Genomic DNA, 56,284 nt, shown 5'->3' on the forward strand with positions numbered 1-56,284 from the left:
GCGCTGCTCGTCGAGGCCCAGCTCGCGGATCACCCGCTTGACCAGGCGCTGCTGGTCGTCGGAGTCGAGGATCTGGAAGTTCTCGGCCAGGCCGGCTTCCTGCCAGTGCGCGCGCAACAGGCGATGGGCCAGGCCGTGGAAGGTGCCGACCCACATGCCCGCCGGGCTCTGTCCCAGAACCTCTTCGATGCGGTGGCGCATCTCGGCGGCGGCCTTGTTGGTGAAGGTCACCGACAGGATGCTGTGCGGCGAGATATCCAGCCGCTGGATCAGGAAGGCGATACGGTGCACCAGTACGCGGGTCTTGCCGGAGCCGGCACCGGCCAGCACCAACTGGTGTCCAGGCGGTGTGGTGACCGCATGGTGCTGGGCTGGGTTCAGGGCTGTGAGTCGCTGGTCGAGGTCGTTTTGCATCGCGGCATTCTAGGGGGCTGGCGCTGGGAGGGCAAACGGCGATGAACGGTGCCGCGACGAGCCGTCGGGCGCGCCTGTCGACGGGGGCTCAGTGTTCCGGCAGGTTGGCGAAAATGCTCGCCAGCACCTGGTTGAGTTTGCGCAGCTGGGCTTCGCTCAGGCCCTGGAAACTCTTGTGGAACAATTCGTCGGTGAGTTCGTGCATAGCGAAGAACGCCTGGCGTCCGGCCGCGGTCAGGCTGACCTGGGTGACGCGGCCGTCCTGGGCGCTCTGGCTGGTTTCCACCAGGCCGTCGTCCTTCATGCGGTAGACGATCTTGGTGATGGTGGACAGCTTGGCCACGGCGTGTTCGGAGATTTCCGAGATGCTCGAGTTGTCGTTCTCGAAGAGGATGTTCAGCACCCGCCAGCGCGGGATGTCCAGGTCGATCCGCTTGAGCAGCTTCTCCATGGCCATGGAGTAGCGCCCGTGAACGCGCGCCAGCCAGTAGAAGGGAAACTCTTCCTTGTGAAAATCTTCGCTGGCAGGGTTGTAACGACCGCGGCGTTTCTTGGGGATGGACATGAAGGGGGCTGCTTTGTGAACGTGGACGGGCAATCATAGACATTTCTACTAATTCCGGCACCCGCCGCGCCGCCGGCCGGCAGCGGCACACTGACGCGCGGCAGGCGCGCGCACCTGCCCGCCCCGTTCAGCCTGATGCCGATCAGATAAGGTTTCTGTAGGAGCAGGGGCCCCTACAGAAGAGCGATCCCCGCGCGTAGGAGCGTCGACCCCGGCGCGATGCGATGGCGGCCATGCTGCAGAAATCGCGGTATGGCCACGATTCGCCGCGGGGTCGCGGCGCCTACAGGGCCAGGGCCAAACGCTTGACTGACTGTTCAGCCCTGGTTTTCCAGCGCCTGGTCGAAGCGCGCGGTGAGCCCCGTGGCATCCAGCAGGCGGAAGAAGTCCTGCATGCGCTGCGCCTTGTAGGCGTCGGTATCGCGGCCGGCATAGTCGTAGAAGCCCTGGCCGTCACGCAGGCCGTTGCGACCCCTGGCCATGTTTTCACGGACGATATCGGCGCAGTCGAAGCGTTCGCCGAGCTGGCCGGACAGGTACTTCGAGGCGTAGAACAGGATGTCGCCGCCGCCCCAGTCGATGAATTCCAGCAGGCCGAGCACGGCGAAGCGCAGGCCGAAGCCGACGCGGATGGCCTGGTCGATGTCCGCGGTGCTGGCCACGCCTTCCTCGACCATGCGCGCCGCCTCGTTCATCGCCTGGGCCTGGATGCGCGGCACGATGTAGCCGGGCGAGGCGGAGCAGACCACCGGCACCTTGCCGATGCTGCGCAGCAGCTCGAGCATGTCGCTGACCACCGCGGGATCGGTGCTGTCGCTACGGCTGACTTCCACCAGCGGCATCAGGTCCGCCGGGTTCAGCCAGTGGGCGTTGATGAAGCGTTGCGGCCCGCTGATGCAGGTCGCCAGCTCACTGACCAGGAAGGTCGAGGTGGTGGAGGCGACCCGTGCATCGGCGGGAATGCAGGCGCCGAGCCAGGCGAACAGCTCGCGTTTCATCTCCAGCACTTCCGGCACGCCTTCGAACAGGTAGCGCGCCTCGGCCAGCGCCGTTTCGCAGCCCTGGCGTGGCAACACGCTGAGCCGCGCCAGGGCGATGTCCACCTGCGCCTGGGTCAGGCGCCCGAGCGCGACCTTGGCCCGCAGTTCGCGGGCGATGGCCTCGCGCACCTGGTCGGCGTAGGCGGCGCTGGCCTGCGGGCCGCGCTGTTTGACGTCGATCAGCACCACCGGCAGGCCGCCCTGGATGAAGGCCAGGGCCATGCCCTGGCCCATGCGCCCGGCGCCGAGGATATGCACCGTTTTCATGGCAGCACCCCTTCGCGCAGCAGGTGCTGCATGCGTTCGCGGGACAGTTGCGCCAGGCCGAGGTTTTCCAGGGTCCGGCCTTCGGCGTAGAGGTCGCGTTCGGCGACGGCCGAGGCGATGGCCAGCAGCCCGGCGGCGATCGGCGTCGGCACGCCGGCCCAGCGGCCGACCGAGACCAGCAGCGACAGGCCCAGGCGGGTGTCCTCGAGCATGTAGCGGTGGCGCTGCAGGTCGATGTCCTCGCGCCAGTCGCCGCTGTCGGTGAGCTTGCCGTGGGCGCCACGCCCGTACATCCACTCGTCGCCGTCGCTGGCGTAGTGGTCGGCCAGGGGGAAGTGCGGCGCGCCGTAGCCCAGGGCTTCGCGTACGGCCATGCGCTCGGCATCCAGGCCGTTGGTGACCCGGCGAATCGACGGTTGCGTGCCTTCGTTGTGGATGTCCCAGCGCTCGAAGTGTTCCAGGGGGCCGGCGTTCATCATGATCAGCGGCGGGTGGATGATCGGCCCGGCATTCATCAGTGCGCCGGACAGGCCGTCTTCGATCGGCTCGACGCTCGGGTAGGCGGCGCACAGTACGGTGAAGGCCTGTTCGCTCAGGCGCGCCGGGAATACGCCGGTGGGCAGGCGCGTGGCATAGCAGCTGATCACCAGCTCAGCGGGGCCGTGCTTGCGGGCCAGGTAGGGCAGGGTGCCGGTTTCGGCGAAGGCCACCTCGGCGGAATTGCCGGCGTCGGCCATGGCCTTGGCGAACAGGTAGCTGCCGAAGGTGCCCGGGGGCAGGAACACCACCTGGCCGCTCTGCAGCAGCGGCGCCAGTTCCTGGGCCAGATCCTGGTGGGTGGTCGAGGGCAGTGGGATGACGATCAATTCTGCGCCATCCACGGCAGCGTCCAATTGATCGATCAGCTGCAGGCCACTATTGCTGTCGCCCAGTGGCAGCAGTCGGGTGCCGCGATAATCCCGTACCTGAATGCCGCTCTGGTCGCGGATTGCCGCGAATGCCGCGCTGTCACGCCGCCAGAAATTCACCTGATGCCCCGCTTCGCTCAGCTCCACGGCGGCTGCGTAGCAGCCATGCCCTCCACCCAGAACACAGATTTTCATGTTGCGACTCCTGTTTTTTTGGCAGCCGGCTCCCGTCCACCGCATGTGCGGCAGAGAAAGGAGATCGGCCAGATGCCGTTGGCGGTTAACGATCAGGCTTCAGGATTGGCCCCGAAGCAGGTACTTGCGTGTGTATTGCAGCGTGACGTTGAGCAGCAGTCCGATCAGCGAGATGACGATCAATGGCACGAACATGTCGACCATCTGGAACGAGCGGGCGGCCAGGCTGAGCAGATGGCCGAGGCCGTCGGTGGAGGAGATCATCTCGGCCAGGAACACCGTCACACAGGCGATCAGCAGGCTGATCCGGCAGCCGGTGAGAATCGCTGGCAAGGTGGCTGGCAGCACCACCCGGTATAGACTGGCGGTGCGGCCCGTTCCGGCGGCGCGGGCCGACCACAACAGCTTGGGTTCCACCGAGCGGGCGCCATGGAAGGTTGCCAGCAGAATGGGGAAGATCGCGTCGGCCACCACCAGCGCGATCTTGGATGCATGGTCGTAACCAAAGATCAGTACGAAAGCCGGGTAGAAGGCGATCTTCGGAATCGGCGCGAGCACGCGGATTACGGTTTCCAGCAGGCCGCCGGCCACCCGGCTGGCCAGCAGGCCGATGCCCACGCCGAACACCAGGGCGATGGCGAAGCCGCCGAGCAGGCGGATCAGGGTCTGCTGCAGGTGGAAGAGGAATTCCGCCTGCGGCAGCAACTGCGCCAGGCGCAGCAGCACGGCGCTGGGCGCGGGCAGCAGGTTGGCCGCCACCCAGCCGAGGCGGGTGCTCGCTTCCCAGACCAGCGCCAACAGCAGCAGGGGGATCAGGGGCAGTAACGAATTGGCGAGGCGTCTCATGAGGTCGCTCCGGTGTGGCTGTCCTGGCGGCTTTCGGCCCAGTGGGTCAGGCGTCGGCGCAGGCGCTCGAACAGCCAGTCGAGGAGGAAACCCAGGGTGGCGAGGATCAGGATCATGGCGTACACGTCGGGGTACAGCGCCATGTCCATGGCGTTGAACAGCAGGTCGCCGGCGCCGGACTGGCGGGCGATCATCTCCGAGCTGATCATCACGATCAGCGCCATCGACAGGCCGACGCGGCAGCCCAGCAGGACGTCGGGCAGGGCGGCCGGCAGCACCACCTTGAACAGCCGCGCCGGCGCGCCCATGCCCATGGCCGCGGCCGACCAGAGCAGTTTCTCGTCCATGCCGCGGGCGCCGTGGTAGCTGTGGAACAGCAGCGGCAGGCTGACGCCGAGGAAGATCACCAGGATCTTCGACAGGTCGCCGATGCCGAACCAGAGCATCACCATCGGCATCAGCGCCGCCTTGGGAATCGGATAGATCACGCTGAGCAGCGGGTTGAGCAGGCGCGCCAGGGTTTCGCTGCGGCCCATGCACAGGCCCACGGGCACGGCGAACGCCAGGGCCAGGGCGATGCCGCAGGCCATGCGCCGCAACGAGTCGCCGATACCGCTCAGGGCCTGGCCGTCAGTGAGGATCACCGGTAACTGGCGCAAGGCTTCTCCTGCGGTGGGAAAACCGTCGAGCTGCATCCAGCGCGCCGCCATTTCCCACATCAGCAGCAGCGCCAGCACCACCAGCAGCGGGCCGAGCCTGCCGAACAGCTGGTAATGACCGGCCCTCATACGCTGCAGGCCTCGAGGTGGACGTCTTCGATCAACTGCTCGAGGTGGACGATGTAGTCCTGGTAGCGGCGGTTGACCAGCAGTTCGCTGCGCACCCGTGGCCGCGGCAGGTCGATGTCGATGATTTCCTTGATCCGCCCGGGGGAACGGGTCATCACCACCACGCGATCGGAGAGGAACACCGCTTCGTCGACGCCATGGGTGACGAACATCACCGTCTTGCGGTCGCGCTCCCAGATCTCCAGCAGCTCGTTCTGCAGCACCGTGCGGGTGTGCGCGTCGAGGGCGCCGAAGGGTTCGTCCATCAGCAGGATCGCCGGGTCGTAGGCCAGGGTGCGGGCGATGGCCACGCGCTGGCGCATGCCGCCGGACAGTTCCTTGGGATAGAAGTCGGCGTAGTCCGCCAGGTTGACCTTGTTCAGCAGCGCCATCGCCCGCTCGCGGGCTTCGCGGCGACCGACGCCCTGTTCGCGCAGGCCGTACATGACGTTGCCGATCACGGTCTTCCAGGGGAACAGGGCGAACTCCTGGAACACCGGGCCACGATCCGGCCCCGGCCCGCTGATGGTCTTGCCCTGGGCGACCAGGGTGCCGGCGCTCGGCGCGACGAAGCCGCCGAGCATGTACAGCAGGGTCGACTTGCCGCAGCCGGAGGGGCCGAGGATGGAGACGAACTCGCCCTCGCCGATCTCCAGGTTGATGTCGTCGAGCGCCATGTGCGTGTGGCGGTCGGCGGTGTAGAAGGATTTGCACAGCTGGGTGATGCTGATCATGCTCGGGCGGGTCATGCCTTCACTCTCCCTTCAGGGCTGCAACAGCATGCCGGGGCGGAATTGCTCGACCTGCAGCGGGGCATTCAGCAGGCCGACTTCCAGGTACTGGTCGAACATCTTCTGCATGCCGGCGAAGTCGGGCCGGGCCTGCGGGTCGCGGGCGAAGTCGTTGTCCTTGAGCAGGTACTGGTCGAGCAGCTCGGTGGGCGCGCGGGTCACTTCCGACACCACCGCCATGGTCTGCTGGCGGTCGGCCTGCAGCAGGCTCATGGCTTTCTGCAGGTCCGCCCGGTAGTGCCTGGCCAGTTCGGGGTTGGCATCGACGAAGTCCTTGCGGCACACCTCGAGCAGGTGCACGGTGTTGGGCATCAGGTCGGAGAGGGCGAACAGCTTGCGGATGCCGCCCTTGGTTTCGGCCCTCACCGCGAAAGGCTGGTTCATCACCGCGGCATCGATGCGTCCGGCGCGCAGCGCGGCTTCGGAGCCGGGGAAGCCGGTCTCCACCAGGCGGATGTCCTTGCTCGGGTCCAGCCCATGGTGCCTGAGGAGCATGGCCATCTGGCCGTAGGAACCCGAGCCGTAGACGTTGACGCCGACGGTCTTGCCCTTGAGGTCGGCGATGCTCTTGATCGGCGAGTCTTCCCGCACGGCCCAGTACAGCGAGAACGAACCCGGCGCCTCGGCCACGTGCTGGGCGATCACATAGGCCTGCAGGCCACTGGACAAGGCGCCCTGGGCGAGCGACAGCGGCGCCTGGGAAGAGCAGTCGAGCGCGCCGGCGAGCATCGCCTGGACCATCGGCGCGGTGCCCTGGAACTGCGTCCACTCGATACGGTAGGCGGTGCCCAGTTCGGGAAAGGCGTCGGCGCGGCGCATCATCCAGTACTTCATTTCCTCGGCGGGAATCGACCAGCCGACGCGAATGGTTGGCAACTCCTTGGCGCTTGCCGGGTTGCCGAACCCCAGCAGGGCCGCGCAAGCGAGTAACGGTAGAGCGCGAGTGAAGCTCTTCATGCTGTCATCTCCGTGTGCCATCGATCAGGGACGCCGGGCGCCAGGCCGCCACGCACGCTGGGCGCAGCCGGCATGGGGGCTTGGCCCGATTCTAGGCAGGGGCTGCCGGCTGGCGCTGATCGAAACACGCAACGGCGATTCGCCAGGCGCAACTCAATGGCGCGGGCCGCCGCTGTCACCCCTGGTGACGCATTGCGGTACCGCCAGGGCGAGGGGCTACCCGTTTTGGTGCGCTCCGGCGAGCAGGGCGGTTGGCCTCACAGGCCCGGCAAGCCCTGGCGCCACGGCCCGTGACAGCCAGCGCGGCGACTGTCGACAGGCGGCTGGCGGTATGGATATTGCTTTCTGATTCACGTGAATTGTTGACCGTGAGCCGATGCCCTGGTCGCGGTCGGTCATCGAATTTGCTTACGTGGTACGAAACATGTTCGATCACTTGCGGCAGCACAAACTCATGAGTTCCGGCGGTTTCAAGGAGGTCAAGGACGCGGTCAGCCGCTGCCTGTGGCCGCACCACATGAACATGCCGACGGGGGAATCGCTGAATTCCGAGCTGTATGGGGTGTTCTTCGGCGACGCGGCCTTGTTCGACCTGCACTACGGCGCCAGCGTCGAGATCGATGCCGGCGATATCGAACGCTTCTACCTGGTGCGTATCACCCTGGAGGGCGGCGGGCTGATCCGCCTCGGCCAGCACAGCGCGGTGCTGCGGCGCGGCAGCCTGACCGTCTCCTCGCCCTCGCAGCACAGCTACATCCGCACCGACCGCGACTGCCGCAGCCTGATCCTGCGGGTGGCCCGCGAGGCCATGGAGCGGCAGTTGCAGCACCTGCTGGATCGACCGTTGAACCGGCCGCTGGTGTTCGATATCAGTGTCGAGGCCGACCATCCGGGGCTGCGGGTGATCAGCCAGACCCTCGATTACATCTGCGGCCTGTGCCAGCACGGCGAACCGGACAGGCAGCCGGCGGTATTCGGCACGGCGCTGTCGGACTACCTGGTCTCGGTGCTGCTCACCCAGTTGCCGCACAACTACCACGCCGAGTTGCACGACGAGCGGCGCAGGCCCTTGCCGGGCCATGTGCGGCGGGTGCGCGACTACATCGAAGCGCACCTGGAACAGCCCCTGCCGCTGGCGCAGCTGGCCGAGGTCGGCGGCGTCTCGGTGCGCACCCTGCAGAACGGCTTCGCCCGGTTCCTCGGCCAGAGCCCCAGCGACTACCTGAGGAACCGGCGCCTGGCGCGGGTGCATGCGGCGCTGCAGCAGGCCCGGGCCTGCGACAGCGTCACCGATATCCTGCTGCGCCACGGCATCGGCAGTTTCGGTCACTTCGCCGTGTTGTACCGCAAGCGTTACGGCTGCCTGCCCTCGCAGACCCTGCGCCGGGGCGCGGCCTGAGGGGTTTCATTCGCCCAGGCGCACCAGCCGATAGAGGGTTTCCAGGACGGGCGCGGCCAGGTGGTGCCGGCGGGCATGCCGCAGCAAGGCGCCATTGATGGATTCGATTTCGCTGGGCCTGCCGGCCTGGCGATCCTGCAGCATCGACGGCCGGTGGCCGGCCTGTTCGCCATACACCCGCTGCATGCGCGCCAGCACCCGGGCGCTGTCGAAGGTGATGCCCTCGGCTGCGGCGATGCGCTGGCTTTCCTCGACCACCCGCTCGGCCAGCCAGCGGCCGTCGGCGCTGGCCCCGATGACCCCGACCGGTTGCCCGAGCAGTGTGCACAGGGCGTTGAGGGCGGCGTTGAAGGCCACCTTCTCCCAGATCGCCGACTGCACCGCCGGATCCGCGGCGCTGTCGAAGCCGGCCCGGCGCAGCAACTGGCTGACGGCCCGCGGCGCGGCGTCCGAATCGCCCCGATAGCGCCACAGACGCACCTTGCCGCTGTCGATCACGTGCACCACGCCAGGCGCCGAGAGATCCGCCGGCACGTCGGTCATGCCGATCAGCACGCGCTCGGCCGCCACCGTTTCGGCGATGCACTCGGCATTGCCCAGGCCGTTCTGCAGGGTCAGTACCCAGGTATCCGGGCCGAGCAGATGGCGCACCGAGGCGATCGCCGAGCGGGTGTGCAGACCCTTGGTGAACACCATCAGCAGGTCGAACGGGCCCAGGGTGTTCTCGGCGCGGGCGATGGGCAGCCTGATGACCGGGTGCTGCCGCTCGCCGACATGCAGGCGCAGGCCGTGGCGGGCGATGGCCGCGATGCTGGCCTCGTCGACTTCCACCAGGCTGACCTGGGCGCCGCCGAGCGCCAGGCGGGCGGCGAACAGGCAGCCCATGGCCCCGGCGCCGATGATGGCGATGTTCATGGGGATTCCCTGGGTTATCGGCTGCAGCCGGCCATTTTCCGGCTTTGCGCGCGGTAGTCCTTGGGCGGCATGCCGTAGTGGCGCTTGAAGACCCGGGAAAAGTGCGCCGAGTCGGTAAAGCCCCACTTGTAGGCGATGCTGGTGATCGACAGGGCATTGCCGTCGCTCTGAGCCAGGTCGCGCGCGCTGCAGTGCAGGCGCTGGCGCTGGATGTAGCGGCCGATGCTGTCGCCCTCGAGTTCGAACTGGCGGTAGAGCTGGCGCACCGACACGTTCAGCCGGGCCGCCAGTTCGGCCGGCGTGGGCGGGGCCTGGAGCGTTTCGTTGATCAGGCGCTCGGCGAGCCGCCGCAGTGGGCGGCCGGCTTCCGGGAGTTCGTCGCCGCCCAGGGAGGGTTGCAGCAGGCTGATCAGGGCATCCTGCAGCGCCACGCCATGGCCGTGGCCAGCCTCCAGGTTCATGTCCCCCGCGCCGATCTGCTGCAGCATGCCGTGCAGCAGGCGGCCGCTGAGCCCGGTCCGCTCGAGTTTGCCGAAGCGACAGGCGTCGGCGGGCAGGAGCCGGTCCACGGCGTCGCGGCAGAGATGGATCGACAACTGATTGATCAGCCCCTGCGGCCGCATCTCGAAGGCCTGGGCGGAATCGAACAGGGCCATGTCGCCGGGGTGCAAGGTGAAGGTCCGGGCAGGGCGATCGATCGCCATGCTGCCCTGGCGCTGCAGGACGAGAAAGTAGAAGCGGTCATCGCCACGGGTGGCGCTGCCGCGTTCGCGCCGGATCGAGCGAGCGTTCACCCGGATATCCGCCAGGTTCAGGCCGCCCAGTCGGTGATGCTGGATATCGCCCATGAAGGTGTCTTCAGGGCTGCGCTGCGTGATGAAGCGCCCGCACACGGCATGGACGGCATGATTCCAGTGGTCGAAATCGTGGAGGTTTTGCACGCTCACGGGGCACCTCTCGGGTTCTTGCCAATCGTTTTGGTGCGCAATCGGGTGGATTCTGCACACAGGATTAATCACGGGAAATTTCAAGCATTTCCCGCGCCAGAAACCGAGCCGGATAGCGTGTCTGTGCGGGTGGCGAGGACAGGCAGGGCCGGCGAGCGCCGGCCCGAAAGAAGGGTCAGTAGCGGATCATCACCGATTTGAGTTCGGTGTAGTCGTCGATGAAGGCGCTGCCGAACTCGCGCCCGCTGCCGGAGGCCTTGATACCGCCGAAGGGCACCGACGGGTCGAGGAAGGTGTGCATGTTGACGTATACCGTGCCGGCTTCGATCTGCGGAATCAGGCGCAGCGCCCTGGACAGGTCGTTGGTCCAGATGCTGGCGCTGAGGCCGAAGGGCGAGTCGTTGATCAGGCCCGGCAATTGCTCGACCTCGTCGTAGGGCAGCACGCACAGCAGCGGACCGAAGGTCTCCTCATGGAGCAGGCGATCCTGGGCGCTGTTGGCGAGCACCAGGGTCGGTTCGACGAAGTAGCCGGGGCGGGCCAGGGCGTTGCCGCCGCAGACGATGCGGCTTTCACGGCGGGCCAGCTCGAAGAACCGCACGACCTTGTCGAACTGCGGCCGGTTGGCCAGCGGGCCGAACTGCACGCTTTCGTCGAGTGGCGAACCGATGCTCATGCCTTGCAGCGCGGCGCTGAATGTCTCCAGGGTTTCGTCGAGGCGCGAACGCGGCACGTAGAGCCGCTCCGGCGCGGCGCAGACCTGGCCCTGGTGCACGTAGCCGGTCTGGATCAGGCCGCCGATGGCGGCGTCGAGATCGACATCCGGGAGCAGTGCGGCGGCGTTCTTGCCGCCCAGCTCGAGGGTCACGCGGGTGAGGTTGGCGGCCATCGCCGCCTGGCCGACTTTCAGGCCGGTCGGCACCGAGCCGGTGAACGACACCTTGGCCACCTGGGGGTGGTCGATCAGTTGCGCGCCGACCTCGCCGCTGCCGTTGAGCACATTGAGCACGCCCGCCGGTACCCCGGCCTCGACTGCCAGTTCGGCCAGGCGCAGCAGGGTCAGCGGGGTGAACTCGCTGGGTTTGAGCACCAGGGTGCAGCCGGTGACCAGCGCCGCGGCGATCTTCCACACGCCGATCATCACCGAGAAATTCCACGGCACGATGCCGGCCACCACGCCGACCGGCTCGCGGCGGGTGAAGGCGGTGTACTGTTCGCCGGCCTGCGAGGGGAAGGACGGGCTCATGGTTTCGCCGTTGATCTTGGTCGCCCAGCCGGCGTAGTAGCGCAGGAACACCGCGCTCTGGCCGACTTCGAACAGCCGCGACAGGTGGATCGATTTGCCCGAGCACAGGGTTTCCAGCTGGGCCAGTTCCTCGCCGTTGGCTTCGATGAGGTCGGCCAGGCGGTTGAGGATCACCCCGCGCTGGTAGGGCGAGGTCGCCGCCCAGCTTCCCGTGAAGGCCTGGCGCGCCGCGCTGACGGCAGCCTCGACGTCGGCGGCATCCGCCGCCGCGACCTGGGCGATGGCCTCACCAGTGGCCGGATTGACGACCGGGAGGCGCCCGGCGCAGGCGCTGGCGCGGTAAGCGCCGTCGATGAAGTGGCCGTGCTCGCGCTGCAGGAACGCCTGCACTTGGGGCAGCAGTTGAATGTCGCTCATTGGGAAGACTCCTTGGCAGTTGAAAAGCGAATCAGAGAGGGATGGCGACGTTGAGCCAGAACTTGCCGCCTTCCGGGCGGTTGCGCACGTCGAACTCGTGCTGGTAGCGGCCCTGGACGTTCAGGCCGCTGGCCGTGGTGTAGGTGAACTGCGGGCCCAGCGCCGTGGCGCGGCCCTTGAAGTCGCCGAGCACCGCGCCGGCGCCGCTGTCGCCGCTGACCTGCCTGTAGCTGTAGCCGCCGATGCCCACGCCCCAGTTGCCGAAGTGCTTGGCGGCGACGAAGTCGGCGTGCAGTTCGTTGCCGGAGCGGTAGCGGGTGTCGGTGTTCTCGTAGTTGTGGTCGAACATGGTCTTCATCGAGAACTCGTAGCCTTGCGGGTTGCGGTAGGTGAAGGCGAACAGCGGTTCGAGGGTGACGTAGTTGCGGCCGATGTTGGCCAGTGCGTCCTTGTCGTAGCGGCCGGTGGGCAGGTACACGTCGACGGCTGCGAGCCAGTGCCAGTTGCCGGCGTGCCAGCCGATGGCCAGCGGACTGAAGATGAAGTCGCCGATGCCGGCGCGGTGCTGACGCCCACCGGCGCCCAGGTCGACGTCCACGTCGGCGGCGACCAGGAAGGCGTGCATCGCCCAGTTGCCGCCGAGAATCCGTTTATCGGTGACATGGATGGCGCGCAGGATGGTGGCGGCGGTGCTGACCTTGAAGTCGTCGAACGCCGGGTTCGAGCTGGCGAACCGGTCGGCGCTGTAATAGGTGTTGTAGCTGACCAGGTAGCTGCCCGGTGGCGGCAGGGCGCCGGTCATGAAGCCTTCGCTGCCGTTGGCGTAGGCGCCACCGCCGCCTTCGGTGGCCAGGGCGCTTCGGGTACAGGCGAGCAGGGCAAGGACGGTGACGCTGAGCAGGTGGCGCGACGGGAAAATGCACATGGCGTGATTCCTCGGGACATGGGGTGGCCCTGGCGCGGCGTGCGCGCCAGGGCGGGCAGGTTGAGCTCAGGAGCGGCTGGGTTCGGCGAGCACCGACGGCCGTCTCTCCAGCAGTCCATCCAGGCCGAATGGCTGCTCGGCCGGTGCGTCCAGCAGCAGTGGCGCCTTGCCGAGGATGAAGTCGGCGCCGCGTTCGCCGAGCATGATCGCCGGGGCGTTGGTGTTGCCGCTGGCGATCTGCGGGCACACGGAGAGGTCGATCACGCGCAGGTTGGCGACGCCGTGCACGCGCAACTGCAGGTCGGTCACCGAGGTCGCCGGGTCGGTGCCGAGGCGGCAGGTGCCCCCGGGGTGGTACACGGTCTTGATCGCCTTGCGCACGAAGGTCTCGATGGCGGCGGTATCGCGCCAGTCGATGTCCCGCGGTGCGGTGATCTTCTTGATCAGGCTTTTCAGCGCCGGCGCCTGCATGATCTTCAGGCCGATCTGCACGGCGCGGATCTGCCCGGCGAGGTCGTCCGGATCGCCCAGGTAGTTGGGGTCGATCAGCGGCATGTCGGCCGGGTCGCTGCTGCGCAGGCGCACCTCGCCACGCGCCTTGGGACGCAGGTGGCCAACCTTGACCGTCAGGCCGTGCTCGACGGCCGGCGGTGCTTCGCCGGGGGTGTTGTCGAAGTTGTCCATCACCGGCAGGAACATCAGCTGGATGTCCGGCCGGCCGACGCCGAGGCTGTCGATGAAGGCGCCGCCTTCGAGGATGTTGCTGGTCAGCAGGCCACTGCGGAACGCCAGCCACTGGACCATGTGGCGGATGCCGCGCAGGCCCTTGTCCTCGCCGAGGATGCTGTTCTGCGCGTGGCTGGTGGCGTTGAGCGACAGGTGCAGGTGGTCGTGGAAGTTCTTGCCCACCGGCAGATCGACCCGCGTCTCGATGCCGAGGCTGGACAGGTGTTCCCGCGGCCCGATGCCGGAGAGCATGAGGAGCTTCGGGCTGCCGAAGGCGCCGGCGCTGAGGATCACTTCCTGGCGCGCGCGGACGCTGATCGGCGCGCCGCCCTTGACGCTGAAGACGACCCCGGTGGCCCGGCCGTTGTCGATGATCACCCTGTGCGCCAGGGCGTCGGTGACCACCTTCAGGCGGCTGCTATCGCGTACCGCTTTCAGGTAGGTGCGCGCGGTGCTGGCGCGGGCGCCGTGGCGGGTGGTGGTCTGGTAGAAGCCGATGCCCGCCTGGGACGCGCCGTTGAAATCGTTGACGTAGGGCAGGCCCAGCTCCTGGCCGGCGCGGACGAAGGCCATGGTCATCGGGTGACGGTAGCGGTTCTCGCTGACCGGCAGCGGGCCGTCCTGGCCATGGTATTCGCCACTCAGGCTCTCGTTGGCCTCGGCCTTGCGGAAGTAGGGCAGCACGTCGCGGTAGCCCCAGCCCGGGCAGCCCCAGTCGCTCACCCAGTCGTCGTAGTCCTGGTGCTGGCCGCGGATGTAGATCATTCCGTTCACCGAGCTGCCGCCGCCGAGCACCTTGCCCTGGGCGATGATCATCTCGCGGTCGTTGCAGTGTCGCTGCGGCACGGTCATGTAGGGCCAGGACTTCTGCTGGAAGACCTGCACCACGGTGGCGGGCATGCTGTGGAAGGGGCTGCTGTCCTTGCCGCCGGCTTCGAGCAGCAGGACGCTGCCGGCATTTTCCTGGATCAGCCGGGCGGCGACCACGCAACCCGCCGAGCCGGCACCGATCACGATGTAGTCATATTCCTGGGTGGACATGGGGTGACCTCGCTGTGTCCCCGTATGGGGCCCTTGTGAGGCTCCATTCAAGCCTCTATCGGCGGCAGGAAATTGATCGTCACGGCCAGATTGTTGTACGTGGTTGCCAGGCTGGCGAAGGCAGCGGCCCGACCTCGGCCCGCTCGCCCAGCGTCGAGCGGAACGCGTTCGAGCTGTTCGTTCTCCCGGTTCGCCGCCGGGCGCGGCGCTGTCGATCCTGCTCCTGTGCTGCTCTACATCAGGCATTAGACGCGTGCCGGGGTCTATGCTTTCATGGTCCTCCTGATCGCACGGTACACCAGGCAGAACACGTGAAGCACTCGACACTCACCGCAGCGCTGCTCTGTCTGCTGCTCGGCACCGTTGCCAGGGCCGAGCAGTATCAGGTCGTCACCGAGGAGTGGGCGCCGTACAACTACCAGGAGAGCGAGCGGCTCACCGGCATGGCGACGGATATCGTTCGCGCCATCATGGCGCTGACCGGGGATGACTTCGAGATCGTGCTGCTGCCCAGCATGCGGGCCGCCCACGCCTTGCAGACCCGGCCCAGGACCATCATGTATTCCCTGTTCCGCACGGCGGAGCGAGAGCCGTTGTACAAGTGGGTCGGGCCGATCGTGGAAGAGTCCATCCACCCCTATCAGCTGGCCGATGCGGCGCAGCCGGTGAACTCGTTGGAGCAACTGCTGCGCGCCCCGCAGATCACCACGCGGCATGCCGGCCTGGTGCCCGCCATGCTGCAGTCGCTGGGCTTCGGCAACCTCGACACAAGCGCGGCCGAAAGCCAGCAGCTCTACCTCATGCTGCTGGCCGGGCGCACCGACATCATCATCGGCGACACCGATGCCGGGGTGGCCTACTACAGCCGCCAGTTGAACATCGCCCCCGGCACGCTGCGGCGGATTCCCATCGAGCTCTATCGCTCATCGCTGTATATCGCCTTCAGCCGCGACAGCGATGACGAACGGGTCGCCGCCTGGAGCCGCGCCCTGGAGCAACTGCGCCATTCGGGCGAACTGGAACGCATCCGGCGTCGCTACGGGCAGCCTGTCGGCCAGTAAAAAGCGCGGCGCACACCCTCAGCCCTTCAGGAAGCGCATCGCCAAGCCCAGCTGCGAAGCGGCCAGCTGGTGCAGCGCCTGACTGATTTCGCGGGTGCGCGAGGCCTGCTGGCTGCTGCGTTCGGTGAAGCCGGCGATGCCGGTGATCTGCTGGTTGATCTGTTCGGCGACCTGGCCCTGTTGTTCGATGGCGGCGGCCATCTGCAGGCTCATGCCGCTGATCTGGCCGACCTCCTCGCAGATGTGCGTCAGCGCCTGGCGCGCCCGCTGCACATCGGCGCTGGCGCGCAGCGCGGCCTGTTCGCCCCGTTGCGCGGTGGCCAGGGCGTGGCTGCTGCCGTCGCGCAGGCTTTCGATGGAACGCTGGATTTCATGGGTCGATTCGCGGGTGCGCGAAGCCAGGCTGCGCACTTCGTCGGCGACCACGGCGAAGCCGCGTCCGGACTCGCCGGCGCGGGCCGCTTCGATGGCGGCATTGAGGGCCAGCAGGTTGGTCTGCTCGGCGATGCTCTGGATCACGCTGGCGATGCCGCCGATGGAGTCGATGGCTGCGGCCAGGCGGCCGACCGCGCTGCCGATTTCCGCCACCGAGGTGCGCATGGTCTGGGTGGAACCCTGACTGTCGTCGGCCAGGCGTTCGCCGTCGCGGGCCAGTTGGTCGGCGTTCTGCGCGGCCTGGGCGGTGCTCTGCAGGTTGCGTGAAAGCGCCTGGATGGTGGCGCTCATCTGGTTGATCGCGGCGGCGGCCTGTTCGGTCTCGCGTACCTGCCGGTCCAGTTGCTCGGCGGCGTGCTCCACCACCTCGGCCGAGGTATGCGCCTGCTGGCGCAGTATTTCGCTGTTGATGCAGATGCGTGACATCACCGTGCTCATGCGCGCGCGCTGGCTGTTCAGGGCCATCACCAGCAGCGCGCTGCTGTCGGCGTGGCGGCTGTGCAGCGGAGCCAGCAGGGGATCGCTGTAGATTTCCCGGTACTGGCCGAGGATGTCGCGGGTCAGCCGGCGCTGGCGCCAGGCCGGTTGCAGCCCGGCCAGCAGCAGCGCGAGCAGGGCCGCCAGGCCCAGGCCCGGCGGCAGGTGGGCGCTGGCGATGCCGGCCAGCAGGAGCAGCCCCAGGCCCAGCTGCAGGCCATGGCCGGCCAGCAGCGAGGCGATGCGCTGGCCCGCTGTCCAGGGCGATTGGCCGCGGCCCAGGCGGGCGTAGAGGGCTTCGGCCGCGCGTATTTCCTGCGCGTCGATCGGCTGGTAGACGGTGCCGAGGGCGGACAGTTCGCCGCCGTCGAACAGCGGCACCACGTAGAGGTTGTGCCAGTGCCTGCCGCCCTCCTTGTGCCGGCCCATGACCGGGCCTGTCCAGGGCACGCCGGCGCGCAGCGCTCGCCACATGCCGTCGAGGACGATGGCGGGCATGCGCGGATCGTTGATCTGCTCATGCGGTTTGCCGACCAGTTCGTCCTCGCGCAAACCGCACATGCGCTGGTAGGCCGCGTTGCAGGTGAGCAGCACGCCTTGCGGATCGAGCCGCGAGATCGGTGGCTCGTCGAAGAGCGGACGGGTGGCGGCGTTCATGCACGACTCCTCAGGGTTGCCAGGGCAGCACGCGTTCGGCGCGCATCTTGCGCACCATGGCCTCGAAGAACTTGGTGGCGAAGCCGCTCTCGCGGATCAGCATGGCGGTGAGGTTGGCGCACTTCTCGGCGATACCGTCCTCGAGCGGATTGTCTTCGCCGCCCAGGGCGCCGGCGGCACACTGGTTCTCGGCGGCGCGCTGTACCGTCCAGAGCAGGAAGAAGGCCTTCTCGATGCTGCTCTCGCCGACCGCGATGCCGTGGTTGCGCAGCACCAGGATGTGTTTGTCGCCGAGGCTTTCGATCATCCGCGCCTTCTCGTCATCGAACAGGGTGATGCCTTCGAAGGTGTGGTAACCGATGCGTCCGTACAGCTGGGCGCCGTAGAAATCGTCGTGGGTGAAGCCGCGCTTTTTCTGCACCACCGCCGAGACCGGCACCGTGTGCGTATGCAGGACGCACTGGATGTCTTCGCGCGCGCCGTGGACCGCGCTGTGCAGGGCGAAGCCGGCGGGGTTGCCGTCGTAGGGCGAGGCCTCGAGCTTGTTGCCGTGCAGGTCGACCTTGAGCAGGTTGGCCGGGGTGACCTCGGTGTAGTTGAGGCCGAACGGGTTGACCAGGTAGTGGTGCGCCGGGCCGGGCAGGCGCGCGGAGATGTGGTTGAAGATGGTCTCGGTCCAGCCGAACCAGTCGACCAGGTGGTAGCAGTGGGCGAGTTTGACGCGCAGCGCCCATTCCTCGTCGCTGCAGTGGGTGGGCTTGTCGGTCAGCGCATGCATGGGAGAGTCTCCGGCGGTCAGTGTGGCTGGGGCTGGGCGCCGCGAAAGCGCGCCAGGGTGAGAATGTCCTGGGTGGTGGGCATGGCCAGGCCCTGGTAGCCGGCCAGTTCGATCACCGCGTCGCCGATGGCGGCCAGTTCCAGCGGCCGGCCCTGTTCGTAGTCCTGCAGCATGGAGGTGCGCACCGGGCCCATGCCGGCGCCCAGCTCCATGAAGGTCTGCGGGTCGAAGTCGATGCGCGCGCCATAGGCCGCGGCGGTGAGCAGGGTTTCCTGGAGGATCTTGGCGACCACGCTCTTCAGTTCGGGCTTGCCGTACAGTTCTTCCAGCGTCGCGCCGGTGACCACCGACAGCGGGTTGGAGGTGAGGTTGGCGATGATCTTGGTCCACAGCGGGTCGCGGATGCGCTCGGTGGCGCGGGTTTCGATGCCGCAGCCGGCGATCAGCGCGCGCACCCATTCCAGGCGTTCGCTCATCCGCCCGTCCGGTTCGCCGAGGATCATCAGGTGCGGGTTGCTCGAACGCGCCACGCCGGGCGCCTCGTTCTCCGCGGTGATGAACACCACGCAACCGAGCAGCCGATCCAGGTCCAGCGCGGCGCTGAGCACGCCGCCGGGGTCGACCGCCTGCACCTGGCGTTCGGCGAAGCGTCCCTCGACGCCGTGGAAGTACCACCAGGGCACGCCGTTGACCACCGGCACCACCACGGTGTCGGGGCCGACCAGCGGGGCGAGGCCGGGCAGCAGGCCGGCCAGCGCCGGGGCCTTGGTGCAGATGAACAGCAGGTCCTGTTCGCCGAGCGCGTGGCAGTCGTCGCTGGCGCTCACCCGGGCGCTGTGCACGCCGTCGAGGTCGCTCAGGCGCACGCCGTTCTCCCGCAGCGCGGCGAGCGTCCGGCCGCGGGCGAGCAGGCTGACCGGCTGGCCGCTGGCGCCCAGCCGTGCCGCCAGGGTGCAACCAATGGCGCCGGCACCGACGATGCACAGGCGCGGAGGATTCGAGCGGGTCATGGCTTTCTCCCTCAGGTCGCGAGCATTTCCTGGTGCCTGCTGGCCAGGCCCAGGTAGGCTTCGATCACCCGTGGATCGTCGGCCAGTTCCGCCGCCGGGCCCTGCATGGCGATCTGCCCGGTTTCCAGCACGTAGGCGTAGTCGGCGACGCGCAGGGCGGCGCGGGCGTTCTGCTCCACCAGCAGGATCGACACGCCCTGGCGCCGCAGGTCGGCGATGATGCGGAAGATCTCGCGGGTGATCAGCGGCGCCAGGCCCAGGCTCGGTTCGTCGAGCATCAGCAGCTTGGGCTTGGCCATCAGCGCGCGGCCCACGGCGAGCATCTGCCGCTCGCCGCCGGAGAGGGTCGCCGCCAGTTGCTGGCGCCGCTCGTGCAGGCGCGGGAACAGGCTGTACACCTCGGCCAGGGTCCTGCGCCAGTCGCGCTCACCCTGGCGTACGCGCTGGAAGGCGCCGAGCTGCAGGTTGTCCTCCACGCTCATGCTGTTGAACAGCTCGCGCTTTTCCGGCACCAGGCCGAGGCCGCGGCCGACCAGCACCTCGACTTCCGGCACAGCCTCCAGCGTGCCGTCGAAATTCACCTGCCCGCGCGAGCCGAGCACGCCCATGATCGCCGAGAGCAGGGTGGTCTTGCCGGCGCCGTTGGGGCCGATCACCGTGACGATCTGCCCTTCGCCGACCGTCAGGCTGGCGTTGCTCAGGGCCTCGACCTTGCCGTAGGCCACGCACAGGTCCTTGACTTCGAGCAGGGTGTTTCCGGGTTGATTGCGCATGTTCTTCACTCCGCTCCGCCCAGGTAGGCTTCGAGTACCGCCGGATTCTTCTGCACCTCGTCGGGCAGGCCTTCGGCGATCTTCTGGCCGAACTCCATCACCACCACGCGATCGACCAGACCCATGACGAAGTCCATGTCGTGCTCCACCAGGAGGATCGCCATGCCTTCGCCGCGCAGCTTGCGCAGCAGGTCGCCGAGGGCCTGTTTCTCCTTGTGGCGCAGACCGGCGGCCGGCTCGTCGAGCAGCAGCAGGCAGGGGTCGGCGCACAGCGCGCGGGCGATCTCGAGGATGCGCTGCTGGCCGAGGGCCAGGCTGCCGGCTTCCTCGTAGAGGTAATCGCCGAGACCGACCCGTTCCAGCTGGCGCCGGGCCTCGCGCAGCAGGTCGGCTTCCTCGGCGCGCTCGGTGTGCAGCAGCGACGGCACGATGCCCTTGTCGCCGCGCAGGTGGGCACCGATGGCGACGTTCTCCAGCACGCTCATGCTCTGCAGCAGTTTCACGTGCTGGAAGGTGCGGCTCATGCCCAGGCGAGCGATGCGCCGCGAGGCGATGCCGTTGATGCGTTGACCCATGAACAGCACATCGCCTTCGCTGGGCACGTCGACCCCCGATAGCTGGTTGAACAGGGTGCTCTTGCCGGCGCCGTTGGGGCCGATCAGGGCGAGGATCTCGCCGGCGTGCACCGTCAGGTTCATGCGGTCGTTGGCCACCAGGCCGCCGAAGCGTTTGCTCACCTCGCGGGCTTCGAGGATCGCTTCGCCCGCTTGCGGCAGGTCACGACGCGGCAGCGTGGACGCCTGCTCGTCGGCTCTCGGCGCGCCGTTGCCGTGACGCCAGCGGGCCGGCGTCAGGCGTGTCAGCAGCGGCCACAGGCCGCCCGGCGCACGCTGCATCAGCAGCACGATGAGCAGGCCGAAGACGATGGTTTCGTAGTTGCCCTGGCTGCCCAGCAGCAGTGGCAGCCAGTCCTGCAGCCACTGCTTGAGCAGGGTCAGGATACCGGCGCCGAGCAGCGCGCCCCAGACGCTGCCGACGCCGCCGATGAGCGCCATGAACAGGTACTCGATGCCCATGTGCAGGCCGAACGGCGTCGGGTTCACGAAGCGCTGGTTGTGCGCGTAGAGCCAGCCGGAGAGGGCGGCCAGCAGCGCCGAGATGACGAAGATCACCATCTTCGCGCGGAAGGTGTTGACGCCCATCGACTCGGCCATCACCTGACCGCCCTTGAGCGCACGGATCGCCCGGCCCTCGCGGGAGTTGAGCAGGTTCTGGGTCAGCAGCATGGCCAGCAGCAGGATCGCCCAGATCAGGTAGAACATCTTCCAGCCCTTGTCCAGCACCAGGCCGAACAGCGACACCGGTGGCAGGCCGCTCATGCCGGTGTGCCCGCCGAGGCCGTCGAGGGTACCGAACAGGTAGTACAGCGAGATGCCCCAGGCGATGGTGCCCAGCGGCAGGTAATGCCCGGACAGCTTCAGGGTCAGCGCGCCGAGCAGCAGCGCCACCGTGGCGGTGAGGACGAGCCCGATGAGCAGGGCCAGCCAGGGTGAGCCCCCGGCCCAGGCGAGCCAGGCGGGCAATTGCTCGGTGGCGGTCAGGTAGGCGCTGGTGTAGGCGCCGAGGCCGACGAAGGCGGCCTGGCCGAAGCTGGTCATGCCGCCGACGCCGGTGAGCAGGACCAGGCCCAGCACCACCAGGGTGTACAGGCCGATGTAGTTGAGCAGGGTGACCTGGAAGGTCGGCAACGCCAGGGGCGCGATACCGAGCAGGAGGACGAAGGCGATCAGCAGGGCGCGCAGTTTCATTCTTCCTCCTCCACGTGACGGCTGGTGAGCGAGCGCCAGAGCAGGAAGGGGATGATCAGGGTGAACACGATGATCTCTTTATAAGTGCTGGCCCAGAACATCGAGAACGCCTCGATCAGGCCGACCACCAGGGCGCCGAGGGCGGCCACCGGGTAGCTGGCCAGACCGCCGATGATGGCGCCGACGAAGCCCTTGAGGCTGATGACGAAACCGGAGTCGAAGTACAGGGTGGTGATGGGCGCGATGAGGATGCCCGACAGCGCGCCGATGAAGGTCGCCATGGCGAAGGTGGCCTTGCCCGCCAGGGTCGGCGAGATGCCCATCAGCCGCGCGCCCATGCGGTTCACCGCGGTGGCGCGCAGCGCCTTGCCGTAGAGGCTGCGCTCGAAGAACAGGAACAGCGTGGTGATCAGTGCCAGGGACACGGCGATGACCCACAGCGTCTGGCTGTTCAGGGTCACCGGGCCGAGTTCCAGGCCCGCTTCGGAGAACGGCCGGGTACGGGCGCCCTCGGGGCCGAACAGCAGCAGGCCGACGCCGACCATGGCCACGTGCACGGCGATGGAGACGATCAGCAGCACCAGCGGGTGGGCGCCGGCCACCGGCTGGAAGAACAGCCGGTAGATCTGCGGCCCAAGGGGGACGACGAGGGCCAGGGTCAGCAGGGCCTGGATCGCCATGGGCAGTTCGGCCAGCGCCAGGTTCTGGATCAGCAGCACCATGGCCACGGCATAGGCCAGCTTCAGCGGCACCCAGCGCGGCAGGCGAAAGCCATGGCTGGCGCGCAGGGCGCCGATCAGGTCGAGGCTGCAGTCGACCAGCGTCAGGCCGAGCAGCAGCCAGACCAGCGCGGTCGGCTGGCCGGCCTGCAGGGCGGCCATGGTCAGGGCGCCGTAAGTGACGTATTCACCCTGCGGGATCAGCAGGATTCGCGTCACGGTAAACACCAGCAGAATGGAAAGGGCCAGCAGGGCGTAGATCGCACCGTTGGTCACGCCATCCTGGCCGAGCAGCATGGCTATCTGGAAATTCATGGGGGCTACATCCTTCGAATACAGGACTCGTATCGCGCGCAGCGCGTCCCGGTCACGAGAACCGGGACGGACATGCCAGGCGTCTTAGCGTACGGCCGGTGCCCGGCACCGGCCGGGGAGCGGCTGCGGGGTTACTTGAGCAGCACCCATTTGCCACCCTTGACGGTGATCAGCTCGCGGCCGCGCTCGTCGAAGCCGCTGTGATCCTCGGGGCTCATGCTGTACACGCCCTGGGTCGCGGCCAGTTCGTGGGTCTGTTCCAGGGCGTCGCGCAGCGCCGCGCGGAACTCGGCGGTGCCCGGTTTGCCCTTTTCCAGGGCGCTGGGGATGGCCTGTTCCAGCAACAGGCCGGCGTCGTAGACATTGGCGCCGAAGGTGGCAGGCTCGCGGCCATTGAGCTGGGTGTAGGCGTCGATGTACTGGCGCGCCACGGCCTTGGACGGGTGATCGTCCGGCACTTCGTCGATCACCAGCATCAGGCTGGCGGCGAGGATGGTGCCCTCGACCTTGCGCCCGCCCAGTTGCAGGAAGGCCGGCAGGGCGGCGCCATGGGTCTGGTACACCTGGCCCTTGTAGCCCTGGTCGAACAGCGTGGTCTGCGGCATCACCGCGGAGCTGCCCGGTGCCGCCACCAGCACCGCGTCGGGGCGCTGGGCGATGATCTTCAGGCTCTGCCCGGTCATCGAGGTGTCCTGGCGCTGGAAGCGTTCGTTGGCGACGATCCTGATGCCGTTCTGCGCGGCCAGCTCGCTCATCACCTTGCCCCAGTTCTCGCCATAGGGGTCGGCGGTGCCGACCAGGCCGAGGGTCTTCACGCCGTTCTCGACCATGTGCTCGGTCAGCGCCTGGGCGATCAGCTCATCGTTCTGGGTGGTCTTGAACACCCACTTCTTCTGCTCGTTCATCGGCAGCACCACGGCCGCGGTACCCACCGGCGCAAGCATCGGCGTGCCCGACTCGGCGGCGAACTGGATCACGCCCATGGCGTTGGGCGAGCCGCTCGGGCCGATGATGGCGTCGACGTTCTCTTCGTCGAGCAGCTTCTTGAAGGCCTTGACCGTGGCCGTGGGGTCGCTGGCGTCATCCAGGGAGATGTAGCGGATGGTCTCGCCGCCGGCCTGGGTCGGCATCAGCGCGATGCTGTTCTTCTGTGGAATCCCGACCAGGGCGATGGGCCCGGTCGAGGAAGTGATCACGCCGACCTTCACATCGGCCTGAGCCGCCAATGACGCGCACAGCGCGCTCAACATCAGGGTGGACACAGCTTTCTTGAACAGCATGTCGTACTCCAGGGTGCAGGGCTAAAAACGGGCTGAACGGCCGTACCCGCAGGTACCGGCATCGCCTCTCGTAATGTCGTGCTGCGCACGGCGCCAGGCACCGGCGAAGCACCGCACCCGCGTCGAACGGCGGTCGGTGCGCTGCAGGCGAAATTGCAGGTTGCATGCCAGAACCTGGCCTGCACCAGGAGTGCGCCCGTGCTGTTCGTCGCCTTCCCGGGCCCGGAAAAGGTGAATCCCGAATGCGCCCGCAGCGCCCGCATCGTGAACAAAAACAGTGATTTAAGTCCGGTTTTTTGTTGTTTTTTAGGTCAAAAAACCACTAAAAAATCGACAAATTTTCAAGCTGAAAAAGCATGATTTTTTTGTTGCTCATGGCCCTGATGCGATAGGGCCATGCGCTGGAAAATTAGCCGGGTAACACCCTTGAATGATCGGGGTTTCTGTTTTTATTTAATTCATATTGTTGTTTTTTAAGGATTTATTTTTATATTTCCGTTTCGGTGATGGGTTTTTCCACGCGTTACCAATCTGCACAGTCCTGGTGCTTTTGCGTGAAAATTGCACCAATTTGAACAGAAATATTTTTCGGATAATTCAATTGACAATTCACGTAATTGTGACGATTTTAGATTTAGCGAATCGGCGGCCTCGTGCTGCCACGCCAGTAACGTTCGAGAAGGTGCATGGGCATGACGATGGTGATCGAGCAGATGACGCTGGGGGGGACCGGCCCGACGGTGATGGTGAAGGACACCATCGATATCGCCGGCTATCCGACCCGTGCCTCCAGCCGTGCCCTGCAGGATGCCGCAGCGGCCCCGCAGCACGCCGCGGTGGTCGACAACCTGCTGGCCAGCGGCTGCCGCATCGTCGGCAAGACCGTCCTGCACGAGCTGGCCTACGGCACCACGGGTATCAACCATTACGCCGGCACTGCCGAGAACCCGCGTTATCCGGGACGCATTCCCGGTGGTTCCTCCAGCGGCTCGGCCGCGGCCGTGGCCGCCGGGCTCTGCGATTTTTCCCTGGGCACCGACACCGGCGGTTCGGTACGCATTCCGGCCTGCTGCTGTGGCGTGTTCGGTCTCAAGCCGACCTTCGGCCGTATCGATCGTCGTGGCGTGATGCCGGCCCAGAGCAGCCTGGATTGTGTCGGTCCCTTCGCGGCCAGCCTGTCCATGCTGGTCGAGGCGATGCGGGCCATCGATCCCTCTTTTCAGCCACTGCCCGAGGTGGCCGATCTGCGCATCGGGGTGATCGCCGTCGAGGCGTCTGCCGAGGTGCGGCGCGCGATTGACGCCGTGCTGGCTGCCAGCGGCCTGGTGCAGGGCAAGGTGCTGCTGGCGAGCATGTCGGCGGCCTATGACGCCGGCATGGTGGTGATCAACCGCGAGACCTGGAACGCCTGCGGGCATCTGCTCGAGACCGGCCTGGTCGCCGCGGATGTCGCCGGCCGCCTGCGGGCCGCCGGGCAGACCAGCGATGCGGCGCTGGCCGCCGCCGAACAGGTGCGCGCCAACTTTACCGCCGAGGTGGATGCAGCGCTCAAGCGCTTCCCGGTTCTGGCCTTGCCGACCATGCCCGACTACCCGCTGCGTCTCGAAGAGGCGGCGGACACCCGCGCGGTGCTGGGCATGACGGCCTTCGTGCGGCCGTTCAATCTTTCCGGCCACCCGGCGCTGAGCATTCCCTTCGCAGGGGAATCCGCTCTGCCGGTCGGCCTGCAACTGATCGCCGCCAAGGGCGCCGACGAACTGCTTCTGGCAGTCGCCGGCGAACTGTTGCGGCGTCTCGATTCCAACCTTCTCTGATCGTGGAGCCTGTCATGACTTCGCTCAACCTGGCCGGCAACGGGTCGCCTGCCGCCATCACCGACAACCAGGCCTTTGCCGACCTGCTCGTCGCCATCAAGCAGCGTGCGCGCAGCGGCGAGTTCGACCGCCTCGGCCATATCGCCGAGGACGTGATCGATGCCTTCAAGTCCCTGGGCGTATACCGCGCCCTGGTGCCCCGGCGTTTCGGCGGCGACGAGCGCTCGCCGGGCGAGTTCTGCGCCATGGTCGAGGCAATTTCCAAGGCCGACGGTTCCGCCGGCTGGGTCGCCAGCTTCGGCATGAGCCCGGTGTACCTGGCGTCGCTGCCGCTGGACACCATCCGCCAGGTCTATGCCAACGGCCCGGACGTGGTCTTCGCCGGCGGCATCTTCCCGCCGCAGCCGGCCGAATCGGTTGCCGGCGGCTTCAGGGTCAATGGTCGCTGGAAGTACTCCAGCGGCTGCATGGGCGCCTCGCTGGTGGGGGTCGGCATCGCGCCGAAGAACGGCGACAAGCTGGATCTGCCACGCCTGGCGGTGATGCCGCAGAGCAAGGCGCGCATCGAACAGACCTGGGACACCGTCGGCCTGCTCGGCACCGGCAGCCACGACCTGGTGGTCGAGGATGTGGTGGTGCCCGAGCAATGGACCTTCGTGCGCGGTGGCGCGGCCAACCTCGACGAGCCGTTCTTCCGTTACCCGTCGCTGTCCTTCGCCACCCAGGTGCTTTCCGTGGTCGGGCTCGGCGTGGCCCGGGCCGCGCTGGACGAACTGCGCGACATGGCCGCCGGGCGCGTCTCGGTAACCGGCGCGCCGGCGTTGGCCGAGCGGCCCCTGGCCCAGGTCGAGATCGCCAAGGCCGAGGCCGCGCTGCGGGCGGCCCGGGCCTTCTTCTTCGATTCCATCGACGACGCCTGGCAGTCGGTGCTGGCCGGCAACCCGGTGTCCAGCGAACAGACCAACCTGCTGCGCCTGTCCTCGACCCACGCCACCCGGGTCGCCGCGGACGTGGCGCGTACCGCGCAGATGCTCTCGGGCATGACCGGCATCTACAACAGCAGCCCGCTGGCGCGCTGCGTCAACGACGCCCAGGTGGTCACCCAGCACGCCTTCATGGGCGACGTCACCTACCAGAATGCCGGCGCCATCTTCTTCGGCAAGCAGCCCTTGCCGGGCTACCTCTGACCCGTTTCCGGAGCCAATCATGAGCGAGAAAAAACCATTGCGCGTGCTGTTCTGCATGGGCATCAACCAGAACTTCTTCGACGCCCCGCGCGAGGAGCAACTGGAAGTCTGGGCGGCGTTCAGCGCCATGTGGAACGGCATCCACGACCTGCCCGGGGTCAAGGTGTTCGGCAACATGGACGACGACCAGAGCATGGTCGGACCCAGCAGCGGCTACCCCTGGACCACCTACCTGCTGGCCGATGTGCCGGACATCGACACCGTGCACGCCGCCTGCAACCTGTTCCGCAGCACGCCGGTGGGTGAAGGCACCTACAAGCTGTGGCGCTACGCCAAGGTCGAGGCCCGTACCGGCCGCGAACTGATCATCCAGCGCGCGTGACCGCCATGTCCGACCAAGCCCGCATCGCCGACCTCGCAGCGCGCCTCGAGCGCTTCGAAACCGAGCACGCCGTTCGCGCCTGCATGAACCGCTACATGGCGCTGTGCGACGCCCTCGACGCCAGCACACCGCTGGACCAGCTGGCCGGCCTGTTCACCACCGATGCGGTCTGGGAAGGCAAGGGCGCCAAGTACGCCGGCGCCTTCGGTGGCTACCGCGGTCGCGAGGCGATCGGTGCGATGTTCGCCACCTACATGAAGACCCCGGCGCACTTCGCCCTCAACGTGCACTTTCTCACCAGCGAGCTGATCGAGGTGACCGCGCAAGGCGCATTGGGTAGCTGGGTGATGTTGCAGACCTCGACCTTCGCCAGCGGCGCCTCGCACCTCAATGCGGCGCGCCTGAGCGTGCGTTTCGCCGAGGAGGACGGGCAATGGCGCATGGCGCATTTCCAGACCGAGAACCTGTTCAGCCGCCCGGTGGAAGCGTGGAACAGCGAGGCCCAGCTGCCGGTTCCGGCCAAGCCGGGGCAATGACCCGAGATTTTCTATGCAGTCGGCCAGACAAGCCGACGAGGAGCCAACCGTGAACAACCTGATCGAAGCCGTGAACCTGGAATGCGACCCCGCCGAACTGGTGCAGGCCGACCGTGTGCACACCTCGCTGTACACCGACGCGCAACTGTTCGACGTGGAGATGGAAAAGATCTTCTACAGCACCTGGGTGTGGGTCGCCCACGTCAGCGAAATCCCCGACGCCGGCAGCTACAAGAGCACCTACATCGGCAAGCAGCCGGTGATCGTGGTGCGTGACCGCAAGAAGGCCGTGCACGTGCTGCTCAACCGCTGCCGCCACCGCGGCGCCACCGTCTGCGAGCACAAGAAGGGCAAGACCAACAGCTTCGTCTGCCCGTACCACGGCTGGGGCTACGCCCTGGACGGTTCGCTGCGCGGCATTCCGCACCCGGACAGCTACGGCGACTGCCTGGACAAGAGCGAGCTGCCGCTGGTCAGCCTGCGGGTCGAGGAATACGCCGGCATGCTGTTCGCCACCTTCAAGGACGACATCGAGCCGCTGGTGGACTTCCTCGGCCCGGCGAAGAAGTGGATGGATCTGTTCATGAAGCAGGGCGCCGGTTACGGCATCAAGGTGCCGGGCGAGCACCGTTTCCGCTTCCCCGGCAACTGGAAGATCCAGCTGGAAAACACCACCGACGCCTACCACTTCCCGCTGGTGCACAAGTCGTTCCTGCACTCGGTGGATCAGCAGACCATGGACATGCTCGACTTCGTCGACGGCTCCGGCTACGTCGAAGACCTCGGCAACGGCCACAGCGTGATGGTCATGATTCCCGACCTGATCGACCTGGAAGCCAACCTCGAGGCGCCGATTCCCGCTCGTTTCGAAACCCTGGCCCAGGCACTGCGCGACGAAGGCATCGAGGAACGGCAGGTGCGCCGTATCGTCCGCGCGGTCGGTGGTTCGGGCTTCAACCTCAACCTGTTCCCCAACGTCGCCTGCTCGATGGCGTTCTTCCGCGTGTTGCAACCGATCTCGGTCAACGAGACGGAGATCCACCACGCGGTGATCACCATGGACGGCGGCCCGGCCGTGGCCAACCGCTACCGCCTGCGCCTGCACGAACACTTCCAGGGCCCGATGGGCTTCGGCACGCCGGACGACTCCGAAGCCTGGGAGCGCGTGCAGAAGGGCGCCAGTGCCGGCGAAGACCTGTGGATCATGCTCAACCGCGGCCTGCCCGGCGAGAAGCCGAGCGAGGACGGGCGGGTCAGCGACGTGTCCGCCGAGACCGGCATGCGCGCGGCGTACCAGCAGTGGAAAAAGATGATGTCGGCCTGACCGATGGAGAACGCGAAAATGAATCTGCAACTGCTTCAGGAAGTCACCGCCTTCATCTGGCAGGAAGGCGACATGCTCGACCACGACGAATACGACGCCTGGCTGGCGCTGTGGGCGGACAAGGGCACCTATGTCATCCCCATCGACCCGAGCGAGGAGGATTTCGAGAACAGCCTCAACTACGCCTACGATGACGCCCACATGCGCGAGCTGCGCGTGCAGCGCCTGATCGGCGGCGAGTCGATCTCCACCAGCCCGCGGCCGCGTACCGTGCGCAGCATTTCGCGGTTCCGCGTGCTGTTCAACGACGGCGAGTTCGTCACCGTGCGCTGTGCGCAGAACCTGCGCGAGTTCCGCAAGGACGTGCTCAAGCACTACAGCTCGGACACCGTGTACGAACTGCAGCGCAGCGGCGAGAGCTTCAAGATCCAGCGCAAGCTGATCCGCCTGATCAACTCCGACGATACCCTCGCGGGCATCGGCTACATCCTCTGAGGGCCCGGCCATGACGCAGATCGCACTGGTCACCGGCGCCGCCCAGGGGCTTGGCTACGCCATCGCCGGCCGGCTGTTCGCCGCCGGCTACGCGGTGGTCATCACCGACCTCTCTCTGGAGCGCGCCCAGGCCGCGGCCGAGGCCCTGGATGCCAGTGGCGAACGGGTGCTGGCGCTCAAGCTCGACGTCGCCAGCAAGGCCGATTTCGAGGCGGCGCTGGCCGCCACCCTGGCCCGTTTCGGCGCCCTGCAGGTGCTGGTCAACAACGCGGCGATGACCCTGACCACGCCGGTCATGCAGATCAGCCCGGAAGAATTCGACCGCGTCATGAGCCTCAACAGTCGCAGCGTCTTCGTCGGTTGCCAGGTGTTCGGCGCGCACATGGCGGCGGCCGGCTACGGACGCATCGTCAACATGGCCTCGCTGGCCGGGCAGAACGGCGGTACCGCCACCGGCGCGCACTACGCCGCGTCCAAGGGCGCCATCGTCACCCTGACCAAGATCTTCGCCAAGGAGCTGGCCGCCAATGGCGTGACGGTCAACGCCATCGCCCCGGGGCCGATCGACTCGCCCATGGTGCACGCGGCGGTACCGCCGCAGCGCATGGCCGGCATGCTCGCCAACATTCCGGTGGGGCGCCTGGGCGATGCGGATTTCCTCGGCGACCTGGTGGTGCAACTGGCGCGGCCGGAGGCCTATTTCACCACCGGGGCGACCTGGGATGTAAACGGCGGCCTGTTCATGCGCTGAGAGCCTGTACACGACTAGCTGCGCGTCGGCCAAACGGCGTCGAAAACGACCTCGGAATGCTCATTTACATTCGTAAACTCGAATGCGAGCCCAGTCCGTTCCTCGGCCGCTTTCTCCTTGTTTGGCTCTAGCTCGCAAGGTCGTGAACACGCTCTGGTAATGAGTCCCGGCATAAGACCGGGAAACGATTAATAACGAATGTCGGCGCTCGGCGCCGGCTCCTGAAGCGTGCAATACGGGTGAGCCCGAGATGACTGAACAACTCCTGAAGGTACAGGTGCACAAGCGCCAGTTGCAGGGCGACGGTGTCGTCGTCCTCGACCTGATTCCGCTGGGCGGCGCCACGCTGCCGGCCTTCGAAGCCGGCGCCCATGTGGACATCCACATCGCCCCCGGCCTGGTGCGCCAGTATTCGCTGTGCAGCGACCCGGCGGACAACGCCGTGTACCGCCTCGGCGTGCTCAGGGACCCGGCCTCGCGCGGCGGCTCCACGGGCGTGCACGACACCCTGCTGGAAGGCGCCGAGGTCGAGATCAGCGCGCCGCGCAACCTGTTCCCCTTGGCCAGCGATGCCAGGCGCTCGATCCTCATCGGCGGTGGCATCGGCATCACCCCGATGATCGCCATGGCCTATGCGCTGCATGCCAGGGGCGAGGCGTTCGAGCTGCACTACTGTGGCCGTTCGCGCAGCCGCAGCGCCTTTCTCGACGAGCTGCGGGGGGCCGCTTTCGCCGAGCGCGTGCACACCCATTTCGACGATGAAGCGCCCGCGCAGAAGCTCGATCTGGACGCCGTGCTCGGCCAGGCCGAAGCCGGCGTGCACCTCTACACCTGCGGCCCGTCCGGGTTCATGGACTGGGTGATCGGCGAGGCGCTGAAGCACGGTTATGCCGATGACCATATCCACCGCGAGTATTTCCAGGTGGACGTGGACAGCAGCGGCGAGAGTTTCGAAGTGGTCGCCGCGCGCAGCGGCAAGACGGTGCAGGTCGGCGAAGGGCAGAGCATCCTCGAGGCGCTGGCAGGCGTCGGCATCAAGATCGAGATTTCCTGCGAGCAGGGCATCTGCGGCACCTGCCTGTGCGACGTGCTCGAAGGCGAGCCGGATCATCGCGACGTGTACCTCACCGACGACGAGAAAGCGGCCAACGACCAGATCCTGGTCTGCTGCTCTCGCGCCAAATCGAAAAAGCTGGTTCTGGATATCTGAGGAGGCAGAACAATGGTCGATGTAAGCGGCTTCCGCAACGCCATGGCCCGACTCGGTGGCGCCGTGTCGGTGATCACCACCGACGGCCCGGCAGGACGTTTCGGCTTCACCGCCTCGGCGGTGTGCAGTGTCACCGACTCGCCGCCCACCCTGCTGGTGTGCATGAATCGTTCGTCATTTTCCAATGCCCACTTCAAGGCCAACAGGGTGCTCTGCGTGAATGTATTGGCCGGCACCCATCAGGCGGTGTCGGGCACGTTCGCGAATAGAAACCTGAGTATGCAAGAGCGCTTCTCCACCACGCCCTGGAGCACGTTGGAAAGTGGTTCTCCGGTCATGGATGAAGCCCTGGTCAACTTCGATTGCCGTATTGACCAGGTTCACGAAGTGGGTTCGCACAGTATCTTCTATTGCGAAGTATTGACGATCAAACAGGGTGCCAGCGAAGAGGGGCTGGTGTACTTCAATCGCGCTTATCACAGGCTCTGCGAGGCCTCCAAGGCCGCCTGCTGACGAATCAAGCGGTTCGATAAGAATAATTAAATGGCCCATCTTCCGCAGTGGAAGAGACGGCCAGGTTTCGACTTTTGTTTATTAAAAGTGGTTGATAACAACAACGACCCAGATTGACTGCCAATGTTCGATGTTTGCGCCATTAATCTGCTCCCACTGCACTTCGGTGCATTAAAACAAAGGAAACATCCCTATGTTCCGCGATAAGTCGATTGTCCGCGTGTTGCAAGTTCCCTGCGTGCTCGGATTGTTCTCGCCCTGGTTGGCCCAGGCCGATCTGGTGGAAGACAGTCACCTGAAACTGGACATGCGCAACTTCTACCTGCACCGCAATTTCACCCATGACGATGCGCCGGTTTCCTCGGTGCACAGCTGGTCGCAGGGCTTCGATCTGCAATTCACCTCGGGTTATACCGACACGCCGCTGGCCTTCGGTGTGGATGCCAACGCGCAGTACGCCGTGCGTCTGGACGGCTCGGGCAATGACGGATCGCTACCCTACAGCGTGGCCGAGCAGAAACTGGCGGATGACTATGGCCGTGCTGGCGCCACCTTCAAGATGCGCTACTCGAAGACCGAACTGAAGGTCGGCGACCACCGTCCGCAATTGCCGATCGCCTACAACGACGCCAGCCGCCAGCTGGATACCATCTACCAGGGCGCGGTAGTCGAATCCAAGGAGCTGGAGGGCCTGACCCTCACCGGCGGGCGTTTCTGGTCCGCGGTCACCCGCGAGTCGAGCGACCACGAGAAGCTCTACAAGTGGGGCTCGACCGACAACCTGGACAGCGATGGCCTGGATTTCGGCGGCGCCACCTACGACGTCACCAAGAACCTGCAGGCCAGCTACTTCTACGGCGTGCTGCACGATATCTACCAACAGCACTACTTCGGCCTGGCGCACATGGCCGACCTGGGCGCTGGCTACAAGCTCAAGACCGACCTGCGCTACTTCAACAACAACGAGGATGGCGACGCCCTCGCCGGTGAAGTGGACAACCGTTCCTACGGCGCGCTGTTCACCCTGCTCAAGGGCAACCACATGTTCGGCGCCAGCTACCAGCGCATGCTCGGCGACAGCGTGTTCCCGACCATGAACGGCTACATCCCCAACCCGTACCTGGTGAACTGGTCGTCCCTGGCCTTCGTGCGTCCGGGCGAGCGTTCCTGGTCGGTGCGTTACGGCTACGACTTCGCCGGCTGGGGCGTACCGGGCCTGAAGCTGTATACCCGCTACACCAAGGGCACCCACTGGGATCGCGGCGCCGGCCTGTCCGACAACGAGGAAAGCGAACGCAACATCTACCTCACCTACGTGCTGCAGGACGGCCCGCTCAAGGGGCTCGGCTTCGACCTGCGCAACATCAACACCAAGCAGAAGTACGGCAGCGACTACGACGAGTACCGCTTCGCCACCACCTACACCTGGAACTTCTGGTAAGCCCGGCCAAGGGCGCCTCGGGCGTCCTTTCCGCCTGCCGGCCGCGCGGTTCGCCGCCGGCCATTGGATTGTCCCTCGCGTGAGCGGCCGGCCAGGCCGCCCACCGCGTTCAGGAGCGCAGCATGACCCGTCCCGCACGCACCGCCCAGGCTGGCACGCCCATGCGCCGTATCGTCGTCGCCTCGGTACTCGGCAACGCCCTGGAGTGGTACGACTTCTTTCTCTACGGCACGGCCGCCGCCCTGGTGTTCGGGCCGCTGTTCTTTCCCGCCGGCACCGACCCGGTGATCGGCACCCTGGGCGCCTTCGCCGGTTTCGCCGTGGGCTTCGTCGCGCGCCCGCTGGGCGGCATGGTGTTCGGCCATATCGGCGATCGCCATGGGCGCAAGAACGCCCTGGTGATCACCCTGTCGATGATGGGCGTGGCCACCTTCCTGATGGGCCTGCTGCCGACCTTCGAACAGGTCGGCTACCTGGCGCCGATCAGCCTGGTGATCCTGCGCATCGTCCAGGGCATCGCCTCGGGCGGCGAGTGGGGCGGCGGCGTGCTGATGCTCAGCGAGAACGCCCCGGCCAGGCGCGTCGGCTTCTACGCGGCCTGGAGCCAACTGGGCGTGTCCGGCGGTTTCGTGCTCTCCGCCGCGGCGTTCTACCTGGTGCAGATGTTGCCCGAGGACGACTTCATGAGCTGGGGCTGGCGCCTGCCGTTCCTGCTCAGCATCCTCATCTTCGGCGTCGGCATCTATATCCGCCGGCGCCTGCCGGAGAGTCGCGCGTTCGAGAACAGCGTGGCGCAGGCCGCCCCCGCCGCCCACCCGCCGGCGTTGCAGGTGCTGCGCGAACATCCCCGGGCCGTGCTGCAGGCCATGGGCCTGCGCGTGGCGGAGAACGGTGGCGCCTACATCTTCCTGTCCTTCTCCATGGCCTATGCCAAGTTCACCGGCCTGTCGACCCAGGTGGTGCTGGTCGGGGTCATGCTGGCGATGACCGCGGAGGCCTTCAGCATCCTGTTCTGGGGCTGGCTGTCGGATCGCATCGGCCGGCGCGCGGTATACGCCATCGGCTCGGTGAGCCTGGCGCTGTTCGCCTTCCCGTTCTTCTGGCTGATGGACACGCACCAGCCGTCGCTGGTCTATCTGGCCCTGCTGCTCGGCCTGCCGTTCAGCCACGCGGCGATGATCGGCACCCAGCCGGCGCTGATGGGCGAACTGTTCCCCACCCATGTGCGCTACACCGGTCTGGCCATGGGGCATGAGATCGCTTCGATCTTCGCCGGCGGCCTGGCGCCCCTGGCCGCCACCGCGCTGTTCGCCGTGTACCGCGATGCCTGGCCGGTGGCGCTGATGCTGGTGTTCTTCAGTGCGGTGACCACCCTGACCCTGCTGAGCATCAGCCGCAACCGCCCTTATGCCGCGCAGGAGGCAACCGCCTAGCGCGCTTGTTTATGGAGTTTCCTGCTCCTTCTCCCGGGGTGCTCCCCCCGGGCTTTTTACATCGGGGCGATACCGCGGGTATCGCCGAGGATCGAGATATGCGTCGTTACTACCGCGGCAGCGATCTGCGTCGCGTCCACAGCATTGCCGAACTGGCAGCACTGGCGCGTCGGCGTCTGCCCCATTTCGCCTGGGAATACCTGGCCGGTGGCGCCGAGGATGAACTGACCCTGCAGCGCAACCGCCAGGCCTATGCCGAGGTCGGTTTGCAGCAACGCGCGCTGGTGCCTTGCCATGCAGCGAAAACAGACCGTGCGCTGTTCGGCAAGCCTGCCGCGCTGCCACTGCTGATCGGCCCCACCGGCTACAACGGCATGCTGCACCGCGATGCCGATATCCATCTGGCGCGCGCCGCCACCGCCCGTGGCGTGCCGTTCTGCCTGAGCACGGTGGCCAATGCCGCGCTGGAACAGATCGTCCGCCAGGTGCCGGGCGTCGACCTGTGGTTCCAGCTCTACGCCATGCGCGACGCGGCGATCCAGGCCGATCTGCTGGCCCGTGCCCAGCGTGCCGGTGTCAGCACCCTGCTGCTCACCAGCGATGCCATGGTGCTGGGCAATCGCGAGTGGGATAGGCGCAACTTCGTGCGGCCGCGCCAGCTCAGCCTGGCCAACAAACTGGAAGTTCTGCGTCACCCACGCTGGTTGCGCCAGGTGATGTGGCCCCATGGCCTGCCGTCGATGGGCAACCTCGACCCTTACCTGCCCGAGGGCGAGCGTACCGCCCTGGGCTCGATGCAATTCATCGGCGAGCAGATGGACAGCCTGCTCGACTGGGACGCCCTGGCCCGTTTACGTGACCAGTGGACCGGGCAATTGCTGCTCAAGGGCGTGCTGCATCCAGCCGATGCCGAACGAGCCATCGCCCTGGGGCTGGACGGTTTGGTGATCAGCAATCATGGCGGGCGCCAACTCGACGGGGCGGTGAGTAGCCTCGATGCCCTGCGCCTGATCGCGCCGTTGGCGCGCGGTCGCCTGGCGTTGCTGCTCGATGGCGGCATCCGCCGCGGCAGCGACATCGTCAAGGCCCTGGCCCTGGGCGCCGATGCCGTGCTGCTCGGGCGGGCCAGCCTGTATGGCGTGGCGGTGGCCGGCGAAGCCGGGGCCGGGCGGGCCCTCGACCTGCTGGCCGAGGAACTGCGGCGCACGCTCAACCTGATGGGCTGCCCGGACATCGACGAGCTGTCGGCCGAGTGGCTGACCTTCAACATGCGGCCCGCCACTGCGCGGCTGAGCGACTGGAGTAGCACATGCGCTTGTACGAACTGATCACCTTCACCGTGCGCGTGCGCACCCCCGCCGCCGCGCTGGCGCGCATCGAGACGGCCCTGGCCGACAGCCTGGCGGGGGTGCAGCTGATGGGCTGCTGGCTCTCGGAGATCGGCCCGCAGAACCGCATCGCCCTGCTGCGCGGCTTTGCCAGCGAACAGTTGCGTCAGGCCGAGCGTGAGCGCTATCTGCTGGCTGCCGACGCCTTCGGTATCGGCGAATTGCTGCTCGACATGCAGGTCGACGACTACAGCCTGTTCCCCTTCCTCGAACCGCTGGCGCCCGGTGCCCACGGGCCCTTCTACGAGTTGCGCGAGTACCGCCTGATCCCGTCCGGCCTGCAGCCGACCCTGGATGGCTGGAAGAAGGCCGTGGGGCCGCGTACCGGCGCGAACTATTCATCGGTGTACGCGGCCTTCTACGCCACCTCGGGGGCGCTGCCGCGCTACCTGCACATCTGGCCCTACGCCAGCCTGGAACAACGCCTCGACGTGCGCACCCGGGCGGTGGCCGATGGCGTCTGGCCACCGGAAAACTCGGGGCCGCAGCTCACCACCATGCAATCCTGCGCGTACCTGCCGGCGCGCTTTTCGCCGCTGCATTGAGCCGCCGGCACCGGGCGCTTCCAACTGCGCCTTACGCAGTTCCCGCAGGGGCCGCGCGTGCCCACCAGTCGGCGAACAGCTGGACCCCGGCCGGATTGGCGCCGCGTTCGTTGAACGCCAGGTAGTAACCGCGGGCGCTGCGGTATTCCGGCGTCAGGGGGCGTATCAGGCGACCGTCGGCGAGGTAGTCCTGCAGCATGCCGGCGCAGCCCAGGGCGATACCCTTGCCGTCGAGGGCGGCCTGGATCAGCTGCGAGTAGTTGTTGAACGACAGCCGGGGCCTGGGCAGCGGGCCTTCGTAGCCGGCCTGCTCCAGCCAGTCGGCCCAGTCGACGATGGGCCAGCTGAAGTAGCGCCAGTGCTCCCGATCCAGGTGCAGGAGCGGCGCATCGAGCAGATCCGCCGGGCCGTTCAGCGGTGCCCGCAGGAAGCCGGGGGTGCACAGCGGCACCATGGCTTCATCGAACAGCCGCTGCATGCGCACGCCGGGGCCCTGCCCTTCGTCGCCGCTGATGAACGCGACATCGATGTTCTCGCCGCGCAGGTCGACCTCTCGGTCCAGGGCCATCAGGCGAATGCCGATCTGCGGATATTCGCTGCGGAAGGCCTCCAGCCGCGGCATCAACCAGAAGGTGGAAAAGGCGATGGTGGCGCTGACGGTGAGCGAACCGTAACTGCCGGTACCGATGTCCTCGACCGCCTGGGCGACCCGCTCCAGGCTTTGCCCGACGGCTTCGTACAGGCGCTGGCCGGCCGCCGTCAGGCTGACGCTGCGGTGTTCGCGGAGGAACAGGGCCTGGCCGAGGTGCTGCTCGAGCTGGCGCACCTGACGACTCACCGCCGCCTGGGTGATGCACATTTCCCGTGCGGCCGAGGTGAAGCTCAGGCGTCGTGCCGCGGCTTCGAACACCACGAGTCCGGTGAGGGAGGGAAGGCGTCGTCTTAGTTTTTCCATTACCTGAGGTTATCCGAACACAGCCGATTAATCGTTTGTCGCCACCCGCCGCTCGTGGCTCCATGGCCGTGACGGAGGCGAAGACCTCCGCCCAGCCGTGGTAACACCCTTGTTTCATCTCCCTGCCTGTGCAAAAGCGATACCAATAACCATCTCGGGAGGATGCACATGAGCCTGGTAAGACGCTGGATTTACGCCTCGATGACGTCGATCGCCGTCACCGCTGGCGGCCTCACGATGCCCGCCACGGCCAGCGATAAACCGATCACCATCGGTTGGGTGGCCTGGGACGACGCGGAAATCTCCGCCAAACTCGCCGCAAAGATTATCCAGGAGCAGACGCAGCGGCCGGTGAAACTGGTCATGGCCGAGATCGGCATCCAGTTCCAGGGGCTGGTGAGCAAGAGCGTGGATGTCATCCCGATGGTGTGGCTGCCCAACACCCACAAGAGCTACTGGGACAAGTACGGCGATCAGCTGCAGGATCTGGGGGTGATCTACGAAGGCCGGATCGGTTGGGCGATTCCGGATTTCATCCCGAAGGACGAGGTGTCGTCCATCGACGACCTGAACAAGCCTGGCGTCGCCGAGCGCTTCGCCGGCACCATCCTCGCGGCCTCGCCGGGCACCTCGCAGTATGTGTTGTCCGGCCAGGCCATCGAAGCCTATGGCCTGAAGGGCTACACGGTCCTGCCGTCCTCCGAGGCCGGCATGATCTCGCAGTTCGGCCGCGTCTACGGCAAGGGCGACTGGGCCATCCTCAATGCCTGGAATCCGCACTGGATGTTCACCAAATGGCAGATGCGCTACCTCGAAGACCCCAGGCAGGTGTTCGGCGGCACCGAGCAGATCCACATGGTGGGCCGTGCGGGGTTTCGCGAGGATGAGCCGGAGGTCGCCGGCTTCCTGTCGGCGTTCTCGATCCCGCTGGCGGATCTGGAGGCGATGCAGCTCGCCGCCCAGACCCGCGGCAAGGAGCAGGTGATCGACGACTACTACGCCGAGCACCGGCAGCGCTTCGCCGCCCTGTTCCCGGCCAAGGCCGTTGCCAACAGCCAACCCTGAGCCAGCAGGCGTTCGCCTGCCTGGTGTCCGGGGCAGGTCGGCCGCGTGCCCGCGAGAGCGATGCCATCATGCACAACGACCCCCTTCTCCAGCCCTATGCGATCCGTCACCTGCAGCTGCGCAACCGCGTCGTCAGCACCTCCCACGAGCCGGCCTACAGCGAGGCCGGCCTGCCGAAGCGGCGTTACCGCGACTACCTGGTGGAAAAGGCCCGCGGCGGCGTTGGCCTGAACATGTTCGGCGGCTCGGCCATCGTCGCCCCGGACAGCCCGCCGGCGTTCGGCAACCTGGAAATCTACCGGGACGATATCGTGCCCTGGTTTCGCGAACTGAGCGACGCGGTGCACGCGCACGGCAGTGCGCTGATGTGCCAGATCTCTCACCTGGGCTGGCGCGGCAGCAACTTCACTGGCGACTGGCTGCCCCTGATCTGGCCGACCCATGGCCGCGAATCGGCCCACCGCAGCTTCACCAAGAAAGCCGAAGACTGGGATCTGGCGCGGATCATCGGGCAGTACGCCAGCGCCGCCCAGCGTTGCCGGGACGGCGGCCTGGACGGTGTCGAGCTGGAAGCCTACGGCCATCTGCTGGATGCGTTCTGGCCGCCGGCCAATACCCGCGACGATCGATGGGGCGGCAGCCTCGAGGGGCGCATGCGTTTTTCCCTGGAGGTGGTCGATGCCGTGCGCAAGGCGGTCGGGCAGGACTTCATCGTCGGCATCCGCATGGTGGTGGAGGACGACACGCCGGGTGGCCTCGGCCGGGAGGAGGGGCTGAGCATCGCCCGCACCCTGCAGGATCACGGCATCGACTTCATCAGCGTGATCAAGGGCCGCATCGACAGCGAGGTCGCCCTGTCCAAGGTCATCCCCGGCATGGGCACGCCCAGTGCCCCGCACCTCGAACTGGCCGGTGCGGTGAAGCGCGTCGTGTCGATTCCGGTGATGCACGCCGCACGCATCAGCGACGTGGCGACGGCCCGCCACGCCCTGCGCGAAGGCTTCGTCGATCTGGTGGGCCTGACCCGGCCGCAGATGGCCGACCCGTACCTGCTGGCCAAGGTCGCCGCCGGCCAGGAAGAGCGCATCCGCCCGTGCGTGGGGGCGAGCTACTGCATCGATCGCATCTATATTTCCGGCCAGGCCCACTGCCTGCACAACCCGGCGACCGGACGGGAAACCTCGCTGCCCCACGAAATCACCGAAAAAGCCGCCATCGCCCGCCAGGTGCTGGTCGTCGGGGCCGGGCCGGCCGGACTGGAGGCCGCCCGCGTCGCGGCGCAGCGTGGGCATCGGGTGACTGTGCTGGAAGCGGCCGATCAGGCCGGCGGCCAGGTCCGCATCGCGGCGCTGCCGATGCGCCGGCGCGAACTCATCGGCCTGATCGACTGGCGCGTTTCCGAGTGCGAGCGTCTGGGCGTACGCTTTCACTTCAACCGCTTCGCCCAGCAAGACGAGGTGCTGGCTGAAAACGCGGATGTGGTGATCATCGCCACCGGTGGCTTGCCCAATACGGATTTCCTCGAAGCCGGCGGCGAACTCGTCTCGACCACCTGGGACGTCTTGACCGGCGCGGTGAAGCCACGCGGCGATGTGCTGGTCTTCGACTACCACGGCGGCCACCAGGCCATGAGTGCCGGAGAGCTGCTGTGCGGGCAGCCCGACGTCCGCCTGGAATACATGACCAGCGAACGCAGCATGGGTCCCGATGTCGGCGGGCTGAACATGCCGCCCTACCTGCGTGCCTTCGCCCGGCACGCGGTGCGCCAGACCCTGGCTCACCGGGTCACCGCCGTACAGCGCGACAACGGCCGCCTCAAGGTCAGCCTGTACGACGACTATGGCGAATGTGCGCGCGAGCGCATCGTCGACCATGTGGTGGTCGAACACGGCACCTTGCCCCTGGACGATCTGTACTTTTCGCTACGCGAATACGCGAGCAACGCCGGCGAACTGGATCTCGACGCCTTCGTCGCGCTGCGCCCGCAACGTATCGAGCGCAACCCGGCCGGGCGTTTCCAGCTCTTTCGCATCGGCGATGCGGTGAACAGCCGGGATATCCATGCCGCCATCTACGACGCGATGCGCTTGAGCCTGGCGCTCTGACGAGGACGGATTCTTGTCGGCTGCAGGTGCCGTCCAACAATGAATCCGTGTCCTTTTTCCAGCGTTCGGGGCCTGGAGCGGTCAGCCCTTTTCCATCAGTCCATCCAGTCGCGACACGGCATCGGCCGGCAGTTCCACGCTCGCCGCCGCCAGCTTCTGCTGCAAGTGCGTGACCTGGAATCAGCAGGATGTTCGGCGAGCGTTGCAGCAGCCAGGCGATGGCGACCTGCATGGGCGTGGCGTTCAATGCCGTCGCGACCTCGTCGAGCACGCTCGATTGCAACGGGCTGAAACCACCTGGCGGGAAGAAGGGCACGTAGGCGATCCCGTCGGCTGCGAGGCTGTCGATCAGGGCGGATACTTCGATGACGGTCGCCTGACGCCCGTGCTGGAGTCCTGCTGGGTGAGTTTCTTGTATTACCCGGGGCGCCGACTGTTGCCCGCGCCGTTGCGGGCATTCGTCGATTACGTGAAGCTCGAGAGCCCTGGCGTGTTTGCTTCCAGAGCTTAGGTTCTGTACGAAAAATGCCTGGGTGAAAGACAGCATCGCCGGCAAGCCGGCTCCTACAAAAAGCGTGCTCTGCGCAATAAACCTTATCTGATCGGCATCAGGCATCCCCAGCCTGGGGAGCGTGACGCTGCAGGCTTGTGTGCCCGAATCCCTGGCAGAGCCAATCCGACGAACGGTTTTATCCCGCTGGAATCCCTGGCGCAGAGCCATCGCCATTTGGCGCCAGGCCCCCGCGAAAGGCCCTTTTCCGGGCCGTCGACAACGCTGTGGCTTGGCAAGAACTTTTTTCATCTCCTATCCTGTTGTCCGGACAACATGATAACCAAGACGAGCATCGATCGTCGGACAACAAGAAGGAGTTCCCTCCATGAGCGTCAAGCAGATTGGCGAGCAGCGTTATCGCGGGCAGATCGGCCGCTATTTCGAGGATTTCGAGATCGGCGACGTGTATGAGCATCGCCCCGGGCGCACCATCACCGAGAGCGACAACATCCAGTTTTCCCTGCTGACCATGAACCTGCATCCAATGCACTGCGACGCGGCCTATGCGGCCAGGAGCGAATTCGGCAAACCACTGGTCAACAGCGGCCTGACGGTGGCCATCGTGCTCGGCATGACGGTGCCGGACGTCAGCGGCAAGGCCATCGCCAACCTCGGCTGGACCGATATCAGGCTCACCGCGCCGGTGTTTCCCGGCGACACGATCTATGCCGCTTCGCAAGTGCTCGACAAGCGCGAATCCAGGTCGCGGCCCAATCAGGGAATCATCACCGTCAAGACCACCGGCACCAAGGCCGACGGCACGGTGTTCATGACCTTCGAGCGCAACGTGCTGATCCAGAAACGCGAGGGCAACACCCTCGACGAGGCGGCGGGTTACTGAGCCTGCGCTGCCCCTGATTCCCTTCCATCGCTCACGCTGTACCGACGTTCCTCAACAACAACAAATACGAGGAAATACCATGTCCATGCTAACGCGCGTCATCGCGGCATCCGCCGCAGCCTGCACCCTGGCGGCCTTCACCCCGGCCGCCCTGGCCGAGGAGCTGGTGCTGCCCAACGAGGTGGCGGCCAGCCACTGGAAGACCGGCTACATGAACCAGTTCGCCGAGCTGGTGGGCAAGCGCACCGGCGGCGAGATCGACGTCAAGGTCTTCCCTTCCTCCCAGCTGTACAACGACCAGGACGCCCTGGCCGCGCTCGGCACGGGCGCGGTGCAGATGGTCTGGCCGGTGGCGGTGCGCATCGAAACCATCGACCCGCGCCTGGGCGCCATCAACCTGCCGTTCACCCTCACCGACGAGCTGATGACCGACCAGTGCTACGCCAAGGGCCTGACCGAGCTGATGTCGTCCTACATCGAGCCGCGCAACCTGAAGATCCTCGGCCTGCTGCGCGCCGCCGACCTGTTCTTCGTGTTCGCCAACCGCGAGGTGCGGAAGCTCGAGGACGTGAAGGGCGCCAAGGTGCGGGTGATCGGCGGCCGGGTGTTCCTCGACACCATCCGCAGCCTGGGCGCCAGCCCGGTGTCGATGCCCGCCTCGGAAATGAGCAGCGCCCTCGGCCAGGGCGCCATCGATGGCGTCTTCACCTCCGCCGCCGGCTGGGCCGAGATGATCGGCAAGACCGGCAAGTACGCCTGGTACGTGCCGAACTTCTCGTTGAGCACTTACGCCGTGGTGGTCGACAAGACGTGGTTCGACGCCCTGCCGCAGACGCAGCAGGAGGCGATCACCGGCAGCATGGACGAGATCGTCGCCAAGCAGTGGAAGGAGGTGGTGGTCGAGGATCAGCAACTGATCGACAAGATGACCGCCCAGGGCCTGGCGTTCCACACCGCCACGCCCGAGGAAATCACCCGCTGGGAACAGGTTTCCGAGGCGAACAAGCAGACCTTCGCCGCCGCCCATCCGGACGTGTTGCCGGCGATGCAGGCCATCGCGAAGAGGTGTGGCCAATGAGCGTCCATCCTTCGACCGTGAAGCCGGCGGACAAGGTGCTCGGCGACGCCTCGCTGGTGGTCAAGCCGCAGCGGCGCAACCTGTGGCTGCTGTTCGAGCGCAAGGTGCTGCTCAACGTCGCCACCGGCATGTTCATGCTGGCCATCGCGGTGATGCTCTACGAGGGCGTGCTGCGCGCCACCGTCGGCAGCAGCGCGTTCTGGGCCGAGGAAAGCGTGCGCTACCTGATGGTCTGGGCGTTCTTCCTGACCCTGGGCGCCGCTGGCAATGCCGGCAACCACATCCGCACCGAGATGCTGGTCGAGCGCCTGCCGCCCGCGCTGAAGAAGGCCTGCCTGGTGCTGTCGAGCCTGGTCGGCATCGGCTTCTGCAGCCTGCTGTTCTACGCCGCGCTGCCCCAGGTCAAGCGCTACTACAGCATGGGCATGGTCACCGAATCGAACCTCGATCTGCCGTTGTGGCTGCTGTTCATGGTCATGCCGCTGGGGGCCTTGCTGTTCCTCACCTATTACCTGCGCTGCCTGATTCTCGCCCTGCGCGGCCGGGATCCGTTCGGCAACGGTGAAATCACCGGTTCGCAACTCTAGGAGCGCCGTCATGCTGTTACTTCTCGCTCTGCTGACGATGCTGATGTTCCTCGCCATCGGCACCCATGTGGCGGTCGCCCTCGGGCTGGTCACCACCGGGCTGATCCTGTTCGTCGCCGGCGTGCCGACCACCGTCATCGCCCAGACCGCCTTCAAGTCCATCAACAGCTACCCGTTGATGGCCATTCCGATGTTCGTCCTGGCCGGCAACCTGATGATGCGCGGCAACATCGCCGAGCTGCTGATCCAGCTGGTCGGCAGCGTGGTGCGCGCGGTGCGCGGCGGCCTGGCGCTGACGGCGATGATCGCCAGCGTGTTCTTCGCCGCGGTGTCCGGCTCCAGCGTCGGTTCGGCGGCGGCCATCGGCTCCTCGACCGTCGGCGGGCTGACCAAGGAGAACTATCCGCCGCGTTTTTCCGCCGCCATCGTCGCGGTGGGCGGCACCCTGGGGTTGATGATTCCGCCGTCGCTGGGCTTCATCCTGATCGGCTCGATCGTCGGCCTGCCGGTGGACCAGCTGTTCATCGCCGGCGTGCTGCCGGGGCTGATGGAAGCCTGCCTGCTGATGATCGCGGTGATGTTCTTCTCGCGCCGCAACGGCTACGGCGCCCAGGCCCAGCGGGCCGACTGGCGCGCCTTCAGCCGCAGGCTGCCCGGCGCCGGCGCCGCCTTGCTGATGCCGGTGCTGATCCTCGGCAGCATCTACACCGGCTACCTGACGCCCACCGAAGTGTCGGCCTTCGCCGCCGCCTACGCCGCCTTCCTGTGCCTGGTGGTGTACCGCAGCGTGACCCTGGGCGGTATCTGGGACGTGGCCCGCGATTCGCTGCTGCAGACCACCATGATCTTCGCCGTGGTCATGGGCGGCAGCCTGATCGGCTTCGCCCTGGCGCGCATGGGCGTGTCGGCCAGCCTGGTGGCAATGGTCAGCGCCATGGACCTGAGCCCCTGGCAGTTCCTGCTCATGGCCAACTGCATCCTGCTGATCCTCGGCATGTTCCTCGACGGCATCGCCCTGATCGTGCTGACCGCGCCATTGCTGTTCCCCATCGCCACGCACCTGGGCATCAACCCGATCCACTTCGCCGTGATCATGGTGGCCAACGTCGAGATCGCCACCATCACGCCGCCCATCGGCCTCAACCTGTTCGTCATGGCCGGTATTTCCAAGCAGCCGGTGCACGAAGTGGCGCGCGGTGTGGCGCCGTTCTACGGGGTGCGCCTGCTGGGCCTGATGCTGATCACCTTCGTTCCGGCGATTTCGCTTGCGCTGGTCAACTGACGAGGACAACAACAATGAATGCCTCTACCGATACACCCATCGCCGCGACCCTGGCCAGCTTCGCCGCAGGGCTGCACTACGACGCCATTGCCGAGGCGGCACGCGAGCGCGCCAAGTACCTGATCCTCGACGCCGTGGGCATCGCCCTGGCCTCGACCCGCTACGAGTTCGCCCAGCGCACGCTGTCCGCGGCCCGCGAACTGGGCGAGGGCGACAGCGACGTGATCGGCCTCGGCGCCAGGCTGTCGCTGCGCGATGCCATGCTGCTCAACGGCGTGCTGGTGCATGGCCTGGACTACGACGACACCCACGGTCGCGGGGTGATCCACGCCACCGCCAGCTGCTTGCCGGCGGCCCTCGGCATCGCCGCGCAGTACGACGCCAGCGGCCGCGACCTGCTCACCGCCTACGTCCTCGGCATGGAAGTGGCGACCCGCCTCGGCGCGGTGGCCAGGGGCGGCTTCCACCAGGTCGGCTTCCATCCCACCGGCCTGATCGGTGCCTTCGGTTGCGCGCTGATCGCCGGCAAGCTGCAGGGCCAGAGCGCCGCGCAACTGGCGATGACCCAGGGCATCGTGCTCAGCACCGCGTCGGGCAGCCTGGAGTTCCTCGAGGACGGCGCCTGGACCAAGCGCATGCACCCGGGTTGGGCCGGTGTCGCCGGGCTCACTGCGGCGACCCTGGCCCGTCACGGTTTCACCGGGCCGAAGGCGGTGTACGAAGGGCGCTTCGGCCTGTTCAAGAGCCACCTGGGCGAGCGTGAGGCCGAATGCGATTACGCCCTGGCCACGGAGAACCTCGGCAGCACCTGGGAGGTCGGCGAAGTGGCGGTCAAGCCGCTGCCGGCCTGCCACTTCACCCATGCCGTGGCCGACGCCGCGGTGATCCTGCATGGCCAGGGCGTGCGGGCCGAGGACATCGTCCGCGTCACCGCGCTGATGCCCAGGGAAACCATCGCCATCGTCTGCGAACCCGAGGCCGGCAAGCGCAAGCCGGCGAGCAGCTACGAGGCGCAGTTCAGCGTGCCCTACGCCATCGCCAGCGGCCTGCTGCGCGGGCGCTTCGGCCTGCCGGACCTGGAGCCGCAAGGCTTCGCCGATCCGGCCGCCCTGGCGCTGATGGAGAAGATCCACTACCAGGTCGATCCCGACTCCGGCTTCCCCCGGCATTACTCCGGCGAGGTGATCGTCACCCTGCGCGACGGCCGCCAGTTGCGTCACCGCGAGGCGATCAACCGTGGCGCCGCCGACCGCCCGCTGTCCAGCGCCGACATCGTCGCCAAGTACCGCGACAACGCCCACACCGCCGTGGCGCCGCAGCGCGCCGAGGCGATTCTCGATGCCGTGTTCAACCTCGACGCCGGCAGCGCCCGCGAACTGTCCCGCGCGCTCGCCGCCGCCGCCTGATTGCCCTGACCAGAACCATTCGGAGACACCGCGATGAGTGAATACGACGAGCAGGAAAGCATGATCCTCGACGCCCTGGATCGCTTCCTGGAAACCGAAGCCAAGCCCTTCGTGCACGAGCTGGAGAAGCACGACATCTACCCCGAGGAGATGGTCGAGAAGATGAAGGCCATGGGCCTGTTCGGCTGCATCATCGCCCCGGAGTACGGCGGCCTGGGCCTGTCCACCACCACCTACGCGAAGATCGTCGAGCGCATCGCCAGCACCTGGATGTCGCTGTCCGGGATCATCAATTCGCACCTGATCATGGCCTCGGCCATTCAGCGGCACGGCACGCCGTCGCAGAAGGAACGCTTCCTGCCGCGCATGGCCAGCGGCGAGCTGCGCGGCGCCGTGGGTTTCACCGAGCCGGATGCCGGCACCGACCTGCAGGCGATCCGCACCACGGCGCGGCGCGAGGGCGATCACTACGTGGTCAACGGCGCCAAGACCTGGATCACCAACAGCCTGCACGGCGGCGTGCTCGCCCTGCTGGTGAAGACCGACCCGACGGCCGAGCCGCGGCACAAGGGCATGAGCTGGCTGATCGCCGAGAAGGGCCCCGGCTTCAAGGTCGCGCGCAAGCTGGAGAAACTCGGCTATCGCGGTATCGACACCTGCGAGCTGGTGTTCGAGGACTTCAGGGTGCCGGTCGACTGCCTGATCGGCGGTGTCGAGGGCGTGGGCCTCAAGCAGGTGCTGTCGGGCCTGGAACTGGGGCGCATCAACGTCGCCGCCCGTGGCGTCGGCGTGGCCCGCGCGGCGCTGGACGAGGCCACCGCCTACGCGCAGATCCGCAAGACCTTCGGCAAGCCGATCTGCGAGCACCAGGCGATCCAGCTCAAGCTCGGCGAAATGGCCACCCGCGTCGAGGCCGCGCGGCTGCTCACCGAGTCCGCCGCCAAGGCCTACGACAGGGGCGAGCGCTGCGACATGGAAGCCGGCATGGCCAAGTACTTCGCCACCGAGGCGGCGCTGGAGAACGCCACCGACTGCATGCGCATCCATGGCGGCTACGGCTACTCCAAGGAATACAACGTCGAGCGTTTGTATCGCGACGCCCCGCTGCTGACCATCGGCGAAGGCACCAACGAGATGCAGCGCATCATCATCGCCAAGCAGCTCGTGCAGAGGAATCCAGTATGACCTTGCCCCTTGAAGGCGTGCGCATCGTCGCCGTCGAGCAGTACGGCGCCGGCCCGTTCGGCACCCAGCACCTGGCCGACCTCGGCGCGGAGGTGATCAAGATCGAGAACCCCGCCGACGGCGGCGAGATCGGCCGCCACGTCGGCCCCTATTTCTTCGAGGAGGGCGACAGCCACTTCTACCAGTCCTTCAACCGCAACAAGAAGAGCGTCACCCTCAACCTGAAGAATGCCGAGGAAAAGGCGCAACTGATCGAGCTGCTGAAGGAGGCCGACGCGCTCTACGACAACCTGCGTGGCGACCTGCCGGAAAAGCTCGGCCTGACCTACGCCCAGCTCAAGCAGCACAACCCGGCGCTGGTCTGCTGCCACCTCTCCGCCTATGGCCGCGAGGGCGCGCGCAAGGCCTGGCCGGGCTACGACTACCTGATGCAGGCCGAGGCCGGCTACTGCTCGCTGACCGGCGAGCCGGGCGGGCCGCCGGCGCGTTTCGGCCTGTCGATCATCGACATGATGACCGGCACCACCGCCGCCCTGGCGCTGGTCTCGGCCCTGATCGGCGCCCGCGCCACCGGCACCGGCCGGGACGTGGACGTGAGTCTGTACGATGTCGCCATGCACAACCTCAACTACCTGGCCACCTGGTACCTCAACGATGGCGTGAAGACCACGCGCACGCCGCGTTCGGCGCATCCGTCGCTGACCCCCAGCCAGTTGTTCAAGACCCGGGACGGCTGGATGTTCATCATGTGCAACAAGGAAAAGTTCTGGGCGGTGCTGGCCAGGCTGATCGACAAGCCGCAATGGGCGAGCGACCCGCGCTATTGCGACTTCAAGGCGCGCCTGGCCAACCGCGACCAGCTCACCGAAGCGCTCGATGCGGTACTGATGCAGCAGCCCACGGCATACTGGCTGGAACACTTCGGCGGGCAGGTGCCGGCGGCGCCGGTCAACGATGTCGGCCAGGCCCTGGACAACCCCTTCGCCCACGAACAGGGACTGATTTTCAACGTGGAACATCCGGTGCGCGGTACGATCAAGACCCTTGCCTGTCCGATCCGTTGTCCGGGCGAGACCCTGCCCAACCGGCCGGCCCCCCGGCTGGGTGCGCACAACCAGTCGATACTGGGCGTGCGGCGGGGCCGGGCAGCCGAAAACAAGAAGCCTGCAGGAGTCAGCTGAGATGAACCAGCCATTGCCTTCCCCACTGTCCGGTGGACAACCCCGCTATCTGGTACTGGCGCAAGCGCTGGTCGATGCCATCAAGACGGGGCGCTATCCGCTGAACAGCCTGCTGCCGACCGAGCATGAGCTGTGCAAGCAGTTCAACGTCAGTCGGCACACGGTGCGGGAGGCGATCCGCCGGCTCAACGAACTGGGCCTGATCAGCAAGCAGCAGGGCGTCGGCACCCGGGTCAAGGCGACCCAGGCGGCGTCGCGCTACGTGCAGGCCAGCGAAGGCATTTCCGACCTGCACCAGTACGTGCGCGACGTGCGCATGGAGCTCGGCACGCTCGAGGACATCAGCGCCGACGAGGAGCTGGCCGAACTGCTCGAATGCAAGCCCGGCCAGGCCTGGGTCATGGCCAGGGGCCTGCGCCACCGCGAAGGCGACAGCGCGCCGCTGGCGCACACCCTGGTGTATGTGCCCCGCGCCTACGCCACGGCCCTGGAGGCGTTCGGCGATGGCCGCACGCCGATCTACGAACTGCTGCAACGCCGCTTCGGCCTGCAGGTGGCCGAGGTGCGCCAGACCCTCAGCGCGGTGAACCTCGACGCGGATGTGGCCCGGGCGCTGCAGGTGCGGGCCGGCTCGCCGGGGCTGCATATCGTGCGCAAGTACTACGGCGGCAATGACGAGTTGCTGGAGGTGGCGGTCAACGTCCATCCCGGCGAGCGCTTCAGCTATTCCATCAGCCAGCGCCTGATCTGGCAGGGTGCCAACGGTGAATAACGGTTACGCGGCCCTGACGGTCACCCTGGCGATCCAGGCCCTGGTGTCCATGGCCTCGTTCACCGTGCCGGTGCTGGCGCCCGCCGCGCTGCGCGACCTCGGCGGCAGCGTCGCCCTGGTCGGCCTGTTCGTGGCGCTGATCTACCTGGGGGCGATGATTTCCAGCCTGCTCAGCGGCAACTGGATCCTGCGCTTCGGCGCGATCCGCGTCAGCCAGGTGTGCCTGCTGCTGTGCGGTGCCGGCCTGGCCATCGCCGCCGGTGGCCAGCTCTGGTGCCTGGCGCTCAGCGCCCTGGCCCTGGGCGCCGGCTACGGGCCGGTGACGCCGGCCAGTTCGCACATCCTGGCGCGCACCACGCCGCATCACCTGATGGGCTTCATGTTCTCCCTGAAACAGACCGGCGTGCCGATTGGCGGCGTGCTCGCCGGCATGCTGGTGCCGAGCCTGGTCGGCGCCAGCGGCTGGCGCGGCGCGCTACTGGTGGTGGCGGTGGCCTGCGTGCTGATGGCGGCCATCGCACAGCGGGTGCGCCACGACCTCGACGATGACCGCAACCCGCGCCTCGAGCGGCCGCGTAACGACCTGTTCAAACCGCTGAAAATGATCTTCGCCATGCCGCGCATGCGCAACCTGGCGTTGTGTTCGCTGTTCTTCGGCGCCATGCAGCTGTGCCTGACCACCTACCTGGTCAGCTACCTGACCGGGGATTACGGCCTGGCGCTGGTCACTGCCGGGGCGATCCTGGCCCTGACCCAGGGCGCCGGCGTGGTCGGACGCCTGCTCTGGGGCTGGGTCGCCGACCGCTGGCTGGCGCCGCGCCGGCTGCTGCCATTGCTGGCGCTGTTGATGGCGCTGTCCTCGCTGCTCACCGCGGCCTTCACCCAGAGCTGGCCGCTGTCGCTGGTGACGGCGGTGAGCATGCTGTTCGGCGCCACGGCCATCGGCTGGAACGGCGTGTACCTGGCCGAGGTGGCGCGCCTGGCACCGAGCGGTACGGCGGGCCTGTACACCGGCGGCACGCTGTTCTTCACCTACTTCGGGGTGGTCGCCGGCCCGCCGTTGTTCGCCGGGCTGACCCACCTCAGCGACTCCCTGGCCAGCGGCTACCTGCTGTTCGGCGGGCTGATGCTGGTGGTCGCCCTGGCCCTCGCTCGCTTCGCCCGCGCCGCCACGGCGCGCGGCGACCCTGGCTGACGCCGCCCTCGCTGCATCCCCTTTTCCTCGATAACCCCTCGCGTGGAGACCTGCCATGGCTGCCCGTTCGTACCTGTTCGTCCCCGGAGATCGCCCGGAACGCTTCGACAAAGCCTGCGCCGCCGGCGCCGATGTGGTCATTCTCGACCTCGAGGATGCCGTGGCCCCCGAGCGCAAGGACCAGGCCCGCGAGGCCATTCGCGCCTGGCTGACGGCCGGCGGCCAGGCCTGGCTGCGCCTCAACGGCAGCGACACCCCCTGGCACGCCGAGGACTGCGGCCTGTTCGATGCCCCCGGCCTGCTCGGCGTGTCGCTGCCCAAGGCGGAAAGCGCGGCGCAGCTCGCCGAGCTGGCGGCGCGTCTGCCGGAGCCGCTGCGCATCCTGCCCATCGTCGAAAGCGCCCGCGGCCTCTGCAATGCCGAGGCGATCGCCGCCGCGCCCAGGGTGCAGTGCCTGGCCTTCGGCTCGGTGGATTTCCAGGTCGACACCGGCATCCTCGGCGACGGTGAAGAGCTGCTGTTCGCCCGCTCGCGCCTGGTGATCGCCTCGGCCCTGGCGCGCATCGGCGCCCCGGTGGATGGCGTGACCGTCGACCTGGGCAACCTCGAACAGCTCGCCAGCGACGTGCGCCGCGCTCGCCAGCAGGGTTTCGCCGGCAAGCTCTGCGTGCACCCGAAGCAGGTGGCGCCGATCAACGACGGTTTTCGTCCGGCCGCGCAGGAGGTGCAGTGGGCCCGCCGGGTGCTGGACAGCGTGGCCGCCCACCACGGCGTCGGCGCGATCAGCCTCGACGGCAAGCTGATCGACCTGCCGGTGATCCTGCGTGCCCGGCGGATTGTGGAAAACGCCTGACGCCCACTGCCTGGAGCCGATCATGACCGCCGTCCTGCGCCCTGCCGCCGAACCGTTGCTGCGCCAGCAGCTGTGCGCCACCGCCCGGCAACTGTTCGCCCGCCACGGCTTTCACGCCGTCAGCCTGCGCCAGCTGGGCCAGGCGCTCGGCCTGCACGCCGGCTCGCTGTACGCCCATATCGAGAGCAAGGACGCCTTGCTGCAGGAGCTGATCGAGGAGGGCTTCGAGCGCCTGATCGACAGCGCGCGGCGAGTGCCGGCCGGCGCGGGATTGGCCGGCTTCCTGCGTCACCACCTGGCGTTCCAGCAGGCCAACCCGGACTGGTACGTGCTCGCCCTGGTCGAGTCCCGTCACCTCACGGCCGAGGCCCGGGAGGACGTGCGCAGCCTGAAAGGCGACTACGCGCTGTTGCTCGAACGCCTGCTGCAGGCGCGTTGCGGCGGCCATGGCGAACCCTGGCGCATCGCCACGGTGGCGCGCCAGGCGCTGCGCCTGCTGGATGGTCCGCCAGGCGGGGAGGGCGCATCGCTGGACGACTGCGTCGACGACCTCGAACGGCTGATCCTCAACCGCCTCGGGCCGTAGGTGGACCTTGCGGCCTGGCACCTCTCACCACGCGACACCACAACAAGAAACGGGAGAACAACAATGCTCAAGCACTCCGCCACCCCCACGCTGTCGTTGGCCCTGCTGGCCGCGGGTTCGGGCCTGCCGCTGTTGGCCCAGGCCGCCTTCATCGAAGACGGCAAGGCCAGCCTCACCCTCAACAATTTCTACTTCAACAGCGACTACCGGCAGCCCGGCGCCACCCAGTCCAAGCGCGAGGAATGGGCCCAGGGCTTCATGCTCGACTACCAGTCCGGTTTCACCGAAGGCACCCTCGGCTTCGGGGTCGATGCCATCGGCATGCTCGGTGTCAAGCTCGACTCCAGCGCGGACCGCATCAATACCGGCCTGCTCTCGGCGGACAACGCCGGTAATCCGCAGGACGAATACAGCGAGCTGGGCCTGACCGCCAAGGTGCGGCTATCGAAGAGCATCCTGCGCGTCGGCACCCTGATCCCGAAACTGCCGACCGTGCTGCCCAACGACTCGCGCCTGTTGCCGCAGACCTTCCGCGGCGCGCACCTGAACTCCCGGGAGATCGACGGGCTGACCCTGGACGCGGGCCGCCTGACCCACAACAGCCAGCGCAACGACAGCAGCAGCGAGGACATGATCGTCAGCGGCCAGGCCATCGGCGGCGGCCGCTTCAGCGACGCATTCGACTTCGCCGGCGCCAGCTACCAGTGGCGCGAGGGCCTGACCACGTCGTACAACTACGCTCGCCTGGAGGACAACTACAGGCAGCACATCGTCAACCTGGTGCACGCCCTGCCGCTCGGCGCCGGCTCGCTGAAGAGCGACCTGCGCTATGCGCGCTCCAGCGACGACGGCACCAGCAACGTCGACAACACCGCCCTCGGCGCCCTGTTCACCTACAGCCTGAGCGGCCACGCGCTGAGCCTGGCCTACCAGAAGATGAGGGGCGACACCGGCTTTCCCTACCTCAACGGCACCGATGCCTTCCTGGTCAACTTCGTGATGCTCGCCCCGGACTTCGCCAACCCCGACGAAAAATCCTGGCAGGCCCGCTACAGCTACGACTTCGCCGCCATGGGCATCCCCGGACTGACCTTCATGACCCGCTACGTCCGCGGCGACGGCTTCGAGCGCGGCGGGCGCAGCGCCAGGGAATGGGAACGCAACAGCGACATCGGCTATGCCTTCCAGGACGGCAGGCTGAAGAACTTCGCCGTCAAATGGCGCAACGGCACCTACCGCAGCAGCGGCGGCAACGACATCGATCAGAATCGCCTGATCCTGAGCTATACGCTGCCGTTGCTGTGACCTCAGTTCTGCCCCAGCGTCCGCGGTGCGAACAGCGTGCGGATGGCTTCGCGGTACTCGCGGCTGGCGGTGCGCATGCTGTTGTTGTGGTTGCCGCCTTCGATCAGCAGCAGGCGCTTGGGCTCGCTGGCGGCCTGGTACAGGCTTTCGCTGAAGCGCGGCGGGATGTAGCGGTCGCCGGTGCCATGGGCGATCAGCACCGGCACCTTGACCTGGCTGATCTTGCTCAGCGAGTCGAATTTCTGCGACAGCAGCCAGCGCACCGGCAGCGAGGTGTATTCGCTGGCCACTGCGGTGGCGGCATCGGCCAGGTTGGTGAAGGTCGACTCGATGATCAGCCCGGCCAGCGCTGGGGTATGGCGGTCGCGGCCCAGGGATTCGGCCAGGTTGACCGCCACCGCGCCGCCCAGGGAGTGGCCGTAGATGAAGCGCTTGGCCGGGTCCGGCTGCAGTTCGACAAGGCGCTGCCAGGCGATCTCGGCGTCCTCGTAGAGGGTGCGTTCCGAGGGCAGTTCGCCGCGGCTCTCGCCGAAGCCGCGGTAATCGATGGCCAGTACCGAGAAGCCCATGGCGTGCAGCTGTTCGATACGGAACAGCTGGCCGGTCAGGTTCCAGCGCGAGCCGTGCAGGTACAGCAGGGTCGGCGCATCGGCCTTGCCCGCCGGCCACCACCAGGCGTGGATGGTCTGCGTATCGCCGAACTCCGGCACGCTCAGCTGCATGTCTTCGACACCCGCGGGCAGGCCGCTGAACCAGCTGGCGGTGCCGGGCTCGATGCGGAACACCAGTTCGCGTTCCTTCTGCTCCAGCTTGGCGCAGCCGATCGGCAGGCCAACGATCAGGCACAGCAGCAGGCTCAGGCTGAACCAGCGCCGCCGCAGGGTATGGATAAGTGATGTGGCCATGGTGCTCCGGGCTGTGTGGGTCGTGGCACGGCGACATGCCCTGCCATTGGGGCGGCAGTCGGATTGGGTGGCATGCGATAGGCGAATAGACCGGATTCTGCCGGCCGCGTTCGTCTGCCTGGCGGCTTTCGGGTATCGAGTTGTTACCGGATGGTGACAGGCCCTTGGAACGCTGCGCTATGCTGCGGCGCTCGCCCCATGCGGATTTCTCCATGTCGCTCGACCGCTCCGACCCGCGCCGTCCGGCCAGCGCCACCCTGATCCTGCTGGCGTCGCTGTACTGTGCCCAGGGCCTGCCGTCGGGGCTGATCGCCCATGCGCTGCCGGTACTGCTGCGTCAGCATGGCGTCGACCTGGCGATCATCGGTCTGCTCAAACTGCTGGCCCTGCCCTGGTTGCTCAAGGTGCTGTGGGCGCCCTGGGTGGACCGGCTGGCGTCGCCGCGGCTGGGCCACCATCGTGGCTGGATCCTGCCGCTGCAGGCGGCCGTGACCCTGATGGTCATGGCGCTGGCGCTGCTCTCGCCGGACGCCCTGTTCGGTCGCCATCTGCCGCTGCTGCTGGGCCTGCTGGTGCTGATCAACCTGGCGGCGGCGACCCAGGACATCGCCACCGACGGCCTCACCGTGCGCCTGTTGCCCGAACGCTGGCGTGGCCTGGGCAACAGCCTGCAGGTGGGCGGTTACAAGCTCGGCATGATCGTCAGCGGCAGCGGCCTGCTGCTGGTCATCGACCGCTTCGGCTGGAACCTGTCCCTGTTGCTGCTGGTTCTGCTGCTGGCGCTGACGCTGCTGCCGATCTGGCGCTTCGACGAACAGCGTCGGTTGCCGTTGCGCAACGGCGGCGCCGAGGCCATGGGCCCGGGCCTGCTGCTGCGCCACTACCGCGGCCTGCTGGCGCTGCCGGGCATGGGCCTGTGGCTGGCCGTGGTGCTGACCTTCAAGCTCGGCGATGCCCTGGGCTCGCCGATGATCAAGCCGATGCTGGTGGATCAGGGCTGGAGCAATGCCGAGCTGGGGCAACTGACCCTGATCAGCAGCCTGGTGGGCATCGCCGGCGCGCTGCTCGGTGGCCTGCTGTACGCCCGGCTTGGCGTGCTGCGCGCGCTGTTGCTGTCCGGCATCCTGCAGGCGCTGGGGATCGCCGCCCTGGCGCTGCTGGCGACGCGCGGTGGCGAACCGCTGTGGGTGTACGCCCTGGCGCTGTTCGAACAGGCGGCCGATGGCCTGTCCACGGTGGCGCTGTTCGCCGCGATGATGCGCCAGTGCCGGGTCGGTCACGAAGGCGCCGACTTCACCCTGCAGGCTTCCACGCAGATACTGCTGGGCGGCTTCGTCGGCGCCGCCAGCGGGGTGCTGGCCAAGGCGCTGGGCTATGACGGCCTGTTCGTCTGTGCCGGGGTCCTGGGGCTGGCGGCGCTGGTCCTGGTGGTGCGCTATTTCCGTCGTTATGGCGGGCAGGGCCGCCTGGAAACCTTCGCGTAGCCCGGGTCGAGCGCAGCGACACCCGGGAACTGGCACCCTGGGTATCGCTGCGCTCAACGCCAGGCTACGGGCTGCTCACAGGCCAATCGCCGCTGAAGCGCCTCCCGCTATCGCGGAACGCGCCACCCCGTGGGAGCGGCTGCAGCCGCGATGCTTGCAACGCTCATAAGGCTGAAGTCGATCGTGGC

At 67.0% G+C, this 56,284-nt stretch carries 53 protein-coding genes (1 of these 53 only partly in view); 31 read left to right on the top strand and 22 right to left on the bottom strand.

Annotated features, from left to right (window positions below; genetic code table 11):
- The 8 genes from uvrD to DNK34_RS14695 form a co-directional block, all read right to left on the bottom strand.
- Positions 1–414, bottom strand: partial view of a DNA helicase II gene (gene uvrD / locus DNK34_RS14660; protein WP_131175768.1) — the beginning only. The gene continues 1,788 nt to the left of window position 1, outside the view; only the first 414 of its 2,202 coding nucleotides appear in the window; the start codon lies at positions 412–414; the stop codon falls past the left edge of the window.
- A gap of 88 nt (positions 415–502) precedes the next feature.
- On the bottom strand, positions 503–979 hold the full coding sequence (locus tag DNK34_RS14665; protein ID WP_131175769.1) for a MarR family winged helix-turn-helix transcriptional regulator: 477 nt from the start codon (positions 977–979) through the stop codon (positions 503–505).
- 317 nt (positions 980–1,296) lie between these two features.
- A complete protein-coding gene (locus DNK34_RS14670) occupies positions 1,297–2,286 on the bottom strand; it encodes a 3-hydroxybutyryl-CoA dehydrogenase (RefSeq protein ID WP_131175770.1) in 990 nt (329 codons plus the stop codon).
- Entirely contained in the window at positions 2,283–3,389 is a 1,107-nt protein-coding gene (locus tag DNK34_RS14675; protein ID WP_131175771.1) for an NAD/NADP-dependent octopine/nopaline dehydrogenase family protein, read from the bottom strand. Before DNK34_RS14675 ends, DNK34_RS14670 begins: the two co-directional genes overlap by 4 nt.
- 99 nt (positions 3,390–3,488) lie before the next feature.
- A complete protein-coding gene (locus DNK34_RS14680; protein ID WP_131175772.1) occupies positions 3,489–4,235 on the bottom strand; it encodes an ABC transporter permease in 747 nt (248 codons plus the stop codon).
- Positions 4,232–5,023, bottom strand: a complete 792-nt coding sequence (locus DNK34_RS14685) for an ABC transporter permease (RefSeq protein ID WP_131175773.1) — start codon at positions 5,021–5,023, stop codon at positions 4,232–4,234. The genes DNK34_RS14680 and DNK34_RS14685 overlap by 4 nt, the downstream gene beginning before the upstream one ends.
- The gene (locus tag DNK34_RS14690) at positions 5,020–5,811 is read right to left on the bottom strand and encodes an ABC transporter ATP-binding protein (protein ID WP_131175774.1); all 792 of its coding nucleotides are present in this window, start codon (positions 5,809–5,811) and stop codon (positions 5,020–5,022) included. Before DNK34_RS14690 ends, DNK34_RS14685 begins: the two co-directional genes overlap by 4 nt.
- Positions 5,812–5,826: 15 nt before the next feature.
- The gene (locus tag DNK34_RS14695; protein ID WP_131175775.1) at positions 5,827–6,810 is read right to left on the bottom strand and encodes an ABC transporter substrate-binding protein; all 984 of its coding nucleotides are present in this window, start codon (positions 6,808–6,810) and stop codon (positions 5,827–5,829) included.
- A gap of 424 nt (positions 6,811–7,234) precedes the next feature.
- On the opposite strand from DNK34_RS14695, the gene DNK34_RS14700 reads away from it, so the two are divergent.
- Positions 7,235–8,209 carry an AraC-like ligand-binding domain-containing protein gene (locus tag DNK34_RS14700; RefSeq protein WP_131175776.1) on the top strand — a complete coding sequence of 325 codons (975 nt, stop codon included), beginning with the start codon at positions 7,235–7,237 and terminating at the stop codon, positions 8,207–8,209.
- Positions 8,210–8,215: 6 nt separating this feature from the next.
- Here DNK34_RS14700 and DNK34_RS14705 read toward each other — a convergent pair whose 3' ends face one another.
- From DNK34_RS14705 to DNK34_RS14725, 5 genes are all read right to left on the bottom strand, one after another.
- A complete protein-coding gene (locus tag DNK34_RS14705; protein WP_131175777.1) occupies positions 8,216–9,124 on the bottom strand; it encodes a ketopantoate reductase family protein in 909 nt (302 codons plus the stop codon).
- Between the two features lie 14 nt (positions 9,125–9,138).
- Positions 9,139–10,071, bottom strand: coding sequence for a transcriptional regulator FeaR (gene feaR, locus DNK34_RS14710; RefSeq protein ID WP_131175778.1), 933 nt, complete (start codon positions 10,069–10,071; stop codon positions 9,139–9,141).
- Between the two features lie 175 nt (positions 10,072–10,246).
- A complete protein-coding gene (locus DNK34_RS14715; RefSeq protein WP_131175779.1) occupies positions 10,247–11,734 on the bottom strand; it encodes an aldehyde dehydrogenase family protein in 1,488 nt (495 codons plus the stop codon).
- A 31-nt stretch (positions 11,735–11,765) separates the two neighbouring features.
- Positions 11,766–12,659 carry a SphA family protein gene (locus DNK34_RS14720; protein ID WP_131175780.1) on the bottom strand — a complete coding sequence of 298 codons (894 nt, stop codon included), beginning with the start codon at positions 12,657–12,659 and terminating at the stop codon, positions 11,766–11,768.
- 66 nt (positions 12,660–12,725) lie between these two features.
- Positions 12,726–14,426, bottom strand: a complete 1,701-nt coding sequence (locus DNK34_RS14725; protein WP_131175781.1) for a GMC family oxidoreductase — start codon at positions 14,424–14,426, stop codon at positions 12,726–12,728.
- A 311-nt stretch (positions 14,427–14,737) separates the two neighbouring features.
- Between DNK34_RS14725 and DNK34_RS14730 the strand changes: the two genes are divergently transcribed.
- The gene (locus DNK34_RS14730) at positions 14,738–15,487 is read left to right on the top strand and encodes a substrate-binding periplasmic protein (RefSeq protein WP_131175782.1); all 750 of its coding nucleotides are present in this window, start codon (positions 14,738–14,740) and stop codon (positions 15,485–15,487) included.
- An 18-nt stretch (positions 15,488–15,505) separates the two neighbouring features.
- On the opposite strand, the gene DNK34_RS14735 is transcribed toward DNK34_RS14730, so the two are convergent.
- The 7 genes from DNK34_RS14735 to DNK34_RS14765 all read right to left on the bottom strand — a co-directional run bounded on the left by DNK34_RS14735 (position 15,506) and on the right by DNK34_RS14765 (position 23,739).
- Positions 15,506–17,056, bottom strand: coding sequence for a methyl-accepting chemotaxis protein (locus DNK34_RS14735; protein WP_131175783.1), 1,551 nt, complete (start codon positions 17,054–17,056; stop codon positions 15,506–15,508).
- A gap of 10 nt (positions 17,057–17,066) precedes the next feature.
- Positions 17,067–17,834 (bottom strand): class II aldolase/adducin family protein, encoded by a 768-nt coding sequence (locus tag DNK34_RS14740; RefSeq protein ID WP_131175784.1) that lies wholly within the window; start codon positions 17,832–17,834, stop codon positions 17,067–17,069.
- 17 nt (positions 17,835–17,851) lie between these two features.
- Positions 17,852–18,844 carry a ketopantoate reductase family protein gene (locus DNK34_RS14745; RefSeq protein ID WP_131175785.1) on the bottom strand — a complete coding sequence of 331 codons (993 nt, stop codon included), beginning with the start codon at positions 18,842–18,844 and terminating at the stop codon, positions 17,852–17,854.
- 11 nt (positions 18,845–18,855) lie between these two features.
- Entirely contained in the window at positions 18,856–19,617 is a 762-nt protein-coding gene (locus DNK34_RS14750; RefSeq protein ID WP_131175786.1) for an ABC transporter ATP-binding protein, read from the bottom strand.
- Positions 19,618–19,622: 5 nt separating this feature from the next.
- On the bottom strand, positions 19,623–21,425 hold the full coding sequence (locus tag DNK34_RS14755; protein WP_131175787.1) for a branched-chain amino acid ABC transporter ATP-binding protein/permease: 1,803 nt from the start codon (positions 21,423–21,425) through the stop codon (positions 19,623–19,625).
- Positions 21,422–22,459, bottom strand: a complete 1,038-nt coding sequence (locus DNK34_RS14760; RefSeq protein WP_131175788.1) for a branched-chain amino acid ABC transporter permease — start codon at positions 22,457–22,459, stop codon at positions 21,422–21,424. The genes DNK34_RS14755 and DNK34_RS14760 overlap by 4 nt, the downstream gene beginning before the upstream one ends.
- Before the next feature lie 131 nt (positions 22,460–22,590).
- Entirely contained in the window at positions 22,591–23,739 is a 1,149-nt protein-coding gene (locus DNK34_RS14765; RefSeq protein WP_131175789.1) for an ABC transporter substrate-binding protein, read from the bottom strand.
- A 198-nt stretch (positions 23,740–23,937) separates the two neighbouring features.
- Here DNK34_RS14765 and DNK34_RS25455 point away from each other — a divergent pair, with 198 nt between their 5' ends.
- From DNK34_RS25455 to DNK34_RS14830, 14 genes are all read left to right on the top strand, one after another.
- Positions 23,938–24,099, top strand: coding sequence for a hypothetical protein (locus tag DNK34_RS25455; RefSeq protein ID WP_165497316.1), 162 nt, complete (start codon positions 23,938–23,940; stop codon positions 24,097–24,099).
- A 332-nt stretch (positions 24,100–24,431) separates the two neighbouring features.
- Complete coding sequence (locus DNK34_RS14770; RefSeq protein WP_131175790.1) at positions 24,432–25,553, top strand: amidase; 1,122 nt, start codon at positions 24,432–24,434, stop codon at positions 25,551–25,553.
- A 14-nt stretch (positions 25,554–25,567) separates the two neighbouring features.
- Positions 25,568–26,740, top strand: a complete 1,173-nt coding sequence (gene iacA, locus DNK34_RS14775; protein ID WP_131175791.1) for an indole-3-acetate monooxygenase — start codon at positions 25,568–25,570, stop codon at positions 26,738–26,740.
- Positions 26,741–26,759: 19 nt separating this feature from the next.
- Positions 26,760–27,122, top strand: a complete 363-nt coding sequence (locus DNK34_RS14780; RefSeq protein ID WP_131175792.1) for an IacB protein — start codon at positions 26,760–26,762, stop codon at positions 27,120–27,122.
- A 5-nt stretch (positions 27,123–27,127) separates the two neighbouring features.
- Entirely contained in the window at positions 27,128–27,658 is a 531-nt protein-coding gene (locus DNK34_RS14785) for a nuclear transport factor 2 family protein (protein ID WP_131175793.1), read from the top strand.
- Between the two features lie 49 nt (positions 27,659–27,707).
- Positions 27,708–28,982, top strand: coding sequence for an aromatic ring-hydroxylating oxygenase subunit alpha (locus tag DNK34_RS14790; protein WP_131175794.1), 1,275 nt, complete (start codon positions 27,708–27,710; stop codon positions 28,980–28,982).
- 18 nt (positions 28,983–29,000) lie between these two features.
- On the top strand, positions 29,001–29,477 hold the full coding sequence (locus DNK34_RS14795; protein WP_131175795.1) for an aromatic-ring-hydroxylating dioxygenase subunit beta: 477 nt from the start codon (positions 29,001–29,003) through the stop codon (positions 29,475–29,477).
- A 10-nt stretch (positions 29,478–29,487) separates the two neighbouring features.
- Entirely contained in the window at positions 29,488–30,228 is a 741-nt protein-coding gene (locus DNK34_RS14800; protein WP_131175796.1) for an SDR family NAD(P)-dependent oxidoreductase, read from the top strand.
- 250 nt (positions 30,229–30,478) lie between these two features.
- Complete coding sequence (locus DNK34_RS14805; protein ID WP_131175797.1) at positions 30,479–31,438, top strand: PDR/VanB family oxidoreductase; 960 nt, start codon at positions 30,479–30,481, stop codon at positions 31,436–31,438.
- A gap of 12 nt (positions 31,439–31,450) precedes the next feature.
- Positions 31,451–31,951, top strand: a complete 501-nt coding sequence (locus DNK34_RS14810; RefSeq protein ID WP_131175798.1) for a flavin reductase — start codon at positions 31,451–31,453, stop codon at positions 31,949–31,951.
- Between the two features lie 193 nt (positions 31,952–32,144).
- The gene (locus DNK34_RS14815) at positions 32,145–33,392 is read left to right on the top strand and encodes an OprD family porin (protein WP_131175799.1); all 1,248 of its coding nucleotides are present in this window, start codon (positions 32,145–32,147) and stop codon (positions 33,390–33,392) included.
- Between the two features lie 122 nt (positions 33,393–33,514).
- Positions 33,515–34,825, top strand: a complete 1,311-nt coding sequence (locus tag DNK34_RS14820; RefSeq protein WP_242675208.1) for an MFS transporter — start codon at positions 33,515–33,517, stop codon at positions 34,823–34,825.
- Between the two features lie 98 nt (positions 34,826–34,923).
- Positions 34,924–36,153, top strand: a complete 1,230-nt coding sequence (locus DNK34_RS14825) for an alpha-hydroxy acid oxidase (protein WP_131175800.1) — start codon at positions 34,924–34,926, stop codon at positions 36,151–36,153.
- Positions 36,135–36,758, top strand: coding sequence for an NIPSNAP family protein (locus DNK34_RS14830; RefSeq protein WP_131175801.1), 624 nt, complete (start codon positions 36,135–36,137; stop codon positions 36,756–36,758). Before DNK34_RS14825 ends, DNK34_RS14830 begins: the two co-directional genes overlap by 19 nt.
- A gap of 31 nt (positions 36,759–36,789) precedes the next feature.
- Here DNK34_RS14830 and DNK34_RS14835 read toward each other — a convergent pair whose 3' ends face one another.
- Positions 36,790–37,668, bottom strand: coding sequence for a LysR substrate-binding domain-containing protein (locus tag DNK34_RS14835; protein ID WP_207390807.1), 879 nt, complete (start codon positions 37,666–37,668; stop codon positions 36,790–36,792).
- Positions 37,669–37,881: 213 nt separating this feature from the next.
- On the opposite strand from DNK34_RS14835, the gene DNK34_RS14840 reads away from it, so the two are divergent.
- The 14 genes from DNK34_RS14840 to DNK34_RS14910 all read left to right on the top strand — a co-directional run bounded on the left by DNK34_RS14840 (position 37,882) and on the right by DNK34_RS14910 (position 53,707).
- Positions 37,882–38,778: a glycine betaine ABC transporter substrate-binding protein gene (locus tag DNK34_RS14840; protein WP_242675333.1), complete on the top strand. Its 897-nt coding sequence runs from the start codon at positions 37,882–37,884 to the stop codon at positions 38,776–38,778.
- 68 nt (positions 38,779–38,846) lie between these two features.
- Positions 38,847–40,883 (top strand): NADH:flavin oxidoreductase, encoded by a 2,037-nt coding sequence (locus DNK34_RS14845; RefSeq protein ID WP_131175803.1) that lies wholly within the window; start codon positions 38,847–38,849, stop codon positions 40,881–40,883.
- Positions 40,884–41,761: 878 nt separating this feature from the next.
- Positions 41,762–42,277, top strand: a complete 516-nt coding sequence (locus tag DNK34_RS14855; RefSeq protein ID WP_131175804.1) for a MaoC family dehydratase — start codon at positions 41,762–41,764, stop codon at positions 42,275–42,277.
- A gap of 79 nt (positions 42,278–42,356) precedes the next feature.
- On the top strand, positions 42,357–43,355 hold the full coding sequence (gene dctP, locus DNK34_RS14860; RefSeq protein WP_131175805.1) for a TRAP transporter substrate-binding protein DctP: 999 nt from the start codon (positions 42,357–42,359) through the stop codon (positions 43,353–43,355).
- Complete coding sequence (locus DNK34_RS14865; protein ID WP_131175806.1) at positions 43,352–43,942, top strand: TRAP transporter small permease; 591 nt, start codon at positions 43,352–43,354, stop codon at positions 43,940–43,942. Before dctP ends, DNK34_RS14865 begins: the two co-directional genes overlap by 4 nt.
- A 10-nt stretch (positions 43,943–43,952) precedes the next feature.
- Entirely contained in the window at positions 43,953–45,224 is a 1,272-nt protein-coding gene (locus DNK34_RS14870; RefSeq protein ID WP_131175807.1) for a TRAP transporter large permease, read from the top strand.
- Between the two features lie 14 nt (positions 45,225–45,238).
- Positions 45,239–46,630 carry an MmgE/PrpD family protein gene (locus DNK34_RS14875; RefSeq protein WP_131175808.1) on the top strand — a complete coding sequence of 464 codons (1,392 nt, stop codon included), beginning with the start codon at positions 45,239–45,241 and terminating at the stop codon, positions 46,628–46,630.
- Between the two features lie 33 nt (positions 46,631–46,663).
- Positions 46,664–47,815 (top strand): acyl-CoA dehydrogenase family protein, encoded by a 1,152-nt coding sequence (locus tag DNK34_RS14880; RefSeq protein WP_131175809.1) that lies wholly within the window; start codon positions 46,664–46,666, stop codon positions 47,813–47,815.
- Positions 47,812–48,996, top strand: coding sequence for a CaiB/BaiF CoA transferase family protein (locus DNK34_RS14885; RefSeq protein WP_131175810.1), 1,185 nt, complete (start codon positions 47,812–47,814; stop codon positions 48,994–48,996). Before DNK34_RS14880 ends, DNK34_RS14885 begins: the two co-directional genes overlap by 4 nt.
- Before the next feature lies 1 nt (position 48,997).
- On the top strand, positions 48,998–49,768 hold the full coding sequence (locus DNK34_RS14890) for a GntR family transcriptional regulator (protein ID WP_131175811.1): 771 nt from the start codon (positions 48,998–49,000) through the stop codon (positions 49,766–49,768).
- A complete protein-coding gene (locus DNK34_RS14895; protein ID WP_242675210.1) occupies positions 49,761–50,963 on the top strand; it encodes an MFS transporter in 1,203 nt (400 codons plus the stop codon). The genes DNK34_RS14890 and DNK34_RS14895 overlap by 8 nt, the downstream gene beginning before the upstream one ends.
- 55 nt (positions 50,964–51,018) lie before the next feature.
- A complete protein-coding gene (locus DNK34_RS14900; RefSeq protein ID WP_131175812.1) occupies positions 51,019–51,816 on the top strand; it encodes an HpcH/HpaI aldolase/citrate lyase family protein in 798 nt (265 codons plus the stop codon).
- Between the two features lie 22 nt (positions 51,817–51,838).
- On the top strand, positions 51,839–52,402 hold the full coding sequence (locus DNK34_RS14905; protein WP_131175813.1) for a TetR/AcrR family transcriptional regulator: 564 nt from the start codon (positions 51,839–51,841) through the stop codon (positions 52,400–52,402).
- Positions 52,403–52,465: 63 nt separating this feature from the next.
- A complete protein-coding gene (locus DNK34_RS14910) occupies positions 52,466–53,707 on the top strand; it encodes an OprD family porin (protein ID WP_131175814.1) in 1,242 nt (413 codons plus the stop codon).
- A 2-nt stretch (positions 53,708–53,709) separates the two neighbouring features.
- Here the strand turns inward: DNK34_RS14910 and DNK34_RS14915 are convergent, their stop codons facing one another.
- On the bottom strand, positions 53,710–54,612 hold the full coding sequence (locus tag DNK34_RS14915; RefSeq protein WP_131175815.1) for an alpha/beta hydrolase: 903 nt from the start codon (positions 54,610–54,612) through the stop codon (positions 53,710–53,712).
- 212 nt (positions 54,613–54,824) lie between these two features.
- On the opposite strand from DNK34_RS14915, the gene DNK34_RS14920 reads away from it, so the two are divergent.
- Positions 54,825–56,096: an MFS transporter gene (locus DNK34_RS14920; RefSeq protein WP_131175816.1), complete on the top strand. Its 1,272-nt coding sequence runs from the start codon at positions 54,825–54,827 to the stop codon at positions 56,094–56,096.
- Positions 56,097–56,284: the final 188 nt, after the last annotated feature.

It is taken from the genome of Phytopseudomonas dryadis, from assembly GCF_004327355.1.
GTDB lineage: Bacteria > Pseudomonadota > Gammaproteobacteria > Pseudomonadales > Pseudomonadaceae > Aquipseudomonas > Aquipseudomonas dryadis.

What these genes read in the sequence shown, in the direction of transcription:
- DNK34_RS14755 (WP_131175787.1), bottom strand. Translation starts at nt 21,425, where the DNA reads ATGAAACTGCGCGCCCTGCTGATCGCCTTCGTCCTCCTGCTCGGTATC.
- DNK34_RS14880 (WP_131175809.1), top strand. Translation starts at nt 46,664, where the DNA reads ATGAGTGAATACGACGAGCAGGAAAGCATGATCCTCGACGCCCTGGAT.
- DNK34_RS14715 (WP_131175779.1), bottom strand. Translation starts at nt 11,734, where the DNA reads ATGAGCGACATTCAACTGCTGCCCCAAGTGCAGGCGTTCCTGCAGCGC.
- DNK34_RS14750 (WP_131175786.1), bottom strand. Translation starts at nt 19,617, where the DNA reads ATGCGCAATCAACCCGGAAACACCCTGCTCGAAGTCAAGGACCTGTGC.
- DNK34_RS14700 (WP_131175776.1), top strand. Translation starts at nt 7,235, where the DNA reads ATGTTCGATCACTTGCGGCAGCACAAACTCATGAGTTCCGGCGGTTTC.
- DNK34_RS14720 (WP_131175780.1), bottom strand. Translation starts at nt 12,659, where the DNA reads ATGTGCATTTTCCCGTCGCGCCACCTGCTCAGCGTCACCGTCCTTGCC.
- DNK34_RS14920 (WP_131175816.1), top strand. Translation starts at nt 54,825, where the DNA reads ATGTCGCTCGACCGCTCCGACCCGCGCCGTCCGGCCAGCGCCACCCTG.
- dctP (WP_131175805.1), top strand. Translation starts at nt 42,357, where the DNA reads ATGTCCATGCTAACGCGCGTCATCGCGGCATCCGCCGCAGCCTGCACC.
- DNK34_RS14780 (WP_131175792.1), top strand. Translation starts at nt 26,760, where the DNA reads ATGAGCGAGAAAAAACCATTGCGCGTGCTGTTCTGCATGGGCATCAAC.
- DNK34_RS14785 (WP_131175793.1), top strand. Translation starts at nt 27,128, where the DNA reads ATGTCCGACCAAGCCCGCATCGCCGACCTCGCAGCGCGCCTCGAGCGC.
- DNK34_RS14855 (WP_131175804.1), top strand. Translation starts at nt 41,762, where the DNA reads ATGAGCGTCAAGCAGATTGGCGAGCAGCGTTATCGCGGGCAGATCGGC.
- DNK34_RS14760 (WP_131175788.1), bottom strand. Translation starts at nt 22,459, where the DNA reads ATGAATTTCCAGATAGCCATGCTGCTCGGCCAGGATGGCGTGACCAAC.
- DNK34_RS14740 (WP_131175784.1), bottom strand. Translation starts at nt 17,834, where the DNA reads ATGCATGCGCTGACCGACAAGCCCACCCACTGCAGCGACGAGGAATGG.
- DNK34_RS14665 (WP_131175769.1), bottom strand. Translation starts at nt 979, where the DNA reads ATGTCCATCCCCAAGAAACGCCGCGGTCGTTACAACCCTGCCAGCGAA.
- iacA (WP_131175791.1), top strand. Translation starts at nt 25,568, where the DNA reads ATGACTTCGCTCAACCTGGCCGGCAACGGGTCGCCTGCCGCCATCACC.
- DNK34_RS14865 (WP_131175806.1), top strand. Translation starts at nt 43,352, where the DNA reads ATGAGCGTCCATCCTTCGACCGTGAAGCCGGCGGACAAGGTGCTCGGC.
- DNK34_RS14885 (WP_131175810.1), top strand. Translation starts at nt 47,812, where the DNA reads ATGACCTTGCCCCTTGAAGGCGTGCGCATCGTCGCCGTCGAGCAGTAC.
- DNK34_RS14800 (WP_131175796.1), top strand. Translation starts at nt 29,488, where the DNA reads ATGACGCAGATCGCACTGGTCACCGGCGCCGCCCAGGGGCTTGGCTAC.
- DNK34_RS14870 (WP_131175807.1), top strand. Translation starts at nt 43,953, where the DNA reads ATGCTGTTACTTCTCGCTCTGCTGACGATGCTGATGTTCCTCGCCATC.
- DNK34_RS14845 (WP_131175803.1), top strand. Translation starts at nt 38,847, where the DNA reads ATGCACAACGACCCCCTTCTCCAGCCCTATGCGATCCGTCACCTGCAG.
- DNK34_RS14905 (WP_131175813.1), top strand. Translation starts at nt 51,839, where the DNA reads ATGACCGCCGTCCTGCGCCCTGCCGCCGAACCGTTGCTGCGCCAGCAG.
- DNK34_RS14795 (WP_131175795.1), top strand. Translation starts at nt 29,001, where the DNA reads ATGAATCTGCAACTGCTTCAGGAAGTCACCGCCTTCATCTGGCAGGAA.
- DNK34_RS14770 (WP_131175790.1), top strand. Translation starts at nt 24,432, where the DNA reads ATGACGATGGTGATCGAGCAGATGACGCTGGGGGGGACCGGCCCGACG.
- DNK34_RS14670 (WP_131175770.1), bottom strand. Translation starts at nt 2,286, where the DNA reads ATGAAAACGGTGCATATCCTCGGCGCCGGGCGCATGGGCCAGGGCATG.
- DNK34_RS14900 (WP_131175812.1), top strand. Translation starts at nt 51,019, where the DNA reads ATGGCTGCCCGTTCGTACCTGTTCGTCCCCGGAGATCGCCCGGAACGC.
- DNK34_RS14815 (WP_131175799.1), top strand. Translation starts at nt 32,145, where the DNA reads ATGTTCCGCGATAAGTCGATTGTCCGCGTGTTGCAAGTTCCCTGCGTG.
- DNK34_RS14825 (WP_131175800.1), top strand. Translation starts at nt 34,924, where the DNA reads ATGCGTCGTTACTACCGCGGCAGCGATCTGCGTCGCGTCCACAGCATT.
- DNK34_RS14820 (WP_242675208.1), top strand. Translation starts at nt 33,515, where the DNA reads ATGACCCGTCCCGCACGCACCGCCCAGGCTGGCACGCCCATGCGCCGT.
- DNK34_RS14910 (WP_131175814.1), top strand. Translation starts at nt 52,466, where the DNA reads ATGCTCAAGCACTCCGCCACCCCCACGCTGTCGTTGGCCCTGCTGGCC.
- DNK34_RS14685 (WP_131175773.1), bottom strand. Translation starts at nt 5,023, where the DNA reads ATGAGGGCCGGTCATTACCAGCTGTTCGGCAGGCTCGGCCCGCTGCTG.
- DNK34_RS14810 (WP_131175798.1), top strand. Translation starts at nt 31,451, where the DNA reads ATGGTCGATGTAAGCGGCTTCCGCAACGCCATGGCCCGACTCGGTGGC.
- DNK34_RS14680 (WP_131175772.1), bottom strand. Translation starts at nt 4,235, where the DNA reads ATGAGACGCCTCGCCAATTCGTTACTGCCCCTGATCCCCCTGCTGCTG.
- DNK34_RS14705 (WP_131175777.1), bottom strand. Translation starts at nt 9,124, where the DNA reads ATGAACATCGCCATCATCGGCGCCGGGGCCATGGGCTGCCTGTTCGCC.
- DNK34_RS14830 (WP_131175801.1), top strand. Translation starts at nt 36,135, where the DNA reads ATGCGCTTGTACGAACTGATCACCTTCACCGTGCGCGTGCGCACCCCC.
- DNK34_RS14875 (WP_131175808.1), top strand. Translation starts at nt 45,239, where the DNA reads ATGAATGCCTCTACCGATACACCCATCGCCGCGACCCTGGCCAGCTTC.
- DNK34_RS14690 (WP_131175774.1), bottom strand. Translation starts at nt 5,811, where the DNA reads ATGACCCGCCCGAGCATGATCAGCATCACCCAGCTGTGCAAATCCTTC.
- DNK34_RS14725 (WP_131175781.1), bottom strand. Translation starts at nt 14,426, where the DNA reads ATGTCCACCCAGGAATATGACTACATCGTGATCGGTGCCGGCTCGGCG.
- DNK34_RS14805 (WP_131175797.1), top strand. Translation starts at nt 30,479, where the DNA reads ATGACTGAACAACTCCTGAAGGTACAGGTGCACAAGCGCCAGTTGCAG.
- DNK34_RS14745 (WP_131175785.1), bottom strand. Translation starts at nt 18,844, where the DNA reads ATGACCCGCTCGAATCCTCCGCGCCTGTGCATCGTCGGTGCCGGCGCC.
- DNK34_RS14765 (WP_131175789.1), bottom strand. Translation starts at nt 23,739, where the DNA reads ATGCTGTTCAAGAAAGCTGTGTCCACCCTGATGTTGAGCGCGCTGTGC.
- DNK34_RS14890 (WP_131175811.1), top strand. Translation starts at nt 48,998, where the DNA reads ATGAACCAGCCATTGCCTTCCCCACTGTCCGGTGGACAACCCCGCTAT.
- DNK34_RS14695 (WP_131175775.1), bottom strand. Translation starts at nt 6,810, where the DNA reads ATGAAGAGCTTCACTCGCGCTCTACCGTTACTCGCTTGCGCGGCCCTG.
- DNK34_RS14915 (WP_131175815.1), bottom strand. Translation starts at nt 54,612, where the DNA reads ATGGCCACATCACTTATCCATACCCTGCGGCGGCGCTGGTTCAGCCTG.
- DNK34_RS14840 (WP_242675333.1), top strand. Translation starts at nt 37,882, where the DNA reads ATGAGCCTGGTAAGACGCTGGATTTACGCCTCGATGACGTCGATCGCC.
- DNK34_RS14675 (WP_131175771.1), bottom strand. Translation starts at nt 3,389, where the DNA reads ATGAAAATCTGTGTTCTGGGTGGAGGGCATGGCTGCTACGCAGCCGCC.
- DNK34_RS14735 (WP_131175783.1), bottom strand. Translation starts at nt 17,056, where the DNA reads ATGAACGCCGCCACCCGTCCGCTCTTCGACGAGCCACCGATCTCGCGG.